Source organism: Polynucleobacter sp. JS-JIR-II-b4, assembly GCF_018687815.1.
Classification (GTDB): domain Bacteria; phylum Pseudomonadota; class Gammaproteobacteria; order Burkholderiales; family Burkholderiaceae; genus Polynucleobacter.
In genome coordinates, this window is sequence record NZ_CP061306.1 from 1,486,000 (window position 1) to 1,542,224 (window position 56,225).

General features: G+C 43.7%; 62 protein-coding genes, 1 other RNA gene, 1 pseudogene and 1 riboswitch (2 of these 65 only partly in view). Of the genes and pseudogenes, 18 read left to right on the forward strand and 46 right to left on the reverse strand.

Annotation, left to right across the window (positions count from 1 at the left end; translation table 11 throughout):
- The 10 genes and pseudogenes from lapB to gyrA all read right to left on the reverse strand — a co-directional run.
- A protein-coding gene (lapB, locus tag ICV90_RS07470) for a lipopolysaccharide assembly protein LapB (RefSeq protein WP_215357909.1) crosses the window boundary here: on the reverse strand, positions 1-254 show its beginning. Its footprint begins 958 nt before the window's first position; the window shows 254 of its 1,212 coding nt (coding positions 1-254); it begins with the start codon at positions 252-254; its stop codon lies beyond the left edge, outside the window.
- A 66-nt stretch (positions 255-320) separates the two neighbouring features.
- Positions 321-659 (reverse strand): annotated as a pseudogene (locus tag ICV90_RS07475) (integration host factor subunit beta); the annotation flags it as partial.
- Between the two features lie 52 nt (positions 660-711).
- Positions 712-2,385: a 30S ribosomal protein S1 gene (rpsA, locus tag ICV90_RS07480; protein ID WP_068324328.1), complete on the reverse strand. Its 1,674-nt coding sequence runs from the start codon at positions 2,383-2,385 to the stop codon at positions 712-714.
- A gap of 136 nt (positions 2,386-2,521) precedes the next feature.
- A complete protein-coding gene (gene cmk, locus ICV90_RS07485; protein WP_215357911.1) occupies positions 2,522-3,184 on the reverse strand; it encodes a (d)CMP kinase in 663 nt (220 codons plus the stop codon).
- Between the two features lie 14 nt (positions 3,185-3,198).
- Complete coding sequence (aroA, locus tag ICV90_RS07490; protein ID WP_215360421.1) at positions 3,199-4,518, reverse strand: 3-phosphoshikimate 1-carboxyvinyltransferase; 1,320 nt, start codon at positions 4,516-4,518, stop codon at positions 3,199-3,201.
- 8 nt (positions 4,519-4,526) lie between these two features.
- Positions 4,527-5,408, reverse strand: coding sequence for a prephenate dehydrogenase/arogenate dehydrogenase family protein (locus tag ICV90_RS07495; RefSeq protein ID WP_215357913.1), 882 nt, complete (start codon positions 5,406-5,408; stop codon positions 4,527-4,529).
- Positions 5,405-6,523 (reverse strand): histidinol-phosphate transaminase, encoded by a 1,119-nt coding sequence (hisC, locus tag ICV90_RS07500; protein ID WP_215357915.1) that lies wholly within the window; start codon positions 6,521-6,523, stop codon positions 5,405-5,407. The genes ICV90_RS07495 and hisC overlap by 4 nt, the downstream gene beginning before the upstream one ends.
- A 41-nt stretch (positions 6,524-6,564) precedes the next feature.
- Positions 6,565-7,644, reverse strand: coding sequence for a prephenate dehydratase (pheA, locus tag ICV90_RS07505; protein ID WP_215357917.1), 1,080 nt, complete (start codon positions 7,642-7,644; stop codon positions 6,565-6,567).
- On the reverse strand, positions 7,644-8,741 hold the full coding sequence (serC, locus tag ICV90_RS07510) for a 3-phosphoserine/phosphohydroxythreonine transaminase (RefSeq protein ID WP_215357919.1): 1,098 nt from the start codon (positions 8,739-8,741) through the stop codon (positions 7,644-7,646). The genes pheA and serC overlap by 1 nt, the downstream gene beginning before the upstream one ends.
- Positions 8,742-8,767: 26 nt before the next feature.
- The gene (gyrA, locus tag ICV90_RS07515) at positions 8,768-11,476 is read right to left on the reverse strand and encodes a DNA gyrase subunit A (RefSeq protein WP_215357921.1); all 2,709 of its coding nucleotides are present in this window, start codon (positions 11,474-11,476) and stop codon (positions 8,768-8,770) included.
- Positions 11,477-11,635: 159 nt separating this feature from the next.
- Here gyrA and ompA point away from each other — a divergent pair, with 159 nt between their 5' ends.
- The 5 genes from ompA (at position 11,636) to ICV90_RS07540 (ending at position 15,517) form a co-directional block, all read left to right on the forward strand.
- On the forward strand, positions 11,636-12,208 hold the full coding sequence (gene ompA, locus ICV90_RS07520) for an outer membrane protein OmpA (protein ID WP_215357923.1): 573 nt from the start codon (positions 11,636-11,638) through the stop codon (positions 12,206-12,208).
- 96 nt (positions 12,209-12,304) lie between these two features.
- A complete protein-coding gene (gene ubiG / locus ICV90_RS07525) occupies positions 12,305-12,994 on the forward strand; it encodes a bifunctional 2-polyprenyl-6-hydroxyphenol methylase/3-demethylubiquinol 3-O-methyltransferase UbiG (protein WP_215357925.1) in 690 nt (229 codons plus the stop codon).
- Between the two features lie 7 nt (positions 12,995-13,001).
- The gene (locus tag ICV90_RS07530) at positions 13,002-13,682 is read left to right on the forward strand and encodes an HAD family hydrolase (protein ID WP_215357932.1); all 681 of its coding nucleotides are present in this window, start codon (positions 13,002-13,004) and stop codon (positions 13,680-13,682) included.
- Between the two features lie 61 nt (positions 13,683-13,743).
- Positions 13,744-14,102, forward strand: a transfer-messenger RNA (tmRNA) gene (gene ssrA / locus ICV90_RS07535).
- Between the two features lie 161 nt (positions 14,103-14,263).
- Positions 14,264-15,517, forward strand: coding sequence for an integrase arm-type DNA-binding domain-containing protein (locus tag ICV90_RS07540; RefSeq protein ID WP_215357934.1), 1,254 nt, complete (start codon positions 14,264-14,266; stop codon positions 15,515-15,517).
- 12 nt (positions 15,518-15,529) lie between these two features.
- Here the strand turns inward: ICV90_RS07540 and ICV90_RS07545 are convergent, their stop codons facing one another.
- Positions 15,530-16,048 (reverse strand): DUF6680 family protein, encoded by a 519-nt coding sequence (locus ICV90_RS07545; protein WP_215357936.1) that lies wholly within the window; start codon positions 16,046-16,048, stop codon positions 15,530-15,532.
- A 78-nt stretch (positions 16,049-16,126) separates the two neighbouring features.
- Between ICV90_RS07545 and ICV90_RS07550 the strand changes: the two genes are divergently transcribed.
- Positions 16,127-16,363 (forward strand): hypothetical protein, encoded by a 237-nt coding sequence (locus tag ICV90_RS07550; protein WP_215357938.1) that lies wholly within the window; start codon positions 16,127-16,129, stop codon positions 16,361-16,363.
- 34 nt (positions 16,364-16,397) lie between these two features.
- On the opposite strand, the gene ICV90_RS07555 is transcribed toward ICV90_RS07550, so the two are convergent.
- The 4 genes from ICV90_RS07555 to ICV90_RS07570 all read right to left on the reverse strand — a co-directional run bounded on the left by ICV90_RS07555 (position 16,398) and on the right by ICV90_RS07570 (position 18,891).
- Entirely contained in the window at positions 16,398-16,739 is a 342-nt protein-coding gene (locus ICV90_RS07555) for a M15 family metallopeptidase (protein ID WP_215357946.1), read from the reverse strand.
- Positions 16,736-17,272 (reverse strand): hypothetical protein, encoded by a 537-nt coding sequence (locus tag ICV90_RS07560; RefSeq protein WP_215357948.1) that lies wholly within the window; start codon positions 17,270-17,272, stop codon positions 16,736-16,738. Before ICV90_RS07560 ends, ICV90_RS07555 begins: the two co-directional genes overlap by 4 nt.
- 174 nt (positions 17,273-17,446) lie before the next feature.
- On the reverse strand, positions 17,447-17,833 hold the full coding sequence (locus ICV90_RS07565; RefSeq protein ID WP_215357950.1) for a hypothetical protein: 387 nt from the start codon (positions 17,831-17,833) through the stop codon (positions 17,447-17,449).
- Positions 17,834-17,844: 11 nt separating this feature from the next.
- A complete protein-coding gene (locus ICV90_RS07570) occupies positions 17,845-18,891 on the reverse strand; it encodes a phage major capsid protein (protein ID WP_215357957.1) in 1,047 nt (348 codons plus the stop codon).
- Between the two features lie 491 nt (positions 18,892-19,382).
- Between ICV90_RS07570 and ICV90_RS07575 the strand changes: the two genes are divergently transcribed.
- Positions 19,383-19,793, forward strand: coding sequence for a DUF6088 family protein (locus ICV90_RS07575; protein WP_215357959.1), 411 nt, complete (start codon positions 19,383-19,385; stop codon positions 19,791-19,793).
- Positions 19,780-20,757 carry a nucleotidyl transferase AbiEii/AbiGii toxin family protein gene (locus ICV90_RS07580; RefSeq protein ID WP_215357961.1) on the forward strand — a complete coding sequence of 326 codons (978 nt, stop codon included), beginning with the start codon at positions 19,780-19,782 and terminating at the stop codon, positions 20,755-20,757. Before ICV90_RS07575 ends, ICV90_RS07580 begins: the two co-directional genes overlap by 14 nt.
- Before the next feature lie 4 nt (positions 20,758-20,761).
- On the opposite strand, the gene ICV90_RS07585 is transcribed toward ICV90_RS07580, so the two are convergent.
- The 6 genes from ICV90_RS07585 to ICV90_RS07610 are packed head-to-tail and all read right to left on the reverse strand — an operon-like array spanning position 20,762 to position 26,845.
- Entirely contained in the window at positions 20,762-22,045 is a 1,284-nt protein-coding gene (locus tag ICV90_RS07585) for a hypothetical protein (protein ID WP_215357963.1), read from the reverse strand.
- A complete protein-coding gene (locus ICV90_RS07590) occupies positions 22,020-23,966 on the reverse strand; it encodes a hypothetical protein (protein WP_215357965.1) in 1,947 nt (648 codons plus the stop codon). The genes ICV90_RS07585 and ICV90_RS07590 overlap by 26 nt, the downstream gene beginning before the upstream one ends.
- Positions 23,967-24,014: 48 nt before the next feature.
- Positions 24,015-25,322 carry a terminase family protein gene (locus ICV90_RS07595; RefSeq protein ID WP_215357972.1) on the reverse strand — a complete coding sequence of 436 codons (1,308 nt, stop codon included), beginning with the start codon at positions 25,320-25,322 and terminating at the stop codon, positions 24,015-24,017.
- Between the two features lie 17 nt (positions 25,323-25,339).
- A complete protein-coding gene (locus ICV90_RS07600; RefSeq protein WP_215357974.1) occupies positions 25,340-25,744 on the reverse strand; it encodes a hypothetical protein in 405 nt (134 codons plus the stop codon).
- Positions 25,741-25,971, reverse strand: a complete 231-nt coding sequence (locus ICV90_RS07605; protein ID WP_215357976.1) for a hypothetical protein — start codon at positions 25,969-25,971, stop codon at positions 25,741-25,743. Before ICV90_RS07605 ends, ICV90_RS07600 begins: the two co-directional genes overlap by 4 nt.
- The gene (locus tag ICV90_RS07610; RefSeq protein WP_215357984.1) at positions 25,961-26,845 is read right to left on the reverse strand and encodes a YdaU family protein; all 885 of its coding nucleotides are present in this window, start codon (positions 26,843-26,845) and stop codon (positions 25,961-25,963) included. Before ICV90_RS07610 ends, ICV90_RS07605 begins: the two co-directional genes overlap by 11 nt.
- A 578-nt stretch (positions 26,846-27,423) precedes the next feature.
- Here ICV90_RS07610 and ICV90_RS10370 point away from each other — a divergent pair.
- Together ICV90_RS10370 and ICV90_RS07620 are read left to right on the forward strand one after the other, a co-directional pair.
- Positions 27,424-27,594 carry a helix-turn-helix transcriptional regulator gene (locus ICV90_RS10370; protein WP_371743894.1) on the forward strand — a complete coding sequence of 57 codons (171 nt, stop codon included), beginning with the start codon at positions 27,424-27,426 and terminating at the stop codon, positions 27,592-27,594.
- 137 nt (positions 27,595-27,731) lie between these two features.
- Positions 27,732-29,270, forward strand: a complete 1,539-nt coding sequence (locus ICV90_RS07620; protein ID WP_215357994.1) for a DNA cytosine methyltransferase — start codon at positions 27,732-27,734, stop codon at positions 29,268-29,270.
- Between the two features lie 5 nt (positions 29,271-29,275).
- Here ICV90_RS07620 and ICV90_RS07625 read toward each other — a convergent pair whose 3' ends face one another.
- From ICV90_RS07625 to ICV90_RS07670, 10 genes are all read right to left on the reverse strand, one after another.
- Positions 29,276-30,601: an ATP-binding protein gene (locus ICV90_RS07625; RefSeq protein ID WP_215357996.1), complete on the reverse strand. Its 1,326-nt coding sequence runs from the start codon at positions 30,599-30,601 to the stop codon at positions 29,276-29,278.
- Between the two features lie 4 nt (positions 30,602-30,605).
- Positions 30,606-32,714 carry an AIPR family protein gene (locus tag ICV90_RS07630; RefSeq protein ID WP_215357998.1) on the reverse strand — a complete coding sequence of 703 codons (2,109 nt, stop codon included), beginning with the start codon at positions 32,712-32,714 and terminating at the stop codon, positions 30,606-30,608.
- Positions 32,715-32,724: 10 nt separating this feature from the next.
- Entirely contained in the window at positions 32,725-33,678 is a 954-nt protein-coding gene (locus ICV90_RS07635; protein WP_215358000.1) for a PD-(D/E)XK motif protein, read from the reverse strand.
- On the reverse strand, positions 33,668-36,403 hold the full coding sequence (locus ICV90_RS07640; RefSeq protein WP_215358002.1) for a Z1 domain-containing protein: 2,736 nt from the start codon (positions 36,401-36,403) through the stop codon (positions 33,668-33,670). Before ICV90_RS07640 ends, ICV90_RS07635 begins: the two co-directional genes overlap by 11 nt.
- Positions 36,400-37,860, reverse strand: a complete 1,461-nt coding sequence (locus tag ICV90_RS07645) for an ATP-binding protein (RefSeq protein WP_215358018.1) — start codon at positions 37,858-37,860, stop codon at positions 36,400-36,402. The genes ICV90_RS07640 and ICV90_RS07645 overlap by 4 nt, the downstream gene beginning before the upstream one ends.
- Before the next feature lie 276 nt (positions 37,861-38,136).
- The gene (locus ICV90_RS07650; protein ID WP_215358020.1) at positions 38,137-40,083 is read right to left on the reverse strand and encodes a hypothetical protein; all 1,947 of its coding nucleotides are present in this window, start codon (positions 40,081-40,083) and stop codon (positions 38,137-38,139) included.
- A gap of 12 nt (positions 40,084-40,095) precedes the next feature.
- Positions 40,096-40,404, reverse strand: coding sequence for a hypothetical protein (locus ICV90_RS07655; RefSeq protein WP_215358028.1), 309 nt, complete (start codon positions 40,402-40,404; stop codon positions 40,096-40,098).
- Positions 40,405-40,428: 24 nt separating this feature from the next.
- On the reverse strand, positions 40,429-40,608 hold the full coding sequence (locus ICV90_RS07660; RefSeq protein ID WP_215358030.1) for a hypothetical protein: 180 nt from the start codon (positions 40,606-40,608) through the stop codon (positions 40,429-40,431).
- A gap of 515 nt (positions 40,609-41,123) precedes the next feature.
- Entirely contained in the window at positions 41,124-41,705 is a 582-nt protein-coding gene (locus tag ICV90_RS07665) for a SprT-like domain-containing protein (protein ID WP_215358032.1), read from the reverse strand.
- Positions 41,706-41,726: 21 nt separating this feature from the next.
- Complete coding sequence (locus ICV90_RS07670) at positions 41,727-42,278, reverse strand: hypothetical protein (protein ID WP_215358040.1); 552 nt, start codon at positions 42,276-42,278, stop codon at positions 41,727-41,729.
- 183 nt (positions 42,279-42,461) lie between these two features.
- Here ICV90_RS07670 and ICV90_RS07675 point away from each other — a divergent pair, with 183 nt between their 5' ends.
- Positions 42,462-42,929, forward strand: a complete 468-nt coding sequence (locus ICV90_RS07675; protein ID WP_215358056.1) for a hypothetical protein — start codon at positions 42,462-42,464, stop codon at positions 42,927-42,929.
- Entirely contained in the window at positions 42,929-43,531 is a 603-nt protein-coding gene (locus tag ICV90_RS07680) for a hypothetical protein (RefSeq protein ID WP_215358058.1), read from the forward strand. The genes ICV90_RS07675 and ICV90_RS07680 overlap by 1 nt, the downstream gene beginning before the upstream one ends.
- 218 nt (positions 43,532-43,749) lie before the next feature.
- On the opposite strand, the gene ICV90_RS07685 is transcribed toward ICV90_RS07680, so the two are convergent.
- Genes ICV90_RS07685 through ICV90_RS07695 form a run of 3 tightly spaced genes read right to left on the reverse strand, consistent with a single transcriptional unit; the run spans position 43,750 to position 46,228 of the window.
- The gene (locus tag ICV90_RS07685; RefSeq protein WP_215358060.1) at positions 43,750-43,995 is read right to left on the reverse strand and encodes a hypothetical protein; all 246 of its coding nucleotides are present in this window, start codon (positions 43,993-43,995) and stop codon (positions 43,750-43,752) included.
- A gap of 30 nt (positions 43,996-44,025) precedes the next feature.
- Positions 44,026-45,933, reverse strand: coding sequence for a DUF3857 and transglutaminase domain-containing protein (locus ICV90_RS07690; RefSeq protein WP_215358062.1), 1,908 nt, complete (start codon positions 45,931-45,933; stop codon positions 44,026-44,028).
- Positions 45,934-45,940: 7 nt separating this feature from the next.
- Positions 45,941-46,228 carry a hypothetical protein gene (locus tag ICV90_RS07695; protein ID WP_215358064.1) on the reverse strand — a complete coding sequence of 96 codons (288 nt, stop codon included), beginning with the start codon at positions 46,226-46,228 and terminating at the stop codon, positions 45,941-45,943.
- 119 nt (positions 46,229-46,347) lie between these two features.
- Here ICV90_RS07695 and ICV90_RS07700 point away from each other — a divergent pair, with 119 nt between their 5' ends.
- The 4 genes from ICV90_RS07700 to ICV90_RS07715 all read left to right on the forward strand — a co-directional run bounded on the left by ICV90_RS07700 (position 46,348) and on the right by ICV90_RS07715 (position 48,143).
- A complete protein-coding gene (locus ICV90_RS07700) occupies positions 46,348-46,662 on the forward strand; it encodes a hypothetical protein (protein ID WP_215358066.1) in 315 nt (104 codons plus the stop codon).
- A 205-nt stretch (positions 46,663-46,867) separates the two neighbouring features.
- Positions 46,868-47,173, forward strand: a complete 306-nt coding sequence (locus ICV90_RS07705; protein ID WP_215358068.1) for a hypothetical protein — start codon at positions 46,868-46,870, stop codon at positions 47,171-47,173.
- Complete coding sequence (locus ICV90_RS07710; protein WP_215358070.1) at positions 47,170-47,727, forward strand: hypothetical protein; 558 nt, start codon at positions 47,170-47,172, stop codon at positions 47,725-47,727. Before ICV90_RS07705 ends, ICV90_RS07710 begins: the two co-directional genes overlap by 4 nt.
- Entirely contained in the window at positions 47,724-48,143 is a 420-nt protein-coding gene (locus ICV90_RS07715) for an HAD domain-containing protein (RefSeq protein ID WP_215358072.1), read from the forward strand. The genes ICV90_RS07710 and ICV90_RS07715 overlap by 4 nt, the downstream gene beginning before the upstream one ends.
- A gap of 10 nt (positions 48,144-48,153) precedes the next feature.
- On the opposite strand, the gene ICV90_RS07720 is transcribed toward ICV90_RS07715, so the two are convergent.
- The 3 genes from ICV90_RS07720 to ICV90_RS07730 are packed head-to-tail and all read right to left on the reverse strand — an operon-like array spanning position 48,154 to position 48,892.
- Positions 48,154-48,573 (reverse strand): hypothetical protein, encoded by a 420-nt coding sequence (locus ICV90_RS07720; protein WP_215358073.1) that lies wholly within the window; start codon positions 48,571-48,573, stop codon positions 48,154-48,156.
- Entirely contained in the window at positions 48,570-48,707 is a 138-nt protein-coding gene (locus ICV90_RS07725) for a hypothetical protein (protein ID WP_215358075.1), read from the reverse strand. Before ICV90_RS07725 ends, ICV90_RS07720 begins: the two co-directional genes overlap by 4 nt.
- A complete protein-coding gene (locus ICV90_RS07730) occupies positions 48,707-48,892 on the reverse strand; it encodes a hypothetical protein (RefSeq protein ID WP_215310583.1) in 186 nt (61 codons plus the stop codon). Before ICV90_RS07730 ends, ICV90_RS07725 begins: the two co-directional genes overlap by 1 nt.
- A gap of 114 nt (positions 48,893-49,006) precedes the next feature.
- Here ICV90_RS07730 and ICV90_RS07735 point away from each other — a divergent pair, with 114 nt between their 5' ends.
- Positions 49,007-49,978, forward strand: coding sequence for a YafY family protein (locus ICV90_RS07735; protein WP_215358155.1), 972 nt, complete (start codon positions 49,007-49,009; stop codon positions 49,976-49,978).
- Entirely contained in the window at positions 49,971-50,516 is a 546-nt protein-coding gene (locus ICV90_RS07740; RefSeq protein ID WP_215358157.1) for a hypothetical protein, read from the forward strand. Before ICV90_RS07735 ends, ICV90_RS07740 begins: the two co-directional genes overlap by 8 nt.
- On the opposite strand, the gene ICV90_RS07745 is transcribed toward ICV90_RS07740, so the two are convergent.
- The 9 genes from ICV90_RS07745 to ICV90_RS07785 all read right to left on the reverse strand — a co-directional run.
- Entirely contained in the window at positions 50,513-50,989 is a 477-nt protein-coding gene (locus ICV90_RS07745; protein WP_215358165.1) for a hypothetical protein, read from the reverse strand. The two genes, ICV90_RS07740 and ICV90_RS07745, sit on opposite strands and share 4 nt — an antisense overlap.
- On the reverse strand, positions 50,982-51,470 hold the full coding sequence (locus tag ICV90_RS07750; RefSeq protein WP_215358167.1) for a hypothetical protein: 489 nt from the start codon (positions 51,468-51,470) through the stop codon (positions 50,982-50,984). The genes ICV90_RS07745 and ICV90_RS07750 overlap by 8 nt, the downstream gene beginning before the upstream one ends.
- A complete protein-coding gene (locus ICV90_RS07755) occupies positions 51,463-51,984 on the reverse strand; it encodes a DUF2815 family protein (protein WP_215358169.1) in 522 nt (173 codons plus the stop codon). Before ICV90_RS07755 ends, ICV90_RS07750 begins: the two co-directional genes overlap by 8 nt.
- Positions 51,981-52,694: a DUF3293 domain-containing protein gene (locus tag ICV90_RS07760; RefSeq protein WP_215358175.1), complete on the reverse strand. Its 714-nt coding sequence runs from the start codon at positions 52,692-52,694 to the stop codon at positions 51,981-51,983. Before ICV90_RS07760 ends, ICV90_RS07755 begins: the two co-directional genes overlap by 4 nt.
- The gene (locus ICV90_RS07765) at positions 52,695-53,048 is read right to left on the reverse strand and encodes a hypothetical protein (RefSeq protein WP_215358177.1); all 354 of its coding nucleotides are present in this window, start codon (positions 53,046-53,048) and stop codon (positions 52,695-52,697) included.
- Positions 53,049-53,143: 95 nt separating this feature from the next.
- Positions 53,144-53,506 carry a hypothetical protein gene (locus ICV90_RS07770; RefSeq protein WP_215358179.1) on the reverse strand — a complete coding sequence of 121 codons (363 nt, stop codon included), beginning with the start codon at positions 53,504-53,506 and terminating at the stop codon, positions 53,144-53,146.
- A gap of 105 nt (positions 53,507-53,611) precedes the next feature.
- Positions 53,612-54,034, reverse strand: coding sequence for a hypothetical protein (locus tag ICV90_RS07775; RefSeq protein ID WP_215358180.1), 423 nt, complete (start codon positions 54,032-54,034; stop codon positions 53,612-53,614).
- 91 nt (positions 54,035-54,125) lie between these two features.
- Positions 54,126-54,223: riboswitch (SAM-I-IV-variant riboswitch) on the reverse strand.
- A gap of 28 nt (positions 54,224-54,251) precedes the next feature.
- A complete protein-coding gene (locus ICV90_RS10305; protein WP_251367706.1) occupies positions 54,252-55,709 on the reverse strand; it encodes a DUF2779 domain-containing protein in 1,458 nt (485 codons plus the stop codon).
- A gap of 5 nt (positions 55,710-55,714) precedes the next feature.
- Positions 55,715-56,225 carry the 3' portion of an HD domain-containing protein gene (locus tag ICV90_RS07785; RefSeq protein ID WP_215360426.1) on the reverse strand. 35 nt of this gene lie beyond the right edge of the window, so 511 of the gene's 546 nt are visible here — the last part of the coding sequence; its start codon lies off the right edge, out of view — the gene reads right to left on this strand; the stop codon is at positions 55,715-55,717.

The following is a 56,225-nucleotide window of genomic DNA, read 5'->3' on the forward strand; positions in this document are numbered from 1 at the left end:
AACAAATTTCCTAAGGAAAAATGGAGTTCAATAGTCTCTGGATCTAGCTGTGCAATTTTGACTAGCGTTTCAATCGCCTGATCAGGCTGCTCATTGAGCAACAGACTTAAGCCTTTAAAAGTCGAACGCTGCTGACGCATGCGTTCACGCTCGTCCATACGGTTCTCAAGGCGCAAATCCCAACGCGCAGCAAGCCAACCGATGCCAAACATCACTGGAAGTAGCAATAGCCAGGCGGTAGCAATCTGAATCATGCTGTGCAGAAATTAAATAAAAAAATGGCCCGAATGGACCACTGAGGTTGAGCCTGAATCTTAGGCACCAGAACCCTCTTTGGGGCCCGCCTGCTTCAACGGCTTGTAATCTACTCGCTCGCGCAACTCTTTGCCAGGCTTAAAGTGCGGAACACGTTTTTCTGGAATCAATACTTTCTCACCAGACTTTGGATTGCGACCAGTGCGTGCAGGACGATGGTGAAGTACAAAACTTCCCACGCCGCGCAACTCGATACGCTTGCCCTCAGCCAAAGCATGAGTCATTGTGTCCAGCAAAGTTTTTACCGCCAACTCCACGTCCCTAGGCAAAAGCTGCGGAAACTGTTCCGCGAGGCTCTCCACTAGTTCGGAGCGGGTAATTGCTTGTTGCTCTTGATCGGTCATGATCTATCAATAAAAAAACGCCGCTTCCCTCATGGAAAGCGGCGAATTTGATTTAGCCTTGATTGTCCAATTTTGCTTTTAACAAAGCGCCCAAATTGGTTGTGCCAGACTGCGCATCACCTTGGAGCTTGCTCATTGCATCTTGTTGATCAGAACTGTCTTTTGCTTTGATTGAAAGATTGATAACACGTGACTTACGATCAATGTTGATAATCATTGCAGTTACGCTGTCGCCTTCTTTCAATACATTGCGTGCATCTTCAACACGATCTGTTGAGATCTCAGAAGCACGTAAGTAAGCTTCAACTTCATCAGCCAAGTGAATTGTTGCACCCTTAGCATCAACCGCTTTCACAGTACCAGTAACGAGGCTACCCTTGTCGCTGACAGATGTGTAGTTATTGAATGGGTCGCCAGACAATTGCTTAATACCGAGAGAGATACGCTCTTTCTCAACATCAATTGCCAATACAGTGGCTTCAACTTCATCACCTTTTTTGTATTTCTTAACAGCTTCTTCGCCTGGCTCATTCCATGAAAGGTCTGAGAGGTGAACTAAACCGTCGATACCGCCAGGCAAGCCAATGAACACGCCAAAGTCAGTAATAGACTTGATTGCGCCAGTTAACTTATCGCCTTTTTGTTGGGCACGTGAGAACTCTTCCCATGGATTAGCTTTGCACTGCTTGATGCCCAAGCTAATACGACGCTTGTCTTCATCAATATCCAGAACCATTACTTCAACTTCGGTTCCTAATGCAGTAGCTTTGCTTGGAGCAACGTTCTTGTTAGTCCAGTCCATTTCAGAAACGTGTACCAAACCTTCGATACCAGATTCGATTTCAACGAATGCGCCGTAATCAGTCAGGTTAGTTACTTTGCCGAATAAACGGGTGTTTGGTGGGTAACGACGAGCGATACCAACCCATGGATCATCACCAAGTTGTTTCACGCCAAGTGAAACACGGTTCTTCTCTTGATCAAACTTCAAAATCTTCGCGGTAACTTCTTGACCAACAGTCAACATCTCGCTCGGGTGACGCACGCGACGCCATGCCAAGTCAGTGATGTGCAAGAGGCCATCGATACCACCGAGGTCAACGAACGCGCCGTAATCAGTGATGTTCTTAACGAGGCCAGTAACCACTGCACCTTCTTTAAGGTTAGACATCAACTTAGCACGCTCTTCACCTTGGCTAGCTTCAACCACTGCACGACGTGACAACACTACGTTGTTACGTTTACGGTCAAGCTTGATAACCTTGAACTCCATCGTCTTACCTTCGTAAGGGCTGGTGTCTTTGATTGGACGTGTATCAACGAGTGATCCAGGCAAGAATGCGCGGATACCGTTAACCATTACAGTCAAGCCGCCTTTAACCTTACCAGTAACAGTACCGGTAACGATCTCAGCTTGCTCGAGCGCTTTTTCCAAGTTCATCCATGATGCCAAGCGTTTTGCTTTATCACGGGAAAGGATGGTGTCGCCATAGCCGTTCTCAAGAGCGTCAATAGCAACGGAAACGAAATCGCCAGGAGCTACTTCAATCTCGCCAGCGTCGTTATGGAATTCTTCAACAGGAATAAACGCTTCAGACTTTAAGCCAGCGTTAACAACGACGAAGTTATGGTCGATGCGGAGAACTTCAGCCGAAATAACTTGGCCGGTCTTCATATTCGATCGGGTTAATGATTCTTCAAATAGTTCTGCAAATGATTCAGACATGTGTATTCACTTTGTGCCGCCAGAAGGCCTGACGGGTTAGGTTAAAAAAGTCTTCAAGAAACACGCTAATGAAAAGTCGCGTTGTGGAGTTTCTTAAGACACCAAAAACTACTGCGTACAGCCTACTACATACAAACTAGGCGATTGTCGATTGATACCAATCTAAAACCGTCTTAACTGCTTGATCTATAGATAAATCTGATGTTTCAAGCACTTTTGCACCATCTGCAACTAACAAGGGTGCGGTACCTCGACTACTGTCTCTGGCATCGCGCTCCTGCAAATCTTGCAGCAAGTCCTCAAGTTTAGCAGGAATTCCCTTAGCTATCAATTGCTTATAGCGACGTTCGGCTCTGGCAGCAGCTGTTGCAGTCAAGAAAACCTTCAAAACTGCATCTGGGAATATGACGCTGGCCATATCCCTGCCATCGGCCACTAAGCCTGGGGATTGGCGAAAACTGCGCTGCAGACCCACTAAAGCAGCCCTAACCTCGGGGTGAACTGCCAAAGCGGAGGCCCTTAAGCCAATGTTTTCCGTACGGATAGCATCAGTCACATCCTCGCCATTGAGGAAAATTTGACTATTTTTAAATGAAATCAATAACTTAGGAACTAAAAGGCCCAATTCTGAGCCATTTTTGACGTCAATTGCCTGTTTTTCACTGGCTAGAGCAACCAAGCGATAGAGAGCGCCGCTATCTAAATAATGAAAGCCTAGCTTTTCCGCAACCAATGAGGCAACCGTCCCTTTACCAGAAGCGGTAGGTCCGTCAATTGCGATGACTGGTGGAAGACTCATAAATGGGATTTGGCTTAGCTAACTACTTTCGCAAATTCTGCGAAATAGGTCGGGAATGTTTTCGCTACACAATTCGGATCGTTGATCTTTAGTGCATTTGGACCAAATGCAGCGAGCGAAAAACACATTGCCATACGATGGTCATCGTAAGTATCAATACCTTCACTTGGTGATTTCCAGTCACTTTGTGAAGCAGGAGCTTGAACTACGATGTAATCCGCACCCTCTTCTACGATTGCGCCAACCTTCTTTAATTCTTTTGCCATTGCCGCAATACGATCCGTTTCTTTGACGCGCCAGCTAGCAATATTATTTAAGCGCGTTGGACCTTCGGCAAATAATGCAGCAACTGCAAGCGTCATTGCAGCATCCGGAATTTCTGTGCAATCAATCGTGATGCCATTGAGTTTGCCGTTAGCATTTTTCACACCAGCTACTTCAATCCAATCTTCGCCGGCTGTAATGTTTGCACCCATGAGCGCAAGCGCATCAGCGAATGCCACATCTCCTTGAATACTGTCATTGCCTACACCTAGAACTCGCACCGGGCCGCCGCCTATGGCGCCAAGGGCCAAGAAGTACGAAGCTGAAGAAGCATCACCCTCTACAGATAGTTGGCCTGGACTTTTGTACACAGCATCTGATGTTTTTGCCGGAATGATGAACGATTGCATATCAGGGCAAGCAACGGTGACGCCAAATCGTGCCATCAACTTCAAAGTGATATCGATGTATGGACGAGAAATGAGTTCGCCAATCACTTCAATACGTACTGGTTCATTTGCCACCAAGGGCAAAGCCATCAGCAAGGCTGTTAAGAACTGGCTCGATACATCGCCGCGTACTTTCACAACATCTTTAATCTGAATATCTGCCGCCAAGATTTTGATTGGTGGATAACCTTCTTGTAATTCGTAATCAATTTTCGCGCCCACTTGACGTAGACCATCGACCAAATCCCGAATTGGTCTTTCATGCATGCGAGCAACACCAGATAAGCGGTAATTACCACCTTGCATAGCTAAAGCTGCAGTGAGCGGACGAATCGCAGTGCCAGCATTACCCATAAAGAGGTCTGCATCCTGCACAGGGAACTTGCCACCACAACCCTCAACAACGCAAACCTTGTCAGCCATATCTGTGACAGATAAGCCTAGCTGACGCAAAGCATTACGCATCACCTGAGTATCGTCGGCATCCAACAAATTCTTAAGAGTAGTTGTGCCAGTTGATAAAGCTGCTAATAGCAATGCGCGATTAGAGATGCTTTTGGAGCCAGGCAACACAATCGAGCCTTGCGCTCGCTTAAAAGGTCCAATACTGATATCTGGCAAACCACTCATTAAAGGACGTCCAAGTCTTGACGTGCTTTGCTCGCCTTATTAAATAATTTTTCCAAACCTGCGCCATCGCTTTCTGCAACGAGCTTGCGCATATGGTTGACGATCAACAGGTATTGATCCAATTCCTTCAGGATGGCGGTGCGATTGCCGAGGCAAATATCACGCCACATTTCTGGGCTAGAAGCTGCAATGCGAGTGAAATCTTTAAATCCGGCGCCAACATGACTCAACTTTTGATCAGCATCTTCCGAGTTCACCACGCTTGCCATTAAGGCATAAGACAGGAGGTGGGGGAGATGAGAAACAGCCGCATAAATTGCATCATGCTGCACGACACCAATCTTCTTCACATCAGAGCCAACAGACTCCCAAAAGCCAGTGATCAAAGCAGTATCTTCAGGAGAGTTTTCTTGCAACGGGCAAATAATGGTTTGCTTGCCCTGGAATAAATCCGCTTTAGCAGCACTTGCTCCATGCTGAGCGCCACCAGCAATTGGATGCGCTGGCACAAATTGACAAGCCTTCTTGCCCAGCACTTCTTTTGCCGCCAGAATGACATCACCCTTAGTACTACCGGCATCGGTAATCATGGTGCGAGGCTCAAGATGCGGCTCCATCACTTCGAATGCGGCGCGCATTTGCGCTACTGGCACACAAAGCACAATCACATCAGATTGTTTTGCTGCCTCAACTAAATCCACTACACCATCAATCGCACCCATCTTTTGCGCTTGATCTAAATTTTCTTTACTACGGCCTACGCCCAATACTTTAGTTACTACGCCTGCTTTTTTTAAAGCTAAGCCAAGTGAGGCGCCAATCAAACCAACACCAACGATGGTGACGGTACCGTAATTACTTGCAGGATTAATGATGGTCATTTAAGAATATCTTTTAAGGCAGCAATAAAAGCCGCATTTTCTTCTGGCAAGCCAATGGAAATACGTAACCATTGCGGTAAGCCATAGTTACCAACAGGTCGAACAATAATGCCGCGCTTGAGTAACTCCAAATTGATGCGGGCACCGGCCTGGTCATCATCACCCACTTTAACCAATACAAAGTTTCCCGCGGAAGGTAAATACCGCAGACCCAACTGATCAAATGCCTTGGTTAACTGTTCGTAACCAGCCTGATTAAGTTCAAATCCTTGTTGCAAAAATGCTTTATCTTGAAATGCTGCAATCGCCGCTGCTTGCGCAAGGCTATTCACATTAAATGGCTGACGGATACGATTCAGTAAATCGGTTAAGTGCGGCTGAGCTACACCGTAACCAATACGCAAGCCAGCCAAGCCGTAAGCTTTTGAGAAGCTGCGCGACAAAATCATATTGGGAAAACGCTTCACCCAAGCAATCGCATCGTAGCGCTGCTCCGGAGTGAGGTATTCGTTATAAGCTTCATCAAGCACTACCACCACATTGGATGGAACTGCCATCAAAAAATCTTCAATCTCTTTGGCGGCTAAGTAGCTACCAGTTGGATTATTTGGGTTGGCTACAAACACGAGTTTTGCTTTATCGCCCGACGTTTTAACTACTGACAACATTGCAGGCAGGTCATGGCCATAAATATCGGTTGCGGCAACCTCAACAGCTTTAGCGCCAACAGCCTGTGTAGCTAAAGGATAAACAGCAAAAGCATGTTTTGAGAAAATCACTTCGTCGCCAGCTTGTGCAACAGCACGCGCAGCTAATTCCAAAATATCGTTACTGCCATTACCTAAAGTAATCCAATCGGTTGGCACACCCAATCGATCAGCGAGGACATTTTTGAGCTCAAATCCGTTGGAATCTGGGTAGCGACCCAAATCACTCGCAGCCTTAAGCATGGCATCTTGTGCAGACTTAGGCATGCCCAATGGATTTTCATTAGAGGCCAGCTTCACAATCTTGTTTTCATCCAAACCGTACTCGCGCGCAACTTCACTAATAGGTCGCCCACCTACATAAGGGGCAATCGCATGAATATGTTTTAGACCAATCTTAGAAGTCATTTGGATTTACTAATGTTGTAGTTAACTGCGGATGCTTCTGATTAAGCTGAATGTGGATAAGAGCCAAGGTTCTTATAAAAAGCAGCAACACCCTTCAGCTCTTCAAGCGCCTTCACAACCTTCTCATCATCCGCATGACCAGCAATATCAATATAGAAGTGATACTCCCAAGTACCTTTTCGCGCAGGACGAGACTCAAAACGATTCATCGAAACACCATGTTTAGCCAAAGGTGCTAGCAAACGATGAACAGCACCAGGCTGGTTATCGACAGAGAGAACGAGAGAAGTTTGATCTTTTCCGGTTGACTGACATGCATAGTTACCAACCACGACAAAACGCGTACGGTTGTGTGGGTCATCCTGAATCTGTGCAGCTACCGCTTGTAGGCCATATGCTTCTTGAGCAGGATCGCCAGCAATTGCAGCCAAAGTAGGATCGGCAGCAGCCATACGAGCTGCTTCTGCATTGCTACTGACGGCTTGGCGCTTTAATTGCGGTGCATGTACGCTTAACCATTGCTGACATTGCGCCAGCGCTTGAGCATGAGCGCAGACAGTTGTTACGCCATCCAAGTTACCACTCTTAGTGAGTAGGTGATGGCGAATTGGCAACACTACTTCACCACTAATGCGCATAGAAGAGTCGAGCAATAAATCTAAAGTGCGTGAGATAGCACCTTCGCTAGAGTTTTCAACAGGCACAACGCCAAATTGCGCCGCGCCCTTCTCTACCGACCTAAAGACTTCATCTAAGCTTGCGCAAGGCAAGCCAGCAATCGAGTGGCCAAAATACGTTTGAGCCGCTTGCTCAGAAAATGTTCCCACTGGGCCAAGATAAGCAATTGTTTGGCGAGCTTCTAGAGCTCTGCATGCAGACATCACTTCACGCCAAATGGCAGCAATGCCGTCTGGAAGCAGAGGGCCTTTATTAATTTCTTGTAGGCGAGCAACCACTTGGCGCTCACGCTCAGGACGAAATACTGGTGATGAGAAACCACCTTTGACATGGCCAACTTCCTGCGCAGCTTTTGCACGTTGAGTCAGCAAATCTAAAATTTGCGCATCCAATGCGTCAATTTTTTCCCGCAAGGGAGCTAAGCGCTTTTCTTCAGTACTCATTAAGCCCGCCTTTCAAAATCACGCATAAATTCAATTAAGGCTTTTACGCCCTCAATGGGCATGGCGTTATAGATGCTGGCACGCATACCGCCAGCAGCTTTATGGCCACGCAAGGCAACCAAACCAGCCGCATTCGATTGCGCCAAAAACTCTGCGTTCAGGCTCTCATCTTTTAAGAAGAAAGTCACGTTCATACGTGAGCGATATTCTTTTGAGACACGATTTTCATACAAACTGCTTTGATCCAAGAAGCTATAGAGCAAATCCGCTTTTTCTTGATTACGCTTTTCGATGGCTTTCACACCACCTTGCTTGAGTAGCCACTTAAATCCTAAGCCAGCCAAATAGATCGAGAATGTCGGCGGCGTATTAATCATGGATTGGGTATTAGCCTGTACAGACCAATCCCAAATCGTTGGGGTGATAGACATGCTCTTGCCTAACAAATCCTTACGCACAATCACAATCGTGACACCAGATGGGCCAATATTCTTTTGCGCGCCACCAAACCAAACAGCGCATTGATTCACGTCCATCTCTTTAGAAAGGATGTTGCTAGAAATATCTGCAACTAAGGGAATATCACCAACATCCGGCACATCCGGAAACTCAACACCGCCAATAGTTTCATTGGCGCAGTAAAGAACATAAGCAGCATCACTTGATAACTTCCAAGTTGATCTTGCGGGAATCGTATTGAATTTTTCTGCGGCTGAAGAGGCAACTAAATTTGCAGTGCCGTACTTCTGCGCCTCTTTATAAGATTTTTCTGACCATACGCCAGTAACAATGTAATCCGCCTTTGGTCCATTCTTGGCTAAAGGCATGAGGTTCATTGGGATAGCAGCGTTTTGACCTAAGCCGCCACCTTGCAAAAGCAAGATCTCATAAGTATCGGGAATATTCATCAACGTACGAAGATCTTGAATCACCTCTTCATACACTTCCATGAACTCTTTACTGCGATGACTAATCTCCATCACGCTAGTTCCGAGTCCACGCCAATTGAGCATTTCATCGGCAGCCTGCTTCAACACCTCTTCTGGCAAAGTAGCAGGCCCCGCAGCGAAATTGAATATGCGGCGGTCAAAAGTCATGGTGTGCTCTAGTCTAGAGGTGACGCTTAAGCGTCACCTGCCGTATCGTCATTAGAGTCGGTTGCTGGATCTGCAGATACATCACCTTCTTCTGCGTCATCAGCTTCGCCATCTGAATCGCTTTCAGCAATACGCTGCAAGCCAGATAAACGCGTACCTTCATCTACGTTAATCAAAGTAACACCTTGAGTAGCGCGACCCATCTCACGAATTTCAGAAACACGCGTGCGGACCAAGATGCCACCAGTAGTGATCAACATAATTTGATCTTCTGGAGATACCAATGCAGCCGCTACTACCTTACCGTTACGCTCCGAAGTCTGAATAGCAATCATGCCCTTCGTGCCGCGACCATGACGTGTGTATTCAGCGATTGGCGTACGCTTACCGTAACCATTCTCTGTAGCTGTCAATACACTACTTGGAATTGCAATGCCGTCTGCATCAACCACAGCCGCTTCAGCACCTTCTGCAGCTTCTGCTGGAGCAACCAACATAGCGATCACTTGATGACCTTCGCCTAAGTTCATGCCGCGCACACCGCGTGCGGTACGACCCATTGGACGAACATCATTCTCGTCAAAGCGCACTGCTTTACCAGCGTCAGAGAACAACATAACATCGTGCTGACCATCAGTAATCGCTGCGCCAACTAAGAAGTCATTTTCATTCAAGTCAACCGCAATAATGCCGGCCTTACGTGGGTTAGAGAAGTCAGACAAGCGCGTCTTCTTCACAGTGCCCAAGCTAGTAGCCATAAAGACGTAATGATCATCCTGGTAGCCCTTGATCGGCAGAATCACAGTGATCTTCTCGCCTTCAATCAGCGGGAACATATTGACGATTGGCTTGCCACGAGAGGTGCGACTACCTTGCGGCACTTCCCAAACTTTGAGCCAATACATCCGACCGCGATCGGAGAAGCACAAAATAATGTCATGGGTGTTCGCAACGAAGAGTGTATCAATCCAATCTTCATTCTTAGTGGCTGCAGCTTGCTTGCCGCGACCACCACGTTTTTGGGCGCGATATTCACTCAGAGGTTGACTCTTCATGTAACCAGTATTTGAAAGAGTCACCACCATATCTTGCGGCGTAATCAAATCTTCTGTGAAGAGTTCGGTTGCATTCATTTCAATAAATGAACGACGACCTGTATCACCACCAGCAATACCAAATTCAGATTGAACTTCTTTCAACTCAGACTCAATCACTTGAGTAACGCGCTCTGGTTTCGCTAACAAATCTAGTAAGTCAGAAATCTCTGCCATTACTTCTTTATATTCGTTGACGATCTTGTCTTGCTCAAGACCAGTCAAGCGTTGTAAACGCATTTGCAAAATTTCTTGTGCTTGACTATCTGACAAACGATACAAGCCAGTAGTTTGCATGCCGTACTCAGGCAACAATCCTTCTGGACGATAAGCGTTGCGGCCGCCTGGGGTATCGGTCTCAGCACGCGCCAACATCTCGCGCACCATCGATGAATCCCAAGCTTTGCCCATCAACTCTTGCTTAGCAATCACTGGGTTCGCAGCAGCTTTAATAATCGCAATGAACTCATCGATGTTTGCTAATGCAACAGCCAAACCTTCTAAGACGTGACCACGATCGCGTGCTTTACGTAATTCAAAAATCGTACGACGTGTGACAACTTCACGACGATGCTGCAAGAAGTACTCAAGCATTTGCTTCAAGTTCAACAAGCGTGGTTGGTTATCCACCAATGCCACCATGTTCATACCGAAGTTATCTTGTAACTGAGTGCTCTTATACAAATTATTGAGAACAACTTCAGGCACTTCGCCGCGCTTCAATTCAATCACAACGCGCATGCCGGATTTATCTGACTCATCACGTAAATCAGAAATGCCTTCTACTTTTTTCTCATTCACCAACTCAGCGATGCGCTCGAGTAAGTTCTTTTTATTTACTTGGTATGGCAACTCATCAACGATGATGGCTTGACGCGCGCCCTTATCCAAATCTTCAAAGTGGGTTTTGGCACGCATAACAACACGGCCACGACCAGTGCGATAACCCTCGCGAACACCTTGAACGCCATAAATGATGCCGGCGGTCGGGAAATCCGGGGCTGGAATGATCTCTATGAGCTCATCAATCGTGCATTCTGGGTTGTGCAGCACGTGCAAACAGGCTGAAACCACCTCATCCAGGTTATGCGGCGGGATATTGGTCGCCATACCTACAGCAATGCCAGAACTGCCATTTATGAGCAAATTAGGCACTTTGGCAGGCAGAATCAGGGGTTCCTTCTCGCTACCGTCGTAATTTGGCCCAAAATCGACCGTTTCCTTGTCCAAATCGGCCAAAAGCTCATGAGCTATCTTGCGCAGGCGGATCTCGGTATATCGCATTGCAGCAGCGTTATCGCCGTCTACGGAGCCAAAGTTACCCTGCCCGTCAACCAGCATATAGCGCAGAGAGAAATCCTGGGCCATCCGAACGATCGTGTCATACACCGCAGAATCACCGTGCGGATGGTATTTACCGATTACATCGCCAACTATACGGGCAGATTTTTTGTAAGCTCGGTTCCAATCGTTGTTTAATTCATACATAGCGAATAAGACCCGGCGGTGAACCGGTTTGAGGCCGTCACGCACGTCTGGCAGGGCTCTGCCGACGATGACGCTCATTGCGTAGTCCAAATAGGACCGCCGCATTTCGTCTTCGAGGGATATTGGTAGTGTTTCTTTAGCGGCTTGTTCCATCTAGAAATAATATCATTTTGATGACAGGTAGGCCCTATGCTAAGATTCTGTCAGTTTGTACGAAATTGAGATGTGTCGCTTTGCAGTTTTTGCATCAAGGTAGGGCGAATTACATTTAAGTTTGACTTTAATTAAAAAAGAGATTTTTGAGGACTAAAAATGAACAAAACCCTAAGAGTGTTGCTCGCTTCTGTTATTACTGTTTCTGCTACTGCAGCAATGGCTTCTGATAACTGGCAAAACGGCGATGGCGCCCTAAACTGGAAAAACGGCGATGGCACATTGTGCTGGCGCGATAACAACTGGACTCCTGCTACTGCAGCTAAAGGTTGTGATGGTGCGTTGACTGCTGCTGCTGCTGCTACTGGCGTTAGCCAAAGCAAAATCACTTTGCAAGCTGACACACTTTATGACTTCAACAAGTCTGACTTGAAACCAGAAGGTAAAGCTACTTTGGACAAGATCGCTGCTGATTTGAGCAAGATCAAGTTAGAAGTAATCATCGCTGTTGGTAACACTGACAGCGTTGGTACAGATGCATACAACATGGCCCTCGGTCAGCGTCGTGCGCAATCTGTTAAGACATACCTTGTAAGCAAGGGTGTTGACGGTAGCCGTATCTACACAGAATCTAAAGGCAAGAGCAATCCAGTTGCATCAAACGCAACTGCTGAAGGCCGCGCTAAGAACCGCCGTACTGACATCGAAGTTGTTGGTACAGCAGCTAAGTAATTCACTTTACTTGTAAAAAAGCCCGCTTCTAGCGGGCTTTTTTATTTCCGCTATATTCATAGACTTCTTCAATAGCCTCACCATTAGCCCATTTATATGAACGTCGACCAGTCAGAAATCGCCAAATTTAGCGCCCTAGCCCATCGTTGGTGGGATCCTAATAGCGAATTCAAACCCCTGCATGCCATCAACCCACTGCGCCTGAACTGGATTAAGTCCTTTGTTAGCTTGGAAGGTAAGAAGGTGGTTGATATTGGTTGCGGTGGTGGCATCTTGGCAGAATCCATGTCCCAATCAGGCGCAGATACTACGGGCATCGATTTATCTGAAAAAGCTCTCAAAGTAGCTGAATTGCATGCATTGGAAGTGGGTGCAAACCTTACTTATCGCTCCATCTCCGCAGAAGCGCTCGCCGATGAGCAACCTGAACAGTATGACCTAGTGACCTGCATGGAGATGCTTGAACACGTGCCGGACCCAGCGTCAGTGGTGCGCGCTTGCGCCAAACTTTGTAAGCCTGGTGGCACGTTATTTTTTAGCACCCTCAACCGCAGTCCTAAATCCTACTTATTTGCCATTATTGGTGCTGAATACATTCTGAAGTTACTTCCTAGAGGTACTCACGAATACGCTAAATTCATCAAACCTTCTGAGCTTGTTGCCTTTACACGTCATGCGGGTTTAGAGATGCTGGGCATGAAAGGCCTTAGCTACAACCCACTCACTCAGGTCTATAGCCTGAATGATGATGTCGATGTGAATTACATGATTGCCGTCAGAAAGTAATGCAATAGTGAGCACTCTTTCGAGCCCTTACGCCGGAATCTTTTTTGATTTAGATGGCACCTTAGCTGATACCGCACCTGATTTAGTAGCGGCAACTAATCAATTGCTAGTTGCACGCAATCTTGCGCCTAAGCCTTATGAATTTCTGCGCCCCTATGCATCGGCTGGTGCTCGCGGATTACTCGAAGGCGCCTTTGGCATTAGCCCCGATCATGCGGATTTCGCTCTATTGCGCGATGAATTTTTCAGTAATTATGAAAAAGCATTGCTGGTAGAGAGTAAATTATTCGATGACATGATCCATTTACTCGATCAAATGGATCAAGCCAAGCTCCCCTGGGGCATTGTTACGAATAAAAGTGAGCGCTTTACCAACCCTCTTACTGAATTAATGGGTTTGCGCCAACGAGCCATTTCTACCGTTTCTGGTGATACAACGCCGTATTCAAAACCCCATCCTGAGCCGATCTTGCACGCCGCCAGAATAGCTAAAGTAGATCCTACAAAATCACTTTATGTAGGCGATGACATTAGAGATGTTCTAGCAGGCAAAGCAGCGGGAATGAAGACTGTCGCAGCCGCTTATGGCTACTGTGGCTGTAAAGAGCCTCCAGAGGCTTGGGGGGCCGATTACATCGTCAATAAGCCTCTCGAGCTACTGCAAATCATCTTTCCCAATAGGGAATAAAAGATATTCAACAATTTAAAGCTACCGGCTTTAAAATAGGCAGTACCAATGCATGCAATCTGGGACCGACATGGTTTCGACGTGGGTTACAAAGCATCAAGGGCATACCGAGGACCCGTTATCTCGTAAATCAATGGGAATGTTTTAACTGCAAACGACGAACGTTTCGCACTAGCCGCTTAATTGCGGTTGCCCCTGAACTGATTCTCTCTTGGGTCAGCTAGCGCAAGCTAGATCAGGGTCATTTACAAGAGATAAGATCATTTCATGTCACAGGGAATGATTCGAAAACTTAGTGAATCGTCAGCGTGGAACGTGTCAATCTGTGCCTAGCTGGCTAAATTAAATGATATGACTAAGTATGTAGAACTTGTTGTGGAGGATTTGCGGACGCGGGTTCGATTCCCGCCGGTTCCACCATTTTTAAGTCTGTAACAGTCCAACGCCACCCACTAGGGTGGCGTTTTTCTTTGTATATAAAGGGCTGTACGCCCATTGTGGTCTTTCTAGATTTCGCGGTATCCAAATACCCTGGGGGTATTATTGGGGGTATCGGAGCAAAATCGAACAGGGTCAAAAACATGGTTGGGGGTATTTCTGGAAAGCTTACGGATAAAGGGATCAAGAGCTTCGTCAACCGCTCAGCCCCAGGCAGCAAGCTTGCAGATGGCCGAGGCCTTTATTTACTTATCACCCAGACCCAAACTGCTATTTGGCGAATTAAATATCGCATCGAAGGCAAAGAAAAAAGTTATTCCATAGGCGGGTATCCACAAAATAGCTTGGCACAAGCAAGACTAGAGCTAAACGAGGTCAAAGCCTGTCTTACCAAAGGTCAGGATCCGGTAATCGCTAGGCGTCTTAATAGAGCCAATGCCGCATCTCAAAGTGACAGCACCTTCAAGGCTGTAGCTGAAGAATGGTTCGCCATGAAAGAGAAAGAATGGAGTGCAACCCACTTCACGAAATCCAAGAGGGCTTTTGAGCGGGATGTTTATAAATCTCTAGGGGCGCTGCCTATTGAAAGCATTACTCCGTCGGTTATTGCCAAGGCAATTGAGACCATCAACAAAAGAGATGTTCTAGAAACAGCCACAAGAATTTTGCAGCATCTCAATGGCGTCTTTCGTTATGCGCAAGCAAAAGGCTTATGTGAAATTAATTCTGCTGCGCCCGTGAAAGAAATTCTTCCTCGAAAGAAAACAAATGGTCGCATGCCCGCATTGCTAGATTGGAATTCTTTAGGCGCCCTATTACGCGCAGCAGAAGCTGCGCGTCTTTCACCATCAGTGAGAGCAGCTCATCGCCTTCTCGCATTTAGTGCAACGCGTATTAGTAACGTTGTGCAGGCTGAGTGGAAAGAGTTTGATCTTGATGCAGATATTCCGATCTGGGTAATTCCTCGCGCCAAGATGAAAGATCACACACGTATTGGCGATCATCGAATTCCTTTGAGTCCGCAAATTACTGCAGAGTTGAAACAATGGGGGAAACTTTTTGGAAGAAAAGGTTATGTATTTCCATCGCCGACAGGCAATCAATTTATTAGTCGTGAGAGTCTTGAGAAAGCCTATCGGGTAACTCTCAATATGTCAGGTAAGCATGCGCCACACGGCTGGCGTAGCGCCTTCTCTACCTTAGCTAGAGATAATGGGTTTGAGCAAGATGTTGTTGAGTTAGCACTCGATCATGCTCATGGGAATGAGGTTGTAAGGGCCTATGACCGTGGCGAACGATTTACTCAGAGGGTTGGGCTATATAAGTGGTGGGGCGAGAAACTAACTCATGCACAGAATGGGGCTGAGGTTATTGAGCTACAGAAGAAGGTTGCATAATGAAATCTTCAATTAGCTTTGCGGCTTCTCTGGTGAACTTTCCACTTTTATAGAAAGAGAGCGGGTGCCCTCTAAAACTTCAATAGTTTTGGTCCGAATTGCCTGCTGCTCTTCCTCTAATTTTCCATGCGCAAGCGGTGAATAAGTGGCGTTCTTAATATGCACTTTATCAAATTTATAACCGAGGGATTTTCCCATTGCACTCAAAAGCTCTACAAGCAAATCAATCCTTCTCATACCCCACTGTTCTGCTGAGATACTTTTATCACCAAGCAGATCTAGATATTCTTTCCACTTAGAAATTACTTCTCGCTCGCTATCTATCTTGCTTGAAAACTCTAGATCAATTCTATTGAGAGCTTCTACATGGGCATTTGAAACGGTATAAGCGCGGGTTGCCATCAGCGTTTTAAATATCGCTAATTTCCTACCCCGCTCCTCTTTTTTATCATCCAAATATCTAGTAATCTGAACTGCAATTATTGGGCCAGATAAAGTAGCGAGAATTATTAAACCGTCAGCAATAGTCATTGAAATGCCTTTATATATTTGCAATTTTTTTATATATTAACTTTACTTCCGCTAAGTTATCACCTCAAAGGTCTAAAAATGAGTAAATGGTCTCAATCCGTTAAAAAAGATGATGAAGTTTATGTTCTTCATCACACACCTCAGCTTATGGGAAATGGTAAATTTGCATCTAAGCTAATTATTGCAAGGCACTACCCAGATAGCATTGAAGAATTTCAAGTCCCACTTATTGGAAACCCAGAATTTGAAACGGAAATTGAAGCGGCTGAGCTTGGACTCAAAGCTGGAAAAGAGTGGGTGAGAGACTTGGGCTAACCTAAAAATGTCTAAATTGAGGAGGGGGTAATAATTAAGCAACTCTCTCGAAATGAGGCACATCCACAAACCCTTTGAAATTCCCACCCCATCTATTCTTGGGACCAAGGCTTTCCCAGTATTCGCCCACAGTGCGAATGAGCTCTTTATCCCAGACTAGCTTTCCATTCCAGAAGAAATTCAGGTCTATAGCGCAGCGTCTCAAATGATTGCTATTCATGGTCTTAGATCTACCGCTTTTGAAGTAGATCTCCTGCTGCTCCGGGGAGCGCCAAAGCTCTCCCCCTGTTACAACCCATCCTTCAGCCGTTGCAAACTGGATGAGGCGGCCAACATCAATTAAGAATGCCGCTTGCTCTGCAACTAAACCACTCATGCCTTCTCTTCCCTTTTATTTGGGCTATGCATGCGCATCTCAAAGATCTTCTCTACTGATCTTCCGCCAAAGTAAGCCAGCATGACTAGCTGCCCCCATTCGCCTAGAAGCTTTACATAGGCTTCATTGATGTCTATTCCCATTGCCGAAAGAAGTGCGAATAGAAGATAAGCAGTCAGAATGTAAACGAGCGTTCCTGGTCGTATGTTCTTCGATAGCCTGGAATCGCTACCCATATCGGATTGCCACCGGTGTGTAGCGTTCTCTTGTGAAGCTCGATGCATCTCAGCTAGTAGCTTTGATTCTTCTATTTCTAACTCTTTTTGCTTAAGGGTGTATTGCAATAGAAACTGTTCTTGCTCGATCTCAAGTTGCTTGAGCTTGATTAGATCCTCGTGACTTGGATTCTCCGGAATACGCGCCCCAATCTTGCTCTCAATGAATTCCTTACCTTTGGCTTGTACCGCGCCCGCAAGCAGACCAAGGCCATTGACGGCCAAGGTTTGCACTAGAGAGGTGATTATTGGAAGCATGTAATGAGTTTTTATCTTGATGCTTGGAATATGGAAGTCCACCGCCCCACTACCGCCTAGGCTTTTATTTGGTGTTGGCAGTGGGGCGCAATTACGCGCGCCCACACACCATCGTTACTTCAACACCCACAGCCGCACCCAAACACCTGCCGCTAGCGGTTATCTTCCCTACAGCTAGCGTTTCTTAGCTCCTTTGCTTTCTTGTGTTGATTCTGGCTCATGAGCTTTTTCTAATGTTTGCTCTTGAACTGGAAGTCTTCCCTCAGCCATCAGCCCCTCTACTATTTCCATTAGGCGATCACCATCATCTTCACCAAAGACTTTTGCCACAACTTCATGGCCGTACTTTGCACATAGACGGTCGTACTCCTGCTCTGGAGTAATGGTGGTCTTTGATGGGCGCTCGAACACCGTGACGTTCTCGCGCCCGAATAGGTTTCGAAGGATGTTGGTTTCATACGGCGGTACGTGCACATGGATGGTCGTGAATGCATCCCTGCGCACTACCGCCTCCACCTCTTTAATTTGGAAGTCGCTATGAATGAGTTCTTTATTTGTCATATGAGCTTCCTTTATTGAATCGCCAATACCGCGTGGGCATTGGCTCGTGAGATGGATAAGGCGCAGCGCAGGTTCACCATGGCATACATGGCTAGCGTGTCATGTGGACGAATTGGTGCAACGATGTCTAAATCATCATCACGCAACTTCATAAAGCGCGTGTTAAGGAAGTAACAGCGCTTGCTCCACTCCACGGTTCTATTAGCCATGGCATCTAGTTCATCAAACTGCGGATCCCAGATAATCTCTACGCCTTTAAAGGCAAGACCTGTGTTAACTCCTGCACCTACGCCTGCATCGATGTACTTGGTCTCACCCGATCCAGCAATATGAGTCACTGTGACTTGCTTACGATAGGTATCAATGAACTTTCCACCCGCGATGATGAAATCAGGACTACCGCCATGCTTAATACATTGGCGCCATGCTGTTTCCATCTCACCTACTAAATTTCCTGGCGATGTTGAGGCGATATCTTTAACCGCATAGTTGCGCCAGTAGCTTGCTTTAGCTCGGTCGATACCGCCAACAGTCCCGGCATCTGGCGCCAGGCTAACGAGACTATCTAGGCCAACTACTGCATCAGCGCCGTGTGAACCGTCGCGGTGAAGCTCAAGATCTAGCTTATTAAGGAATCCTTCTCGTAGGACTTCTAACTGCTCATCCAAGAGGTTGATTAGTTGTACGCGCTCGTTGTATTCCAGCTGAAAGCCTCGCGCCCCACCTTCTCTAACCTTAATACCGTTACTAAATAGCCGGTCATAGTCGATATAGAGCCCATCAACGGCTCTGCGCCATGGGAATGAGGCTTGCTCAGTGGTATTACGCTTATTGAACTTGACCGTCTCCTCCCCAAATGCCCAGGTGAAGTTACTCCCATGCTCTTTGCGAATGTTCTCCACCACATTCTGTTTGGCCCCTAATAGGCTCTTGCGCCCTTGCATCAGTTTCTTGAGGAAAGGCCTCTCTACTGCGATTTGATCTACTGGAAGATTGCGCAAGTATTCATCTAAGGAGACCTTAGCTAACTCTTGCAAGTCTGTATTTGAAATTGGCATATGCCACCCCTATCTATGTTTATGAATTAGCTAGATTCATCCTGATTGATAGGGCGTGAAACTATCCATTGCTACGCTACTAGGCGCGACTCTAGCGATAACGCGTTAGACGAATCAGTAGCTAGAGCTATTAACTCTTGCTACGTGTATTGATTATTGAGGCTGCACAAGCTTGGTTTGAATATTTCTGGGGTTTTTGTTGTTCGCGAGTTGTCTTTATGCCCAATGTGTCATTGCGCCACCTTGGGCATAAAAGAGCGTTTCTTTGGTGGTGCCCATCAAGGGTTCGCAAGCCACCCCTTTGGGGTGCCCTTGACGGAAGGTATTCATGGGTAATATGAATATGTATACCTACCTTAATTTATTTAAATTAAAATCATATAAGTCTTTGTTATTTATGATATTTAATCAATATTTACCATTACAAAAATAGGACATTCATGTCATATTTTTGTGTATAATGAGAGCATCAATACAGAAAAGAGACCAAGATGGCTAGAGCAACAACCAAAGACCGGATTTTGGCCAGCCTACGCAATTCCACAGGCAAGGTCTTCTTGCGTGACGATTTCAATCGGTTCGGCACCTACCGCCAGGTCTGTCGTGTGATGAAAGAGCTATCAGACGAGGGTAAGTTAATGCGTCTAGGCTACGGCACCTATGTAAAGGCGCGCCCCTCTTCTATATCCGGCAAACCAGTAGCAGATGAAAGCCTAATTAATATTGGGCTTGAAGTCATGAAAAAGTTAGACATTAAAGCTGATGTAGGTAAAGAGATGCGCGCTCTGATCGAGGGTGATAGCACTCAGGTACCAATGCTCCCCATCGTCAACGTTGGTAACTCTCGGGTGTGCCGCAAATTGTCTGTTGGTAACCGTAGCCTAGTCTATGAAAAAAGTTAACGACATCCAGCGACTCCAAGTCTTGGATGTAATTAATGAGTTTGGGCTTGGTATATCTGAATTCGCACTAGAAAAAGACTTCATGGTTACCGATGCTCTGGCCTCGCTTGCCAACATCAATAATCCAGACTTTGAATTAGTCTTCTGTGGTGGCACCTGCCTCTCCAAAGCCTATGGTCTATTGGATAGAGTCTCCGAAGATGTAGATATCAAAGCTACCCCAAAATCCTCAGAGGCATTGACGAGGAGCAAAATCCGCTCCAGCATGAGCAAGCTCAAAGATGGCCTTGAAGCAGCAATGAACTTGGCTGGCTTTAAATCGGAGTTCATTTCAAGAGATGCTAAGGACGATAACAACTTCATAGAATTCGATATCCAGTACTCATCCCACTTTCAGGTAAGCCCGGGCATGCGGGCTAATTTAAAGCTAGAAGTAAGTTACAGCCCCTTACAACTACCAAAGCAAGATAAAGAAATCACCCTACTCTTTGACTCCTTAGCCAGCATGAATACCGGCCCTAGGTTTTCAATTCCATGCGTAGATTTGAGAGAAGCTCTCGCTGAGAAAGTCATTACCTTCCCAAGACGTCTAGCCCTATCATTAGCCAAAACCGATGAAAAGGTAGATAACGCCTTAGTTCGTCATCTGTACGATGTTTATCAGATCATCGCAAAGAACCCCAACCTCCTAAAGAATGATCTGGAGCTGTTGACTAATCTGATAACTCAGGTCATTCAAAAGGATGGACTGGACTTTGCTAAACAGCATGATGCGTTTGTCAAAGATCCAATGGGTGAGATCAAGAAGGCTATGAAATACGCTAAAGACGATCCGCATACCAAGCAGACCTATGACGAATTCATCAGGGTTATGGTCTATGACAAGAATGCACCTTCTTTTGAAGATGCATTCTCACAGTTTTCCCAAACCCTGAATCTAGCTATACCGAACCTTTCTCAATAGAAGGCTAAATTCCCATATTGCCCAGATGCTGGGCTATCCGATCCATTGGCTCTTCAGAGCTCGCTACTGGCGCACCTAGAGTAGCCGTTCTCGCCCGAATAGGTTGAGGCTTATAACTTATAGGCTTTACCTTAGACCAGTCTTTTGGCTGAAGATCAATCGCGTTATAGATTGCATCTATCGTAGGCCGCCATTGCGAAATTTGATTGTTCTGTACGAAGACATGCATATAGAAGGGGTCTTGCATGTACTTTAGGAATAGCTGTGACTTATCCAAATAATCCACCTCACCATGACGCGTAGAGAGATAGTTCAAGATCTCTTTCTTGGCTTCATCAATAACGCTCCAGCGATCATTCTTTAAGTAGTTAGCCTCACTCTTCTCGCGCCATTTTTCTTTCTTGTTTCGATCGACCGCGTTCATAATGCTGCCTACCAGCTCACCCTCAATCTCATAGCCATGAAGCTTATCGAGGAGATCTTCAACTCTTGACTTGAGAGAATCATTTTCTTTTGCAAGCTCTCGATTGGTATTGGCCATCTTTTGAAATCGATTTTCACTGCGATTAGGTTGTGCTGCCTCCTGAGCCTGATCTTCAGAAGCTTGTTCAGTTGAATGAAGAACTCTTTCAATTAATTCTTTACCACTCTCAACCTGAATGGAGGCCTGTGGCTCAGACTCAACTGTAAGGACGGCAGGCGGCGGCAATAGCTCACTAATATCGTGGGCTATCAGTGGCTCTGATTCAGACTTAGCTTCAAATGAAGAGATTTCGACCGGTATTTGCACCTCGCCTTTAACTGGTGAAAATATTGGCTCCTGTACTTCCTCAAATTCATCTGAGCTATCTGCCTCTTGAGCGGTTGCGTCTTTGCCTAAGTCATCCAATAAGGCGGCAGACTGGCTCTTACGCCTAGCTTCATCTTGTTTCTGAACAGCAGCTCTCTCAGTATTTCTTCTCTCAAGGTCTTGCTGTTTTTCTAATCTAGCCGCTTCTTTATCTGCAACTGCTTTCAGTCTTGCGACTTCATCTTGGGCAGCCTTCTCATCAGCCTTTCTTCGCTTTTCTTCTTCTGCAAGCTGCCGAGCTTTTGATTGCTCAGCTATTTCGAGCGCACGCTCTTCTTTTGCCTTTTGACGCCGAGCAACGGATTCAGCTGCGTTCTTTTCTTCTGCTTCTTTTCTTAAACGCTCTTCCTCTCTTTTAGCTTCACGGTTCTGTACCCTCTGAATGGAGCCCCCATTAGTTAATACTCCAGAGTTAAAGTTTTTCACTTCTTGTGTCATCTACTATCTCCTCTTTTAAATGTTGATGTTTACTTTGCTTATCAGCGCCCATTTCCCATAGCCGATGCATTGAGATTTCATGTGGAATATCTACGAATCCATCGGCTTGTTTTGCAACGTTGGGCATAAATAGATTTGAATCGATGCGATCGTCATATCGCAAGAGAGTCTCGCGTAGGAGACTACGGATATGTTCGTAATCCATCCCTCTTGCTTGTAGGTTTTGCATTTGGATAGACAGGCTGGTAACCATTGGTAGAACTTTGAGCCAACCTTCTTTTTCCTCTATGCCATCAGGGGCTCCAGTAGTGCCTGCCCTAATATGCAGGTCAACCATGTCAAAGATTCGTTCTTTACTGAGCTCTGGCCAATCGTAGGTTTTCTCTTTGCTTATGGTGAGCTTGCCATCGACCATAGTTGTTTTAGTTATTGGCGCGCCCATATAGCGCTCTACTTGCTCTTTGGTCAGTTCTTGTAAAAGTACCTGGGCACTGTATTGCGCGATCTCTTGTAACCAATCTTCGATCTGGTCTTTGAATTCGAATACGCGCCCTGATAAGGCTCTTTGCAAAATGTTTGCCTCGGTGGCTGTCTTAGGTCTTACTACGGTGGACCTTGCTGCATCTTGCAGACCGGTGACTTGCTCCCAGTCATAACGTACTGCGCTGGTGTCATAGACGACCGGATCTATCTTGGGGTGACCTCTGGGGATAATGACTTGGTTAAGGGGCTTGCCTTCTGTATCAACAATAGTGATCTCACCAAATCTTGAATCGGAGTGTTTCTTAATTGTCTTTTCGTTAATGTCGGCAGATGCAACCCACCCCGGAATACAGAGGTCTCTATGCTGATTAAATCGATCTCTTGCTTCGTTATGCTCATCCTGTAGTCGTTCAGTGAGATCTACTAGGCTTGGGCCAACAAACTGCCCATCGACTACCTGATAAGGCAATAAGAAGAACGGGTACCAGCGCTCACCCGCTCTTGATGGTGAATATGGTTCACGCAGCCACTCTGTCGCGCCCTCCACCATTGTGTATACACGCTGTGTAGTTCTATCCCAGATCTCTAGGACTGCTATTTGCTGATCGTCACTTACTGGCCCAGCATCTAACTGCATTGAAGCCAAGCGCTTGGCCTTCTTGTGTGAGGGTTCGCTTTGGCCTGCTTGGTAGATCTTAGCGTTAGCGAGATTCTTTTTATATAAAGCCTCAGCCTGCGCGCGCTTCATGGGGATAACCTGGCACATCCAATCAGCGTCGGTGTAATCCCAAAACTCGCAGACGGATGGATCAATCAGAAGGTTTTCCGTAAGGACTCTATCGATAACTAGACCCTCAGCAGACCAAACCTCTGATTGCTCATGTATGCCTAGCAATTGCTCTTCTAATTCAATCTCTTTTTCTTCATAGTATTTTTTCTGGCTGCCATCTTCTAGATCTTGCTTAAGATCTCTAATCGCCAATCTATTTTCTTGTTGGTCGTTAATGCGTCCCTGAATATAGGCATCCTCGTCTACATCTCTTTGATACATCACCTTTAAGATTCCGAAACTGCAAGTAAGAGCCGCCCTTACTGTGGACTTAGCTCGATTCTTTAGTTGGGCATGCTCTAAGGCTCTATTGGTAACCTTCTCTAGGGTATTGCAAAAGAGTTTGATGTCCGCACCCGAATGGGTGGGGGCGATTGAGATCTCTGGGTTACGAGCATAGACGTTAGGCAGTACAGCAGAGATAGTTCCATGGATGAGATTTGCTCTTAGGCTATAGAAGTCCTTGCCAGTAGGATCTGCGTTCCAATTAAATCCAGAGACGGTATTGCGGTTATGTTTTACCCGCTTATGAAAAGTCGCCCAATGAGTGCGCGCATATTTAATGCGGGCATTCCATTTTTGTTGAAGAGCTTTAGAGTCTTGGGCCACACCCTATTTATAAATTCAGTGGCAATAGCTTAAGAATTTATTTTGGATTTATTCTGCAACCCTTCGTGCTCGCATGACTCCATACCTTGTTGCATCCCAAGCATGATCTTCGGCATCGGTATCCACATCTTCTGGGCTTAAGGAGTCTGGCGGTAATTGGGGAATTGTTCTGAGCCAATGCTTGCAAGTACTAAACACTTTTAATCTGCCCTCCGCCAATAGGCGAATGATTTCTTGGGCTCCGTTAACCCTACTTCTCGGGGCGTTATAGGCTTCAGTCCATTTAACCCCTTTATCTCTAAAGATCTGGCCAATTGATCTTTCTGCTCCGATCTTTGAAAAGATGGATGGGTCAGCTAGGTTCATCCGATATTCGTATCCAAGGCGTTGATCATGGATCTCGATCTTTTTAATCTTCTCTGCAACTACTGTTGCATCTTCTCTAGTACCGGTGTTTTCTTTATCTCCATATCCATAGAGCTCTCGCCAGAGGTAATAGACTCCATCGTTGGATAAGGCAAACCAGTAGACGGCATATGGTCTTGCATATCCCCAGTCCATTGAACGCCAAACCTTCCATGTCGGTGGAATGGCAAATGGCTCAATGACGTGTTTAGAGGGCTGCCATACGCCTTCCAAGAAACTTCCCACGTGGATATCCCAATCACCTTCTAACCAGGCTCTACGCCTGTTTGGATCGCTTAGCGACTCTAGGCTCATGAGATAGTTAGGGTCGTTTTTTAGTAGATGGGTATTCTCATGAATGGTGGAATGTATTCGCACTCTTGGTAGTGCGCCCTCTTGTCTGATGATTTGTCCCGCCGGTATTGTCCCAATCTGAAATCGCTCTTTTACCGATGCATGCCCTACTCCGAAAGGATTGCAAGTTGCTCTCACCATTCTTGGCATTCCGGGATGAGATGACCTGCAGGTGGAATGCATGGCTTCGTAAAAAGATAGGTTTCGCCAGTTGGTGAGTTCTTCAAATCCTAGCCAGGGGTATTCGTGGCCATGGTAATTCCAGTAGTCGTCTTCATTAGCCCCATAACGAAAGTACAGCATCTCTCCGGTAGGCCACTTCCAGACGTAATCTGATTCATTGAACTTGGCGCCAGGGAAGATCTGATAGAACCAGCGCTTACTCTTAGCTACTACGTCAGCTAACTGGGGATAGGTCAGACGAAAGAGTGTGCCGCGCCAGTGGTCTCCAAAGCCTCTGCCTACGTGTTGGGCATAGCTCATGAGTAAGGTATCAGTCTTACCGCCTCCCCTCGTGCCCTCAAGCAATACCTCGTATACAGGACATGTCAGAAATAGTGTCTGACTACCAGGCAATGGTGCCCAGATGGTTTTCATGACTTACGTTTATTGCACTAATGCTTGGGCTGGGCGGATCTTTCCCAATCCTCAACACTCATAGCACTTGGCACGACTAACACGCCACTTTGTAGGGGCACGCCATCCTTACCAGTATGTTCAATAGCAGATAGTCGTGGATGAACATAAGGTGCAGCATGCCTTCCAACGGTGGCTGCCATATTAAGGAGTTTGATTCTCGCTTCGCTTGCCAACTCTTTATCGCCAAAATCTTGTTCGCTAACGTTGCCGGCCTCCTCATAAAGTTGGTGCATTACCTTCATCATGACTTCCAAGGGCGTGATTCCTTGGGTTGCAACAGCTTCGGCTATCTGACGGGTTCGTTTAGTTAAGCTACCAGTCTTTCGACCCGCCCCAGCCCTTGCGCCTCCCTTTGATTTCTTTTGATTGTTTTCAATCATGGCTTTTTGATCATCGTCAGCAAGTGGGGTTGAAGCGCCACTGAATCACCTATCGGATCCTCAAACTCGATGATGATTCTTTGGAATAAGTCATGTCGGCTTTGGGCACCGCGATGCTTAACGACCCTACCTACACGCCCACTAGGCGTCTTAACAATGGACCCAATAGGAAAGTCTTCCATATCAGGGCGATGAACAACTCCAGCTAAGGTTTGGTTAACCAGCATTCGCCATCTCCTTACGCTTTCGTAACTCAATAAGAATTCTTGCCTTGAATGATTCATAGCTTTCTGAACCTTGGGCTCGCATATCAAGCTCTCGCCCTTTAGCATCTATGCCTTCATTGGTTTTCCACCAGGCATCCTCTGAGCTTTCTTGGCCTTGAATCTTTTTTCGCATTCCTTTGAGAATTGCTAGAACTAGCCCCGGGTTGATGGGGGTAGAACTTGAAGCCTTTTTTCTCATTTCTTTTGCCTGGGTTATCGCATCCTGAATTTCTTCCTCTGCAGCCATGAGCTTTGCAATTTCCCCAATCTTTTCATCCCTAGGGGCGATGTTTACTCCATGAACGGCAAAGACATTGGCAATCTTCTGCCTTGTCTCAAGATCATCGTTCGGACATTTTTCTTTTTCACCCCCATTGTTTTGTTTGCTTGGAGTATGGAGATTGGTGACTGGTGTTTGGTGTATGGTGTTTGGTGAGCATTGCGTTGGCAATGCGTTCGCATTGCGATCGCATACCGAGTTAGACGTACTATCTGACAGTATTTGCTCTACTGGAGATGTCTGCCACCTCCATTCAGCGCTCCGCCTAGCCTTGGATTGCCGGTCTTTAAAGCGAGCTATCTCATGGTCACAGCGCTCTTGTCGCCAGCCATCGTCTGTGAGGGTAAAAAACTCATTAAGGACTGAGACAACTGCGTTTTTTTCCTCTTTTGATCTGGCATTGATTAATCGCTGGACCGTCTTCATTTCGATTGGCAGCGGCTTTTCAGTGGCGTAATACTTTCGAATGAGACGGCTATAGGTTGCGTCCTCAATAAAGGTCAGATGCGCAGTGGCTTCTGAATAATCCCCAATGTGATGCTCGTAGTAATTCATCTAAAACAGTCTCCGTGTAGTTCTTTTTTCTTGCTAAAGATTTTTCGCAAGAGATGAATCTAACAATCGGAAAGCGTATCGTCAAACGTGTTTTTTATGAATTTATTTTGAATTTATTTATTTACTTTTTCGCTGTAATCCATCTTTAAGAAATTTGAGTTGTTTATTTTTTCTTCTTGAAGTGTTAATTGATCTATGTGCGTCCACTGCTCTCCTTATGCCATCAGAAAATACTGACAAGGCTGTAGCCCTTTACTGGATAAGCTTGTAACACTTATGTGAATAAATATTTTTTTGTAGTCAAAAATTAATATGCGTCTTCAAAGTGGGTATTGACATTTGATTGACCATCAAAATTTCATTGACTACATTGCTTCTCAGTAGCACACATATTGATACATAACAAAACTAGATGGAGAACAATTTGATGGTAGCAATTCGGCTTTACAGTTTGTACCGTTCATATGGTTACACGAAGATGAGTTCAGCAAAAATGGCTTTGCAGGTTTATCGAAAAAATATAAAGCGCGCCCGTCAGGGAGGTCGTCATGAGTAATTTAAATTCAGAGATAACCTTAATGAGAATTCCACAGATTTTGGAGGTAATGCCGATCTCAAAATCCAAGTTTTGGCTAATGGTTCAGAAAGGCGAGTTTCCTAAGCCGATCAAAATTGGAAGGTCCTCTTTTTGGACTATTGAACAGGTCCAGGGCTTTATCCAAGAAAGGACAAGGCAGTCTACTAATTAAATGGGTGGCTCCTAGGCTTAGGCTCATTGCATGAGCCAGCAAATTCATATCATTTACTGCCTAGGAGACACAAAATTAAGATATTTCCTACTGGCGCACTGACCTAACCAAATAGAGCAATAGCCTAAAATCAGAACATGTCCAAAAAACTTAAATTTATCGACGTATTTAGCGGCTGCGGCGGCCTGTCTTATGGCCTAGAGATGGCCGATCTTGAATGCCTTGCTGCAGTAGATTTCAATGCTATTGCTATCGAGACATTTAATCTAAATCATAAGCGTCCAGTAGGGTTAAAACGAGACTTGACACAGTTTGAGCCAGAAGAACTCGCTGAAATTATGGGCACAAGTGAAATTGACCTAGTGGTTGGTGGTCCCCCTTGCCAAGGATTCTCGACAGCAAGAACACAAGGTGGCGCTAATTTTGGCAAGGAATTTGTTGATGATCCGAGGCGTGATCTATATAAACGCTTTCTAAAACATGTTGAGTTTTTTAAACCCAAGATATTTGTCATGGAAAACGTCTTGGGCATCAAGAGCATGGGTAGCGGAATTTATTTCACCAAGATTCAGGAGGCAAGTAGAGCATTAGGCTACTCAGTTGCACCAGTGCAAATCAATTGCTGGGAGTTCGGGGTACCCCAAAAGCGGATTCGTCAACTATTTATTGGCACTCGTGTTGGGCTACCACTGTTCATGCCTACGCGCTACCTAACAAAAACCCATTCACTAGAACCCAGTGATAGCTCTATAGAGCCGATAGTTACATTGGGCGAGGCCATATGCGACCTACCTCCATTAAAGGCTAACGACGGCACTATTGAATCAAAATACGATTTGCAGCTAAGAAAAAATCACCTCAAACAATTTAGCAATCGATACATCATAGATTTAATGGGGGCTGATAAGGCTCCAAAATTGACCTGGCATGTATCTCGACCCCACTCTGAAAGAGATTTGAGGGATTTTCTACTCCTTAGAGAGGGGGAAAATAGCAAAGGTGCTATTGCTAGAGGCGAAGTTATGGAAACACCTTACTCCATGGAGTCTTTTGCTGATAAATACAAAAGACAAAGCCGATTTGATCTTTGTTCAACGATTGTTGCTCACTTAAAGAAAGATGGATTAATGTTTATCCATCCAACACAAAATAGATCCCTAACACCAAGAGAGGCAGCACGAGTTCAATCTTTTCCGGATACTTTTCAATTTTCCGGCCAAAGAGGAAATGTATATGAGCAGGTTGGGAACGCCGTACCCCCTTTAGCCGGAAGAGCAATTGGCTTTGCCATAAAGGCCTATCTAAAAAATAATTCTTCTTCAGAAGCAAGGCCACAATTCAAAGAATCAGAAAGAAATAAGGCCATTAAAAAGCTAGAGGAATTAACTAATTCTCTATACCTAGGCGTTATTGGCAAGATGAATGCAAAGGAATTTCTATCTATATGGAATTTGGTTCACGTTGTCCATCCAACACTCCATCCAGAAACAGCGCTTGATAGAACTGGCGAAATTCATATGCCGCCATCAGGCACCAGCGATGTTATAGCGCCTTATTACAAGAGATCAGGCTGGCCAGTAGCTCTTATTCCAATAGCAATAGAGGCAAACACTCGTTACAGCAATAAAGAGCTAACAGAGGAAGATTATTACTTCAATAATCTTGCCTCAGCCTAACTAAATTAGGCCAAAGGTTTCTCGCCCGCCTTCTTTTCCTCTGCAAGACGTTTAAATATCCTCAAGAGGTAACGTCTCTCACTGGGGGTGGCTTGACCGTACAGCTTGGGTAATACGTTTTTTACAGTTCCCGGCGTTAGACTCCATTCGGCATCTAATTTAGATAATGAATTACTAACTAGCTGTTCAAAATTTTTATCGTCAGCCTCATATACCGAAGCACCGGAGAATGTTGTCTCTCCATGAGCTCTATATAAATCATTAGCTTTTTTAATGATTGGGGCCAGCTTTAGGATTGCTTCTTCGCGAATTTCCCTTGGGAAGTTAATTTTCATCTTCGAGATATTTACCTTAAAGAGATCATCAAACCCAGCGGGTATTTCTACAAGAACTCTTGCTAGCTTAGAGTGCTCGTCAGAGGTTCTTAGCCCACACCAGCCACCACTTTGTAGTAATCGGCCAGCTCTATAGATATAAAAGCCTTGTTGCTTATTCCATTTTTCAGGGCCGCCAGCACGAAGATGTGCAGATGACGATGAAAATTGACTTTGAGTTGGAAGGACAAATGGCCTAAATTTAATGGTGCCCTTCTTTCCATCCATCGAGATAGGAATAGAAAATGACTCCAATTCCAATGTATTTTTTTCACTTCGGCAAAAGGGATCCCAAGATTCAACTAAATCACCATTAACAAAGATCATTACCTTCTTCGATCTCTGCTCACCAGTTAGATAACGATGAAAAGTAGCGCCAAGCGATACCTTTAAATCTTGGGTTAATTTCTTAATATCATTTTCGGCCCTACCACCGGTAGGATCCTGAAAGTTTAATAATCGATTCAGTTTTTCCCAAGTTACCGCAGTCCCAGTAGTTGAGTACAAATGCTCGACAACTGGATTTAGCAACTCATCAATCTCAACAGGCAAGATCTCCCACTGATCAACCTTATTAACATGATCCATATCCCAGGAATAGGAATGGACTTGAACCTTCTTTTGTGAGTTTCTAGAGGACACAGTCAATGAATCGCACTGACTTAGAGAGGAGGTTTTTAAGCCAAGGCCAAATTTACCCAAATCATCTTGCTCATAATCCCTCATGGAGCCAAATCTCATGGCCTCCCTTATTTCAGCGGGCGTCATTCCAACGCCATTATCAAGAACTGTTAAATATGAATCATAGCCATCGAAATGCAGGTTTACTTGAATTACATTTGCTCCAGCTTGTATGGAGTTATCAACAATTTCTGCAACTGCATCACTAAATTCATATCCCAAATCTCGCATGGACGAGATAAGTCTTTTTGCACTTGGTATAGAGATTACTGTCATATATTTAATTTAACGTGTGACGAAAACCTTCGTCTTCAGCCTTATTTTTTAATTCAATAATAGTTCGCCAGTCTTTATCATTAAAAATGGTTAGAAAACTTTTTGGCGTAGATGCCTTCTTAATCAAGGACTGTTCGTTAGGGGTAAAAAATTGGAAGAATGGTGGCCACTGACACAAACCTGAAAAATAACCAGAATTCATTAACTCATAGCAAGTATTTTGAGCAGATATGCCATCATCAATTTGTCCTATTTTTTTATTTTCTGCTTTTCTTGAATTTGCTTCCTTTTTATCCAATAGAAATGCATTCAAATCTTCACTCCATTCAACCGGGAGCGATTGTATTCTATTCCAACACTCTTCTTTTTTGGTCCACTCACCAACGTTAGTTGTGCCGGGAGGAGGGGTAAGAATTAGTTGCTGTACACGTATGGCAAGCTCAACTAAGTACGGGCCCAGAACATCAGGCACAGCCTGAGCTGCCCAAACTTTACTCAAATCAAATTCTCCGCCTTTAACTCTGAATATATTAAAAAATTCAGCTATCGTATATGCAGCAATTTGAGCGCGATAGTCTCCGGCATACCAGTCCCCTCGAGCAGAAGAGATTAGGGATTCAATCTTTTTCCAAAGAACGGCAATCGAAGCCATATCTTGGTAATAAGAATCCCCAAAATTTGGGCTAATAGTTTCCCAATGCTCAGTTTCTGACGCATCACCCTTTGGGGTGAATTGAGCAGCAAATTTGAGAAAGTTCTTCTGAGCGCCTTGGCTAATCCAAAATGGCTTACCCTTCCAAGCGCTGTCATACTTAGCTAAGTCAGTTTTATTAATTACCTGAGTACTTGGGAATTCCAAGTCAAAAAGGTCTCGTTTTGACTTATTTAAATATAAACGTTCGTTTTGATATTGACCGCGAGATCTCTCATAAAACCATTTCGAATCAAGTCGTGTACCAACCCGAACTGGGGCACGTAAACGCCTAGAAATTTCCTCAAGCTTCCTGTGTATTGGATGATTTGCAAAAAAGTCAGCAATCGCAACTTTATTTTGAGTGTTTGCATACTGAGCAATTTTAGGAATCATTAAATTTGCTTCACTGACATTAACAACAGTTAGCTTCATCTGAACAGTTACCCCAGAGAGACTAAGACCGTCTTTTTTTCTTGCGCTCAAAATACTTGCAGTTGTTTGACCACCATTAACAATTTGAAAGTCTGCTAACTCAGTAATTTTTAGACCGTCAGATGTTCGTCCAACATCAACACTTGTAGCTGTAGCAGCAATACCATTGTTATACGCAAAGAATAGCGATGGAGCGTCCTGAATAGTGGACCTAATTCCCTTATTAACACCACCCTTCATACCTAAAAAAGATCTAACGTTACCCTCAAGCAATCTACTTCCGTATCTCTCAAAGAGATCTGCAAGCAAGGGTGCCTCGATTACACATAAGTAAGAACTTAAATTTTCAGTCTTAGAGGCCTCAATACAAGGGATTCCGTCGGAATCAAAATCACTTAAAACAATTTCGATTTGTTCGCGCTCTCTTGAGGATTCGTAGAGAGACTTAATTCTTAAAAGATCCCAAACTTGGTGTTCTATTGAAATTCCGCCAATATCCCCACTTAGACTCTCTTTAAATCTTTGGCTTAATACGGCATTAGAAAAAAGGTGCAGTCTAATTCTAGAGATTTTATTCTTATACTCAGATAGAGTTGTTGATATCTCATATACCCCGCTTGACTCTACCTTTTCTTCAAAAAGATTATTTTTTATAGAGCCAACAATAAAATTTTCAAGATTTGTGAACAGCTGATTCACTTCTGCGGTTGTAAGCGTCTCAATCGCATCTGAGTCATACCACTTACCTATCACCAAGCCAAGTGTTCCATCTGACTCATCAAAGTCAGTGTAGCCATGAATTTTGTAGTTCTTGTTTCCTAGCTTGCCCTCATCCTCGGATAATTTAAATTCCCCATAAATAGGGTCATCCTCAAGACGGTCACTAACCTCGCGTATGAAGGCAATTGTGTCAACTAGATGATCATTTGATGCTCTTCTAGCAACAATATGACGAAGCTCTTCATGAAACGACTCTAAAGTTTCCATACGAAATTATTTATATTTTAAATTTGAGTAAATCTTCTAGTTTTAGGGTGTATTGACAGCTAGCTATTGCATCAGGAACATTGGCTGCCGTTAATTTAGGAAAATCTTCCACAACCTGATATCTAGTGACGGCATTTAGCGAGAAGTAAAACTTATCGTAATAGTCATGGCGAACATACCCAGACTCTAAAAGCGTTGATCTAAATATCATTAAGGCTGCTGGATCTGAATAGATTAGATTTTCAATCTTAGTCACATACTCATTTAGATTGAATGCTTGACTATCGCCAAGACCGACCTTAATTAATTCAATTACTACAAGTGTTATTGGAAGACTTGAGCTTAACTGGTCTAATGAGGCAATTGAAATAGTCTCACCATTTACTCTTATCGTTTTTATTTCATAAGAGTGATCTGAGAATATAAAGTCCTGGTCTGCGCCTTGAGGTCCTACCCAAGCATTCAAGGGGATATTGATCTCATGCCCACTTTTTATAATTTCTTCTTGTAGGAAAATTAATTCGCCTAACAGTCCCTGAATTTGAAATTCAGCTAGTAACCCGTTACCCCCTGCTTGAAAAAGCTTCTCCCAAGACTTGAGCCTTTTTTCAATAAGCAATATGAGCGCAAATTCGGCATCACACTGAGTAGCTGCATCAATTAAATTCTCACATAAAACTTCAAATACATTGAAAAGCTTTGCGTCAAGCAGCCGAAGAACCATAAACCATGATTTATCTGGCCGTTCAATGGTTAAGTAATCAATGGCTCCCGACTTTAAGTTGATACTTGGAGGGCGACTAACAACATTAAAGGCGAGGATGAAATTTTTTGAAGAATCAATTCCAACATAGACTGCAAATTTATTAACTGACTCTATTCTTTTTAGCTGATATTCGTCGCTTCCCAGTTCATTTTTATCTAAAGCATTTATACATTCAGACCAAAGATCTTTAATCTTCATCTTCATCACCATCATCAGTTTCACCAATTAGACCGAGCTGCGCTAGCGCAATGCGATTAAGCTTGTATGGCACATAGTTAACGTTCCCATTCTCTTCATAAATTGGGAAATTTATGCCAAGAGCTACAAAAGGGCCATTCGCCACATCTGAGGCGGCCATTGATTTTGGCTTCTTAGACTTTCCAGCTTTTTCCGACTTAGTTTCCTTGGGGTCCATTGGTGTAATTAAATGAATTGTCAGAAGAGGTCTATGTCTAAAAGCCGTGAATGCTTTTCCTGGAACAGTTACCTTTCCATCATTCTTCGGATCTTGCCTCCACTCTGCCTCGGCTTCTTTTACTGCTTCCGGCAGTAATCCCACCTTCTCATCTTCACTCTCTCCAACCCTTTGTTTGTTCAATTTGTAAAAATTAGAACTGGGGGGAACTATTGAAAATTGTCGCCCCCTTGATTTCACAATCTCAATAGATCCGTCGTCTTTTAGAATTTTGAATTCTTCTAAGAGCTCTCCGGATCCCTGGGGCAAACATACATCCCACTCGGATAGAGATTCCACAGTATTTTCTCTAATAAATTTTATTAGCGGTCGCTCTTCTTCTGCAGTAGTTGCCATGAAAGCGAAGTTCATATTAGAAATTGATATGGTAGATAGGTACATCGCAATCTTAGAGGCGGAAACATCTTCCCAGATGCGTCTTGTGCCACTCATCTTTGATGGCCTACCTAGGGCACTAAGGAATGATTTTGTTTCAGAGATATTCTTCGCTATTTCGCCTTTATTGCTTGGAATAAAAGGCGTCTCAGCTTTATATCCACTAAAAGAAACGGCAATTTCTATTTCCTTGGCGTTTCGCATCTTATTGCGTGCGGTAACAAGGAGGGCGCCTGGATGCGACCTTACTCTCATGCCAAATAATTTTGGAGGCTTTCTATTAACATGCATTCTCTTAATATCGAGACGCAATTCGTCAACCACATCCGCAATATGCTCAAACCATTCCTGAGCATCTTCTGCAGCCCAAACCCTACATAAGTCTTCATACCCAGAGCGATACCCAAACCACCTACCCATTTGAAGTAAGGTGTCGTAGGCTTTTGAGTTTCTATAGAAATAACTTGTAGATAAACCTTCTAACGTAAGCCCTCTTGATAAGGTTAACCCCCCTATCGCAATTACCCTGCGACCAGCTGGATGTTGCGTGTAATTTAACTTTTCCGTTTCTTCGGTCTTTTGGTTAATAGTAACTGTTTTAACGCTAGAAATTGAGCTGTATAAAGCCTTTCGAATTTCATGCCAACTAATACCCGCATCTGCAAAATGCTGCTCCCAAGTCTCATGCAGTTCTTTTAATAAATCATGCCTGCTCCATAAGGCATCTGCTGCTAGGTATTGCTTAATTTCTTCAGTTAACTCGTAGACGTAATTTTTTACAACGCCAGATAGCCTATTCTGAACGTCCGTAAAGCGACTTACATTAATAAGCATAGATCTGTGTTTAAGGGGCTCCTCCCTTAAATCTCTAATCGCACAGGTAATAAAAAAGACTCGTATTGCCTCTTTTAAGGATGGCGGTAGATCGACGACTTCAAAATCTTTTTTATGTTTTTCCGGAATAAATTCTTCCGCATCATCAATAGTTTGAAGTTGATAGTGATGTTCGCCATCCTCTCTAAATATCTTTGCAACGCCAATATAACTATTCGGCGCGTTTAATGAGTAGACAAAATTTTCTGGGAATAAGTCTTCACCGTCCGGCGTAATAAAAACATTAGCAAAAGGGGTGGCAGTATAGGCGCAATAACTTGACTTGCTGAATGATTCTAATAGTTGCCTTATTAATTTATTAATTGTGGCCGGATCTTCATCTTTTTTAGCGTTAACAGACGCGTTATCTGCCTCATCATCAATCATGAGCATTGGAACATCTAAATAACTATTGCCGCTCATTTGAGTCTCTAAAAAACTCTTCAGATTTGAGAGCGCAGTTTTATTTTTCTTCATCACAAGAAGAACTGGCTCTTGAATATTCTTTAAGGGGATGCCACCTAGAGCTTTTTTATTTGAAGTTAAAAAGTCAGAATCGACTGAAGTGAGAACGTTTGGCGTCTTTGATCTAAATCTTCCTGAGCCGATATCGCTACCGCCATTTATACCTTGCAAAATTTCTCTACTGTCTTTTCCTACGAAACCAGAATCTAAGCGAGCTTGGGTTTGCGATCTCAACTCCTCTATGACGCCCGTAAGCAATATGATCACCCGGTAACCAGCATCGGCCGCTTTATTTACTAGACCGCAATAATTTGCAGTTTTGCCAGACTGGACGTCGCCCATAACCAGCCCTTTAATTCGCCATGGGCCCTCTCTTGATGGATTCCCACACTCATTAAGAATATTATTCGTATCCTCATCTAGGACACGAATAACATCTGTATTAAAACCGTTGGTCTTCAGTTCATTAACGTAAGCATCCCAATATTCCCATTTAATGGTTGGCTTAACTTGGTCCAGCCAAGGATCCTGATCTCCACCGTGCAAAGAATAGCCAGGCGTTGACCTCACGCCAAGATTTGATTCAAGTCTTTTCTTAATAGATTTAAGGTGCTCTTCGTTGGCATCTGGGGCAATTCTCTTTAGTTGACCAAGTATCTCTTCTAATAATTCATCAGTTAAGGTTTGGCTACCTAAAAGTCCAATAGCAATTACATAAAGATCCATGGCGGTCATACGTTTAATCCTTTTAATATCTCATCATGCAATTTTGGGTACCGACTTAATGGCTCCATCTTAAGAACTTCTTCCGCAGATAAAACACTAGACTCCAATAAGATTTGGCCTATTCTGATCAATTCATCCACATCAGTATCTAGCTTTGACCGTGCATCATTACAAAGATCTGCATAAATCGCCTCTACTGGAAGCGAACATTCGATAGCAGAAATTAAATCTCTCAAATTACCCATCGATTTCCCATCCAACTGCTCAGATACTCTCTTTACAAGCGGGTGCTCCTCATTGATCTCATACTTAAATAAGCCATGTGCGGGCTCTAGCCGCTCCCACAGTGGAGTAATTTGCTCAACCCCTCTTCTTCGTCCGGGATAAGTTACAGTTTTGCGACTTGTATTCGCAAAATGAGGTATCAATTCCTTTAGGCGATTACGAATTACATCCGGGGGAAATGCTGCGGATTTCTTAATATCTAGTGACCATAATTCATCAAATGAATTTGGTATATCCACTTGTATTCTTGATAGTTTAAAAAACTCTTCCTTTGGGACCAATCGAAACCAAGTACCCCAAATAACAAGTCTTCTACCCCGATAAATATAAAATCCCTGTGAATTTCTTAAGCCGTCTAGACCACCTGTAATAGCAATCTCTTCGGGCGTTAAATGATTTACCGGAGGAAGAATATGAGGGGTAATTGTGACATTGCCTTTTTCGTGGCGTATCACCTGGCCCTCTAGATTTTGCCTATAGCTATTTGCCTTTAAGAAAGGGTCTCGAAATGGCAGCGGCTGCCCGTTCACATCAATTGAAACCTCTTTAAACCCAGACTCCTTTTGAGTAAACCGATGAAAAATTAAGGCCAAATATTCCAATAAACCATGGAACTTAAGTGTCATCTCTTTATCTGCATCTTTAGCGCCTGCGAGTAACTTATCTAGCTCCTCCCAAACGACAAGAGTTCCAGATTCTTGTTTATTAAGCTCTGCAAAAAAGCTAAATTTCTCAATTTCTTGAATGGAGGGAATTGTCACAACCCACTTATTTTTTAACGCTACGATATCTAGATCCCAGCATCGCGCATTAATCTGTCCATCTTTTTTTGATACAACGGTCAACTTTCTGCACTGAGAAAGAGATGCTGTCTTTAGTCCAAGCCCGAAGCGACCTAAATCAGATTTTTCACGAGGATCATTTGGATTTTTTCCATGTCGCATTGCCTCGGTAATTCCAGAGGAACTCATTCCGAGGCCATTATCTAGAATAGCTACAAATGGCTGCGATACCCCATCATAAGCAACGCTAATTTTTGTTGCCTCAGCAGATAGACTGTTATCAATTAAGTCTGCGATCGCAGCCTCAACAGAGTATCCGACTGCCCGCATTGATTCAATAAGTGAAATTGGATCTGGTAATACCTCTAACAATTCCACTTGATTATCTTTGCCGTTCATATTTTTTAATTAATTAAATAAAGCCGTACTAAAATTTATTGATAATTCATTATAGGATGCCATTAATGAATGCCTCTTATAAAGATAATCCCTATCAAGCTCAAAATATGAGCCTTCCATAAAAGATGCTATGGCTATCTTAAGGGGCAATAATGAAGGCTTAAACCGCTTAAAACTTAGTGCAAACTCATATTTAATTGCCTTACTAAGCGGTCTGCTTTCTAAATATCTAGCTATAGACTTATTCAACATAAAGGTATTTGAACTACCCACCTCTCACTTAGCAGGAGGCGGATTTAACTCAAATGCTAGCAAGCCCAATGTATGAGCTTTATTTGCATATTCAATGGCAAGTACAGCTTCATGCTTCCATTCATCATATTTTTTGTATTCTTTTGCTAATACATCCCAAGGTCCAACGGGTACCAATAAATTAGCCACATCCATTCTTGCTAGCCTAGGAACGCCTTGTGACAAAGCCTTAGATGCAATTAATTCCTTGGATAAAGTTGAGTTCAGCCACCAAAATAGTAAATCAGGATTTATTTCATTTTCTTTTGGCTTTTTCTTAAATGTCAGCTTTACAAAGCTTTGATTTGGGGCAATCGGCATACTGGATCTCTCGGCACCCATAAGAGCTACTTTCCCAATTGATCCTCGAATACACAGAATTACATCGCCCTGTTCAAGGGTTGCTTGATTCAACCTATCTCTAGAAGATTCATGAATATATTTTTTAATTCCGCTTTCAATATTTCCAAAAGGTCCTATCTCACTACCGCCAATCTCCACATATTCAATACCGTCCTCAGGTAATGCCGACTGCATATGCTGCACTCTATATATATTTACTAGGTCCGATAAAGGGGCAAATTGCAGATTTGGAAAGATCTCCTGAAATCCTTTTTGCTCTATAAAGCGAGTTGCCTCAAATGAAACTAACTGCTTTGAACGAGACTGATTAGAAATACCATGACTCAATACATCCTCTACGGATCGAATATTTCTACTAGCCTGTGGCATGCCGCCTTCTAATGTGATGGCACTTAAGTTCAACTCATTTCTGCGCATAGGCAATCCAAACCCACGTTCAGCCCGCTGATACAACCTAGCGGGATCACTCTCTACGCCAAAATCAATATCTCTAAAATCAATTTTGACTGACCTTTTCCCTGGCTCAAACTCCAAAATTGAGTAAGCCTCATGAACCGCCCCAATTACCCCCATTGGTAGCTGGATAACCCCCGTCAGCCCCATAGAAACGCAATGCTGAAATATATTTTGTGAGTTGGCTATCCCGCGCCCACCGCTTAAATAAGCATTAGGAACTAAAACAACTACCTTCTTATATCCTGCCTTTAATAGATGATCCAAGCTGTCACTCGCTAAACCACCTTCCAAGGATTCGTAAAAAGGCAGCTCGTTTAATGCAGCATTAACCAATAATGAGTTCGATTTCTGCTCCGCTCTATCAGACGTCGCCCACTCTAATTCCGTTAGCATTCTTTCAAATACGGCAGACCTGTTAAAGGAAAACTCCGCCTCCTTATAGGCAACATTTAATCTTTCAGGAAATTGCCTAGGCCATAAATTCTCTCTGTCTACAACCTCATTCCCTACAAGGCGAATACGGTCGGCATTTTGAATGTTATTGCCGAAGAACAATCCTGCGCCATAGTTACAGTAGATATCCACGCACTCATTTTCGATTCCTGCCAATCGGCCCATGAATATTGATACATCCTTTGGAGTAAAAATTGCTCCATCACGATCAAACCCCTGGCAGATTACCTCTTCAATTACTGAATTCGCTTTTTTAGACTCTCGCAGTTGCACGCCTATCTCAGCAAAAAGTGCGCCAAAGTCAGCATTCATAGTCAGCAGCTCTAAACTCTCAATTGCTTCGCGCGACAAACTATTCTCAGCGTTTGAATCACACGGGGGAACTAAGCGCAATAAAACCTTTAATGCCACTAGTTTTCCTGGCGTACCAGCATCGTTTTCAACATTGAAAAAGCCATGCGTCTTTTCAATGAGCTTAGAGCATGCAAACTGCACCGCCAATACCGATTGAAAGGCACTAACAACATCTTTAGCTGCCTTACTTTTTTGCCAAGTTTTGTCATCTAACCAGCTTGGCAAGGTTGCCTCAGCACGGCCCTTAACGCTCATATCAAAGCGTGCTCGAAAATACTTGTAAATAGCTTCTGAGTTCAATTTCATTACTTCTTAGTCCTAATGGAGATGCGTGCGACTGCTATTGGCATACATGGCTGTTACTAATAAGCCATCCAAAGAGACTACAACTTGGATGGCTCTTTTTTTGCGGTAATACTCTATGTCTTGCTTAGACATCCCAGCACGTTTCATATTATGAAAAGACTTATCCGTGAAGAAGTAGACCTTGCAGTTGTGCTTGTCAAATACGGACTGGCCCATTTCCATAAGGGTTTGAATAACGTCCTCACCAATACCGCGATGCATCCGGTCACTTAAGAAATGGTCGCTATATCGAATGTTTTCATTTTTCATGTGTATGTGCATGATTGTATCCTAGTTAGAATGTTATTAAATATACAACTGGTAAAAAATTTTGCGGCGGCTCGACTTCTCAATCATTCGACCACCACTTACTTCTAAAGCAAAGCCACGGGTCTCATCTCCAAAACCAAAGTCATAAGTCTGGCGTGGGCCACGAGATCTAATTCCTGCATTTTTTGCGTAAACATCTAAATTTTTCAGTTTCATTTTTAGTTCCAATGTTATTAACTATACTACATTTTAAAAAAATGGGCAAATGCCCCTTATTACTCTTTTGGATGGCAACCCATCCAGGACCACTTTCAAGCATTTCGTTACATGTAACGAATCATCTATTCGGTACCGTCCCGAATAGCTACTACTTAGTAGTAACTTTACATCTAATACTGTCAGACAGTACCTAACAATGTTAGGTTTAAACAATTCCGTATCGGTACGGAATATAAATGGACATAAGCTTTACTAACTATCCACGCTAAACATTACGTGACTCTATTACTTTTTAACTCTATTAACACCTGTTAATAAATCAAAACCCATTTTCCACTTAAGGGTAGAAAGCTTTTTAAAAGTTTTGACTACTTTTTTATGTTGGTAAGTTAAATTTTAAAGAGCTGTTGGTAGCTTCTGAAATAATGATGAGTAGTTTTCCAACGATTAAATATATATTACTCCAAATAAATTTGTTTTGTCAAGTTCACTAAAAATATTTTTTATAACAATCATTCATTCCAGTCTCCAGTTGCTTCCATGCCCTCTATATCTTTTGGACATATTGGCGGACCTAGATGAAGATGTTTTTTTAGCATCACCACTTCATATCCGCACTTAGTACATTTAGCGCCAGGACGTTTCGGTGCTTTCTGCATACTTCGTACGGGTAATCTCAATCTACCATGAGGGAAGCTTCCTAACTTTTCGGCGATACGTATTAAATCTTCTCTTAAAGAATCCCCAGCTCCAGCGCTTCTCATCGGGCCTTTGAGGCCTACATCCAAAGCAATCTTTTTAAAGCTATCTCCGTGACCGCTCTCACAATCATCTACAGCATGTACGAGCTCATGAACTAGTGTGTCTAAAAAATCTATTGGTGTTTCTAAATGCGGGGCAATAAATATTTGGTTCATTCCGTCCTCTGAAGATTTGCTAGACCAGCATTGACCCAAGTGCCGCCCCTTGCCACCTGTACTAGGAAATCCAACGGAAACCTTAACAGGAGGAATGGAATATCCCATTCTTTCGAAGATCGGCGTCAAATGATCGACAGCCGCTATTAACCATTGCTCTCTATTTGCTTGGTTCATTTTGATTTACACATGCCCTTCCTAGTGTGTTAGCTTGCTGCGGTTCTCAGCCATTCTCATGAACTCGAGATCCATGGATTTAGACCTCTTAAATTCCCAATCCATAGGAAATGAAATATCACTCTTATCCCACCCACTAATTCTTGCCTCATCATTACTGTCCACCTCATCAAAAGTAGCTGCAATCACTATGTTTTCTTGGTTCCGCAACTGAGGCCTCTTAGACTTCGACCTTGAATTTTGTTTTGAGTTTGAATTCGGGCTTAAGTGAATAAAGTCCAGCCAATAGACTCTAAAACTTGGCCCAAAGACTTGATCTACCAACATTGCATCTGTGTTGTTGGGATTTTCTTCATTAATAAGCATGATCTTGAGACCTCTCTGCACCAAGAATTCAAGATACTTACGGGCGCTTGCATGATTTTCAAAACCAACGCTAAGCAGAACCTCGCTCTCCCAAAGTCTCGATCGATCCTGAAGATCAAAAATAAATTGACCATATCCCCCTTGATAGCGCTCTATAACAGACCCTCTTTTTAATAAAACACAGACGCCCTCTATGAGAACAGGCATGCAATCTCCAAATTTTTTATGTAGATGTTGGTGGGTTTGGTATTACTAAAGTTATGAGATGAGCTTATGCATTCCTAAGCTCATATATCGAGCTAGTCTATTTTTATTTTTTGAATATTTTTAAATAGCTCGTTATTTGAGCTTTAGATTATTTATAACTGTCCCACTCACTAGGAGAAATAAATGACAGCTCAAGTTTCAGAAAGACTGATGTATGGAGGCAAAGAGATCCCCTTGTTTACCAACCCTTTATCGCTCTATTTAAAAAATGCTGAGATCTCATTTAAGTCTCCGCATACAGCTAATTGGCGCGGTTATGTTGGTACCTGGGAAATCTTAGAACACGAGGGTGTTGAACGTCTGTATTTGATAGCCTTATCGGCGCATAAATCCTATGAGGAGATTCTGAGCTTATCCGATGTATTTCCGGGGTATGACAAAGTATTTGCGCATTGGTTTACAGGTGAACTTCGTTGCCCTCAGGGCGCTCAACTGGACTATCGGCATATGGGCTATGGCAGTGTTTATGAATACGATCTTTTAATGGAATTTAAGCAGGGAATATTAATTAATAAACATGCTCGCCATAACGAACTCCCCAAGAAAAAAAATGAGGAAGACTACCCGCTTTTTCTAAGAAGGGGTAAATAATGGGCTCAATTTTGTTGTGGAGACCAGAATCTTGGTCTCATTACCTTCTTATATACATCGTGCCAGGCGTATTAATGGCTGCTTACTTCTTAATAAATGCCTGGAAAGAAAGACCCGGCGAGTTTGCTAAGGGACTCATGAAGGCGGTGGGTAAAGAGGTAAGCTTTGTAGATCAACTTAAAGAGTTTTTAGTCTATTGTTTTGCTACAGCTTGCGTATTACTGGGTTGGCCTGGATTTGTAATTTATTATTTAATACACAAAAAAGATGAGGCGGCTAATCAGGCATGGCAAAAATTACCTGATTTTTATTGCTCTCCAAAGTATTTAATTTCCCAAGTGAATCCAATTGATGTAGAGATTGCTAGCTACGTCATCGACCCACTTAGTGCCGTCCCTGCTTTACCATTTGGCCACCTCAATCATGGTTGGTTAAGATTCCTAGCCGATGCGACTGATGGGGACGACGAGGTTTGGTCTTTTTATATTCCCAAGGGAAGCAGAACTGGCAAATACCAGTCTCAATGCTCCTCAGATATTCGAGGTTACGCCAAAGTGCGCAATAAAAAGATCTTGTCGGAATTTATCATCGAACGTGATTAGCTCATTATTTGGGCTTTTAGTCGGCTCTAATAACAATATTGAACTTTATTTGTTGTGGTCGCAGGGATAAGGTATGAGTGCCCCAAGACCAGAAGAGACAGTCTTTTCATGAAAAAACCATACCAGTTTGTGCGCTCTTTTTATAACCACATCCATGGGGACTCCTTTCAGGGTGCGAGCCAGCGGACAGCCGGGATAGACCGGCTGTTTTACCTTTATTAGTCTTGAATCAAAACCTTGCCTACCAAATCCTCCATAACCATTCCACCCTCTCGGTAGATCGCTATACAACGATTCAGGCGGACGGACTTAGCCAACTCCTCATCATCCTCACATAGGTGAACTTCTTTTTGACAGTCATCACAGAAACTTATCTTTTCATCATCTGTAGCAGTTAACTCACTCCACTGTGCCGTACATTTAAATGCAAATACACAATTGCGTATTGTTAATCCATCATTCATTTTTTACTCCCTTTTTAATATCAATGGTGTCTACTCATAGAAAATTTGGCTACGCATATCTTTTATAAATACCTGATAAAAGTCTTTCCACTTCTGTAGCTCTGCCGGGTGACATACGGCACCAGGTCTTTGCACCTTCAAAATTCTTGTTACTGAGACAACGTTTTTGGATTCTTCATAGGTTGATTCATACTCTATGCCGCCTTTCTTATAACTCGTATTTGGCGGGATTCGCGTTACCTTGGCATTGCTTGGGAAGCCAATCTTGTAGCTTTCCCCTATCCACTTAGTGGCACATGTATATGGCACAGTGAATTTCTCTGGAGGCCTATCATTTGCAATGAGCGCTAGCTCACCGGGCGCGAGGCCTACAGGTATGGCTATAGCTCCTGGGCCAGGCACATTGGCAATAGCATCTAATGTGAACTCAGTATTTGTCGTAAACGGCTCATTTAAGTCATATACGTAACTGGTCGTGATCTTTCCTTCACCAGTCTGCCTAAATTTAGCCAGATCACTTCTGACGAGCTTTTCAGAAAGCGTAGTTTCCGCGCCCTCATATCTATAACGTGCATTTATTTCAGCACTGCCAAAGTACATGGTGTGCGTTTTTCCTTTAATCCGGCCATCCTTCTCTATTTGCATAGTGATACCGGTAAGGATTTTGCTATCTTCCTTTTTTGGCTTCGGCGTATGCCCCACCTTAGCTAACTTAGTTAATAAGGTCGGCTTATCTATCTCGCTTGATGGCAAGGTACCAAATGGCGCCATCTCTGCCGTAGAGTCCAAATAGAGGTCCCAAGCTGGAATATAGGTAATGACATGGTTAAAGGGCCCAATTACTGGATATTTAGGAAGCGTATAGGCAACGCCTGAGTTAATTAAGGCGCTACTTGCATTAATACCTTTTGCTGCCAGTAAGGCTATTAGCAACGCGTTGTGATCCTTGCAGTCGCCATAACGGTTCTTTAGAATACTTGTGGCGTCATGGGGCACGATACCTCCATCCCCAAGGTAAATAGCTACGTAACGGATGTTTCGAGATACCCAGTTATAAAGAGCTCGAGCCTGCTCCTTCTTTAGGTTCAGCATCTTATCTGCAGCCACTTTCTTATCCACGTCTTTAGTAATTTCATCAGCCATCTTCTGGATATCAGGGGTTACTAATGACTTATCTGCAATACGAGCCTCATAGGCTTTAGCAAAGTCTTCTTGGCTAGCAAAGGTTGAGATATAGATGTGAGGGGAGAAATCACTGCTAGCAACCTGAAGCTGCTCTTTCTTTTTCATCTTCAGGTTTTGATAGTTATAGCTCACATGACGCACGCCATCTATTACCTCATCCCTGGCTTGCTTAACGTCTTTGATATCGCTATAGAGCTTTAGATCTTCGGGATAATTTAAGCTGTACTCATAAGACAATACCTCTGCATTCGGAGAAAACGTCAGGCGCGTAAAAAAGTATCCTGGCAATAGAGGCTTAAAGGTTGTGAGCTTGGTTTTGTAATAAGTCTTTGAACCAGGGGTTACCTTTGGAAAGATGATGATCTTGTGCTTCTGGTCTGAGAACATTGCCGCCCCAGCGCTGTTGTCATCCTCCACAGTTCTAATAGCATTGGGTGCTACAGATATCTTCTCGCCCTTAGGGGTAATGGTGTAAGCCTCTAAGACCTCTAGCTTAGATAGCGTTGAGTTGTATGGCAGATCCGCCTGGGACTCTGCATCAACCACCAATTGGGATTTAACTAGCGTAGTTAGTTCGTCAATTTCAACTACAGTGCCATCAGCTTGAATAGTTTCAGTGATTACTGCTCGCTCTACTGCTGAGAGAGATTCCAACTCTCCTCTACCTGCACTAGTGATACCAACATTGGCTAGCAATAAAAATCCTAGAAGAACTGCTCCAAGACTACTGATGGATTGAAGTGCAAATTTCATAGGATCTTTAACGTCTCACATACGACTGTATGTAAGCCTTTCGTTTGTTTACTTCGCCTGTAAAAATAATTCCTGCGCTGTCGTGAACCATGGCTAACGGCTCTTGTAATAGAGTCTTATCTGGAAGATAAGGATTACCCTTTCGATCCCTGAGCCTAAATTTAGGTAATCCTAGGATCCTAGAGGTATCCACATAGACAGCAACCGCTAATGGGGTTGAGAGGGGTACACCTGATTTTCCAGCTGGTGATACCTGGAGCGGCATGAGGGCAATGAATACAAGGGAGCTAATCAAGGGGATCTTTTTTAGTTATTTAGTTTTTTTATTGTGTTGATCCACTAGCTCATTAGGTGAGCTCCATGGTTTTTATTCTGAAATTGTTGTGTTTTCAGATAACTTTTTGGGAGTCACCCATGAAATACCTCATCACCCTATTTTTGATTGCTCAAGTAGTTCTATTGGTGCGGGGCGTATCTGCCCAAGCCATTTATGGCCCAACCGGTAACTATGTTGGATATAGCCAAACATCCCCCAGTGGCGTGACTAATGTCTATAACGCTACCGGCCAAAATGTTCAGTCATTTCAGACTGATAACGGGCAGACTAATTTTTATAACTCTCAAGGCGCGTATCAAGGAACTTCTACAACTCCTGTATATGCAAGTCCTAATACAACGATCAATACTCCACGCCAAGCACCTCAGGCGCCTTCAGTGAAAGGTTGGTAAGAAATGAAACGATTACTTATTGCCGCCTTGTTGGCGAGTTTCATGATCCCTAGTTTTGCAAGGACTGATGGTGGAGGCAAAAAGAGTTATCAAAAATATAACAACCCAAGTGGTCATGAAAATTGCTACTACTGCTGGAAGGACTTAAGTACGACCTATACGCCCTCCCGTCATAAATACGCTAAAAAATCTTAAGGAGACCCAAATGAAACGATTACTTTTTATTGGCACCCTTCTTATCTCTAGCCTCAGCTATGCCCAAGTGACTAGTTGGGAAAACTCGCCCTTTAATTACAACAATAGTCAGTACAACTACAACAACAGTTCGTATAACTACAATAACTCCCCATATAACTACAACAACAGTCAGTACAACTACAACGCCAATAATGGGGTGTATGACAACAGCGGCAATCGTATTGGCTATGAGACCCAATCACCAACTGGCGTGACTAATGTCTTTGATAACAACGGAAATCGGATTGGGTACTCCCCTAGCAAAAGACAATGATCGCCGAAATGATCATCGATACCGAGGAGTTTCTGGCGGTATTGAAAAGATTAAAGCCAAGAAAAACGACGAAGGCCTCTTTAGCTGAAGAGCTTTATATTGCGTTCTTTAATGGTGAGGCCATCTACTGCGTCAGAGGAGTCCAAACTAGATGTTTGGTTGAAAAGGCAATCAATTGGAGAGGCTATATTGAAGTCAATTCCGGGGTAGTACTGTCATTCTTGGCTGCACGTCCTGCGGGACCAACTATAAAGCTTAGCGTTCGAGGTGATGTATTTCAGATAGAGAACATTAAGGTGCCCTGTAAGACCATGCAATCCCCAGAGTGGATTACTGCAATGAGCTTTGAAGCTCACCTACATGATGATCCAAAAGCTAAACCTCACACCATCAATTTGTATTGCCCAAAATGCGGCAAGAAGCGCGGGGAATTCTTTAAACAAAAGATTGTGAAGCAAAGGGAACTGGGTGATCCACCACCCCCAAAATATCCAAGCTCTAGAAGATGTACGGCTTGTAGGCACGAATGGCTAGAATTTGCTGACGTATTATGAATAAATTACTCTTCTTGGATTTTGATGGAGTACTTCACCCAACCCACTTCGCTGGTGAAGATCCCTTCAATAGAGTTCATCTGCTTGAGGAAACTCTTGCAGGATCAAATATTAGAATTGTCATTTCTTCGAGTTGGCGCTTCACACATAGCCTTAAAAAACTTCAGAAGCTATTGCCGGACTCAATCTCCAGTCTGGTTATTGGCGTTACTGGATCACCAGTAATTGGCAAACATCCGCGCTATCAGGAGATTGTGAATTTTTTACAGTCACATGGAGCAAGCAACTGGAAAGCCTTGGATGACTCCTATTGGGAATTCCCAAGCCCTTGCCCAGAACTCATTCGCTGCAACCCAAATACCGGAATCTCAGATAAGCAGATGAAGGAGTTGAGTCAATGGATGATTACGCAATAATTACTTATTCTTAGTAAGTATTCCACCCACCAGCACCATTGGGTAGAGTCTGTATAAGTTTTCCATTGGGTGTGTAGGTGTTGTAACCGCCCGCACCACTCGGCAATGTTTGCGTCACTCCGCCATTGGGTCCATACGTGTTGTAGCCACCCGCACCGTTGGGTATGGTTTGTGTGAGCTGCCCATTCGGCGAATATGTGTTGTAACCTCCGGCGCCATTAGGTAGTGTCTGTGTCAACTGCCCATTGGGTGAGTAGGTGTTATATCCGCCAGCAGCATTTGGCAATGTTTGAGTGAGCGCTCCGTTGCGACCATAGGTGTTATAGCCACCCGCACCGTTAGGCAATGTCTGTATAGGTTGTGCCGCTACAAACTCAATGCAAGATAAAGTAATTGCAAAAACGATCGTCTTTATGTTTGAAATGCTCATAGAGCATCCGGATTTATTAAAGAAAGATCCACTTCATGAAATTGGGCCTGCAATTCTTCCGACTCTGAAAACTCATCCAATAGATACCCTATGGAGGGAGTAATTCTTCGCACGGCGTAATTGAGCATGCTCATTAACGTCTCCGATACTTAGCTCGCACTTTTTCACGCTGCACAAATGACACATGCGCAATTAATGCCTCGCTGAAAAACATAAATAAGCCGATAAAGAAGGCTTGAACTAGCCCCAAATCCAGCCCGCCCTGCTCTAGGCAATAAGCACTGATAAACATTAAGAATAGACCTAATAACTTAACCATTTTTCACCCCTTTTGTTGATATAGGTCAGATTAATGACCCACTAGCTCATGAAATGAGCTATAAAGTGATTAAAGTTATAAAAACAACAAAAGATATAACCATTAGGGGCTCTTATGAGTGATATGGAACGGCTGCACCGCATTAAGTACATGATTCAGCAGCGTAAATGCGTGCCAAGGGAAGATTTTTTATCAGAGTTAGAGGTTTCACCTGCAACCTTTAAGCGCGATCTTGAGTACCTACGAAGCCGTTTAAAGGCCTCCATTGTTTATGACCGCTTTATGGGTGGATATAAGTTTGAGAATCCAGACCAAGTAGACAAGATTGAAATGCCAGGGCTTTGGTTCTCTGAAAAAGAGGCTACAGCTTTAGTGCTCATGCAGCACTTACTCTCTTCGCTTGATCAAGGCGGACTTATTGGCCCGCATATTGAACCCTTAACCGCAATTATTGATGGCATCTTAGGTCAGAGTGAGACATCTGCCAAGGAGCTTCGTAAGCGAATAAAAGTGCTTGGAATGGGTGCGAGAAAAAATTCAATCGATAACTTCTCTGAAATTGGTGCCGCCCTACTCAAACGAAATCGCTTGGAGATTTCTTATTACGCCAAGGGGAAGGATGAACTCACGGAGAGGGAGATTTCGCCCCAGCGTCTTATCTTCTATCGTGAGAACTGGTATCTAGATGGATATTGCCACTTACGCGATGGCTTACGTAGTTTTGCAGTGGATGGGATTCGCAAGGCGACCTTAAGTAATAAGAAGGCACAAGAGATTTCAGAGAAGGAGTGCCAAGAACACTTCTCAGAAAGCTATGGCATCTTCTCCGGCAAGGCAACCCAAAGAGCCAAGCTACGGTTTACTCCTGAGCACGCAAGATGGGTTGCTGGCGAAAACTGGCATGGCCAGCAAGTTGGAAGCTTTGATAAAGAGGGTTATTTCAACTTAGAATTTGATTACAACCAAGACCCAGAGTTAGTTATGGATATTTTAAAGCATGGATCTGGAGTTGAAGTTCTAGAGCCAGCAAGCCTAAAAAATAAGATTAAGCTCGAGATAAAAAATATGTCAAAAAAATATGATTAACATCTTCAAAAAATCACTTTCCAAAGAGCGCAAGGTAGAAATTCTTACTGAGGCATACCTAGAAATGTATCGCTATGGATTGAGTGAGTTTTCTAGTGAGCGAATTAAAAGAAGGTCGCCCCATAAACCACGAGGAGGAAGTGGGCTAGACAAAAATGAGCTTTTTTCTTTTAATTTCATCTTTTTTGCTAGAGCCTACCTTGATACATCGAAGGACAAGGAACGTGAAAAAATAATGGGTGCCGTTATTGATAGCTTTTTATGGGGACTAAGCTTGCCAAATGGTTTGGATAAAAGAATCATAGCCATTAATTTAAGCATTTTTTATCAGGAAAGATTTTTTTCTGTTCTTGGCGAATATCAAAGAAATCCATCTATTGATTCACCACTGCTGCATTTAATAACTCAAAGGGTTTTCCGGTCAAAATACAAAAGCAGTATTCCTGTAAATAAGGTGCAGCTAAATAGGAGCGTCAAAAATACCCTCAGAAGTTGTAAGTGGTGTATTCATTACAACAGTCCAATACTTGAATATTAAGAGTCGTAAAGAGAAACCTTCTGGCTGCATTCATCACAGTAATACATCCCCTTTCTCTCCCAAGCCTTAAAACCTAACTTCTTTGTACACCAGTAGCAATAAAGATTTGTTGATGGGATAAATTTCCTTTCTGACAAATTTGGGGGTACAGCTATATTTTCTTCCACACTCACGCCTGAAAGCACAACATAAATTGGCTTTGGTCGAAAGTATATTAGCGTCCTCTTCCAAGCTTTAGGAATTAAACGGTGGTGAAAGATTGCATAAACACCCCATGCACCAGCCACATACAGCCCCATTAATACCCAATGCTCTGCAATCCAGCCCAATACTGCAACCGCCACTAGATAGGCGATGTAGATTCCGAGTAGAGCTAAGATATATGGCCATAGGGCAATAAGAATGAGCGCAGAAATAATTGATCCAATAATTCCGCCTGAATTATTGCTGTTGTAATCATCATAGTCAGACATGAGTTCTCCTTGGCGCCTGAGTACTCCAGTCATAAGCCAGATCTATAAAAATATTGGCCTCTTGAGACAAAAATTGAGGTGATGGAAAGATGCCAACCCTTCCTAAATCGAGTCGATCAGCATCCCAGCATGTTTGGATGGTCTTGTTGGTGGATACCTCGCCACCAGAGTGATGTCGCAGGGCATGACAAAGCTCACTTAATTGCTTTGGGGTTAGCTGGTAAAAATCGCCATGAATACCATGAGCAAATTCTGCTGCCCGCTCTCCATGCTTAGGGTCCCTACCATCATCAAAACGACAGCTGTCATGCAAAAACCCAAAGAGCTCAACTACCAATAAATCAGCCTGACGGATTTGGCCAATATTTTTTCCGTGATTGAGTACCCGCGCCCAATGGTTAGCACCATGAATACCATGCCAATCTAGCTTAAATTCAGCTTTAATCAAACCTATTAAGCCTGCTCGATCATAGTCAGACAATTTCACCACCCTTGTCTGCAAAGTCACTTATTGGCTTTTGATTGGGTTCACCATCTTTTAACTTTTGAACGTTATTTAGACCTACCCCTATTCCACCTTTGCCATTGACTGAATATGCAAAAAAAGTAATTGATATTCTTCCATAGCATCCGTCATATACATCATTAGGCTCTATCAGTGGATTTAGATCGACATCAACAATCCCCGGCTTTTCAGAAGTAGAAGTATTAATGAAGTAAGCATCAGAATAAAGTGGGTCACCCCTCTCCACATCCCCATCCTTTAAGCCATAAGGAATCATCGGCTTATTCGTAAGCTTGCTTTTGTTTAGCTCTAATACCTGAGTAAATGTGCTATTAATGTTCTCGATGGTTTTGGTATCTGATTTAGGAATAATGAGCGTTACAGAGTACTTCGGAGATTCGCCCTCAACCCAAGACATAGGTTTATATAGATGCACATTAGCAAAGCGCACCATACCAGTCACTACTTTTATATTTGTGTTTTTGCTCATGAATAAAGCTTCTCCAAGCCAGAGGCTGTTAACTTAAACATCCGATCCATCTCGGTACCTGCGCTAATAGCTGTTCCATCCGGAGTTGAAAGCGGCCAGGGTTGATTTAAATCCCAGTATTGAGGGAATAACCAGTGCTCCATCTCAGCTTCAGAGATGGTCATAAGCCACTTAACATCTGGATAGGCACCTCGAAGTAGCGCAAGCATATGAGGCTGCGAAAGACCTAACATCCACTCTTGTAATTCTTGATCTGTGGCCTCTGCTATGGGATGCCTCAACTTCAGACTAACAAATCCCTGCTCATTGGAAATCCATAGAAAAGCATTTTGCTCATACTGATCTGCTAAAGCCTGTGCATCTTGCTGGTGAATACCTAAAGCCAACATACTTAACTCATGCGGCCATTGATCATTTTTATCCCGCCCTATGCCTGGAAATATCTTTGGGCACATTGGCTGGGCATCGGCCCACATCTTTTTTTGTCTAACTTCGTTTTCCTGCTGATCCAGTACTTGGCTGAAGGGATTAAATGCCGTTAAAAAGGCTGCTGTGGAAACCTCCCACTCCATCATGAGTTTCGCCAATTGAGGTGAAGCCTTGTTTACCTGTAAGGCAATCTCTCGATCCTCAATCTGAATGACATAGACAGCCTCACGATAAGCTTTGATGAGCTTGGGAGAAATAGTTCTGATGTCTAGTTCGTTCATTTATTTCCCCAATTCACAAACATTAATCGGCGCTGCGGCTTGCTCTGGCCAACTCAAGCCCAATCCTAAGTTTCGAGCCTTTTGGACTCGAAAATGTAGCTTTAATGCGGACGAAAAATAGTACAAACGGGGATTACTAATAGCGCGCTCATACTCATGCTTTAGGGCCCGCACCGTTACTCCGTTTACCTGATAAAAATATTGCCCCTCATGTTCTATGGCTTGTGCAATATAGTTATTTTCATCCTGATATAGAGACACAGGAACTAGCTGGTTACGCAGTGCAACTAGCCCTCGCTTGATAGTTGAATTATTAAATTGGTGTAACCCAATTTTGATAGTTGTAATTTTCATTGCTCTCTCCTATTTAGCTAATTTGACAAATGTCTGGGCTTAGCAATTCGGTTTAAATCCGCCCTTTACTTATGCTTCTTTACCACTAGGTTCGCTTAGTGGATAACTGCCTCCACTACTTCAGGCTTTCCCTCTGGATTCTTTTTTTGGTTCGTCACCAAAAACTCCTTTGTTTCTAGTGCAACGATTAAATATGCATCTGTTGCAGCCCTAAAAGCCTCATGACCATCTTCTTTGCTAAAGATATAGGTAAGGCTATAGATCAAGTTGTCACCATCCTCACCATCAACGGTGATCGTATTGACTTCATCGTTATCAACAACGCGCAGCCCTCTTGTAAATTCTGGTTTTTCTCCATCGACCCAGCTCATATCGAGGCGATCAATATCAAACCTCAGGCTACGAAACAGATTATTTACAGTAAAACGGGCACCGCCTAAATATGTGTAGTCACGCATGATTTCTCCTTTGTGGATGGTATGAAGTAAGTTTAAAAACCTACAGGCTCATAGATTGAGCCTGTAGGTCATTTTTTGATCTATTGGGCCGTAAATTGCAATTAATCACTGCGGATTGCTACGCGCATTGATTTCTAGCAGGCTCGGAATTTTGATCCACCACCCCGCCTGATAGTGCCGACCTTTAGTCCGGCACTTAAAGCTAAACCACCTGCTACCAGTAGTTTTAACTGAGCTCTGATAAAGCCATTCATCAGTAATACAGATATGTCCTGACGGGAAAAAATCATGGTCTACGTAATGAAAGAGGAGCAGATTAAGCAAATACTCGCGCTGTAAAAATGAATAGGCATGAGTACCGTTTGGTCCATAACGTTGTGGACTGCACCGATCCACAATTTTCTTAGCCTGCTCAATTACTGCTTCATCTAGAATATCGGCATCAATGTAGGCGAGAAAGTTTTTATTACCTCCAATCAGCCCCCAAGTAGTCTGAATCCGCTTTGGATCTTTTGTGAAAAAAGTCATGTCATTCTCCTATTTAGCTAGTTTGACGAGATGTCGGGCCTAGCAATTCGGTATAAAGCGCCCTAAAACAAAAAACCCACCAATTGGTGGGTTTGTCGCTTTTGATTACCCACTTCGGGTCTCATCTTTTTAGCACCTTACTGCGTTAGCAGGTTGCTGTGGCGACAAAGCCATCTCTTGATGTAGATTGAATTATGCAGACTTTTAATTCATTGTGTCAAGTTGAATAATCGCTCCAAGCGCTCACAATTTTGACCATCGCAATCGTATCTTGTTCGCAATACTTGAGCATTGCACGCCTTACTACTTCTTTTCGCTCTGGAGTGGTTTGGCTATGGATAGCTTCTTTATATGCCTCTTGTGCCATTGCCCCATCACTAACCTCTAGATTTGCATAATCCAATTCAGGTGCGATTGTGGGCAGGACATCTTTGATTGACCAAGAGCCCTTCATATCAGGATGGTAGTAATAATTACGCGCTAGTGGCAGCAAATCAAAGAAGCGCTCAGGAATAGCCAATAGACCTGAAGCGAGGTGCGGAAAAGCTGTAGCCAACTCTTTAATGCGCGCACCCTCAAATCCAGCGTTGTAAACAATTACAGGTCCATCTTTAGAGACAGCCTCTATCAATGTTTTTGCAAACATTTCCCGGGGGTCATTTCCTGAAAGATCTAAAAATTCTTTATGGGCCATTGATCCATCAGTCTGCTCGATATGGCATGACCACTGAAATGGGAGTTGCATATAGGGGCGCGTGCCTGCCCAAATCGGTACTGCAAAACCAATGGTCTCAAAATCAAGGTAATAGCGTGGGTAGGGCAAGGCCTGTATTTGTGAAATTGCCTCTTGCTCCAAGATAGCATTCCCACTCAGGGTTGCCGTATGAACCTTAAGATGTTTTGGATTGCTTAAACGATCCGCAGGTACTTCGCGCAAATCTTTGTATCCATCACCCCTTAATTCCGAAGCAATTGCTTTGCCATAGGGCAAGATTTCCACTGGATACTCCACGCCCTCTTCAGGCGGAGAGCAATAGGCAATAAAGTCACAGGTAAATGGATCTGTACATTGTTCACCTGGCGCAATCGCAGGCTCAACTGTTAAAGCTAAGGTTTTTTCTGCATCATCAACCCAAGATTGCACTTGAGACATATTCGGCTTTACCTGGTTTGATAAATCGGTCTCAGTAAATAAACCTTCGTAATTTCCATCGCCTTGATAGACAAATTTATTATTGATATAAGCTAAGGCCATACTGGTTGGCGAACAACCCGCCTTCTCCATGACCCAACTTTGAACTGTTACATCATCAACATGGTAGCTTTTCACGCCAGTAGAAGATTTAACCTCCACCAAACGATATCCATCATTTTCAGGGAAGAGTAAATCTGCGCGAATCATGACATTCTCTTCAAAGAAGGCGCCTTCGAAGATTGTTTGGGGTTTCGTTACAGCCTCTTTAGTTTGGGCGATAGCCTCTGCTCGATTAAGAGTCTCTATAAAAACTCCGCCTGGATAATTCTGGCGAGCGATATCTCCAACTTTGTTGCCCTCATCAAATCTAACCTGGGTTGCTGCGCTAATTTGGAGGAGCTCAGGCCGATTTATTTGCAGCCATAGGCGTTTAGGGCACTGGCGGTGGGCAATGATCTTAGACTTGCTCAGACTTGCCATAAGATTTACTTACCTAGCTCAGGTTGATACTCGGCCCTGCCTTTTTCAAGTAAAGAATCAAATACCTTCTCTAACTTAGAGTTCGATCCCCTAATGCCAGCCACTACCGATGCCGCCCATTCAAAGTATTCCTGCTTTCTTTTGGTGTCCCAACCACTTGGGGCTGAAGCCAAGATATCCCGAAGATTGCAAATCTTATCGGCAAGTTTGACTAACTTAGCCTCATGAGATGAATGAGGGGCGTGTGCAATTTGCTGCAGCTTCCGCTCTGCCTTAGGTAGCGTCTTGTCGTCTGTCACTTCCAAAACGATTGAGGCTACGTTCTTTCCGAATGCTTTAGTTAACTCTTCAGCTGTAGTTTGGGTATCTTCAATCGTGTCATGCAATAAGGCAGCGGATAGGACATCCCAATTTAGAACACCGCCCTCGTTTACAAGAACATCAACTAATGCGATTGGGTGATTGATATATGGAGATGCTTCAACGTCCTTGCGGCGCTGGTCTCGATGCTTAGTT

What these genes read in the sequence shown, in the direction of transcription:
- ICV90_RS07715 (WP_215358072.1), top strand. Translation starts at nt 47,724, where the DNA reads ATGAATAAATTACTCTTCTTGGATTTTGATGGAGTACTTCACCCAACC.
- serC (WP_215357919.1), bottom strand. Translation starts at nt 8,741, where the DNA reads ATGACTTTTGACCGCCGCATATTCAATTTCGCTGCGGGGCCTGCTACT.
- ICV90_RS07690 (WP_215358062.1), bottom strand. Translation starts at nt 45,933, where the DNA reads ATGAAATTTGCACTTCAATCCATCAGTAGTCTTGGAGCAGTTCTTCTA.
- ICV90_RS07765 (WP_215358177.1), bottom strand. Translation starts at nt 53,048, where the DNA reads ATGAAAATTACAACTATCAAAATTGGGTTACACCAATTTAATAATTCA.
- ICV90_RS07605 (WP_215357976.1), bottom strand. Translation starts at nt 25,971, where the DNA reads ATGCTGGTTAACCAAACCTTAGCTGGAGTTGTTCATCGCCCTGATATG.
- ICV90_RS07685 (WP_215358060.1), bottom strand. Translation starts at nt 43,995, where the DNA reads ATGAATGATGGATTAACAATACGCAATTGTGTATTTGCATTTAAATGT.
- ICV90_RS07755 (WP_215358169.1), bottom strand. Translation starts at nt 51,984, where the DNA reads ATGAGCAAAAACACAAATATAAAAGTAGTGACTGGTATGGTGCGCTTT.
- ICV90_RS07600 (WP_215357974.1), bottom strand. Translation starts at nt 25,744, where the DNA reads ATGATTGAAAACAATCAAAAGAAATCAAAGGGAGGCGCAAGGGCTGGG.
- ICV90_RS07720 (WP_215358073.1), bottom strand. Translation starts at nt 48,573, where the DNA reads ATGAGCATTTCAAACATAAAGACGATCGTTTTTGCAATTACTTTATCT.
- ICV90_RS07575 (WP_215357959.1), top strand. Translation starts at nt 19,383, where the DNA reads ATGGCTAGAGCAACAACCAAAGACCGGATTTTGGCCAGCCTACGCAAT.
- ICV90_RS07620 (WP_215357994.1), top strand. Translation starts at nt 27,732, where the DNA reads ATGTCCAAAAAACTTAAATTTATCGACGTATTTAGCGGCTGCGGCGGC.
- ICV90_RS07540 (WP_215357934.1), top strand. Translation starts at nt 14,264, where the DNA reads ATGGTTGGGGGTATTTCTGGAAAGCTTACGGATAAAGGGATCAAGAGC.
- ICV90_RS07595 (WP_215357972.1), bottom strand. Translation starts at nt 25,322, where the DNA reads ATGAAAACCATCTGGGCACCATTGCCTGGTAGTCAGACACTATTTCTG.
- ICV90_RS07665 (WP_215358032.1), bottom strand. Translation starts at nt 41,705, where the DNA reads ATGAACCAAGCAAATAGAGAGCAATGGTTAATAGCGGCTGTCGATCAT.
- ICV90_RS10370 (WP_371743894.1), top strand. Translation starts at nt 27,424, where the DNA reads ATGAGAATTCCACAGATTTTGGAGGTAATGCCGATCTCAAAATCCAAG.
- ICV90_RS07570 (WP_215357957.1), bottom strand. Translation starts at nt 18,891, where the DNA reads ATGCCAATTTCAAATACAGACTTGCAAGAGTTAGCTAAGGTCTCCTTA.
- pheA (WP_215357917.1), bottom strand. Translation starts at nt 7,644, where the DNA reads ATGAGTACTGAAGAAAAGCGCTTAGCTCCCTTGCGGGAAAAAATTGAC.
- ICV90_RS07760 (WP_215358175.1), bottom strand. Translation starts at nt 52,694, where the DNA reads ATGAACGAACTAGACATCAGAACTATTTCTCCCAAGCTCATCAAAGCT.
- ICV90_RS07745 (WP_215358165.1), bottom strand. Translation starts at nt 50,989, where the DNA reads ATGTCTGACTATGATGATTACAACAGCAATAATTCAGGCGGAATTATT.
- ICV90_RS07495 (WP_215357913.1), bottom strand. Translation starts at nt 5,408, where the DNA reads ATGACCATCATTAATCCTGCAAGTAATTACGGTACCGTCACCATCGTT.
- ICV90_RS07725 (WP_215358075.1), bottom strand. Translation starts at nt 48,707, where the DNA reads ATGAGCATGCTCAATTACGCCGTGCGAAGAATTACTCCCTCCATAGGG.
- ICV90_RS07775 (WP_215358180.1), bottom strand. Translation starts at nt 54,034, where the DNA reads ATGACTTTTTTCACAAAAGATCCAAAGCGGATTCAGACTACTTGGGGG.
- ICV90_RS07700 (WP_215358066.1), top strand. Translation starts at nt 46,348, where the DNA reads ATGAAATACCTCATCACCCTATTTTTGATTGCTCAAGTAGTTCTATTG.
- ICV90_RS07555 (WP_215357946.1), bottom strand. Translation starts at nt 16,739, where the DNA reads ATGAGTGGTTTAGTTGCAGAGCAAGCGGCATTCTTAATTGATGTTGGC.
- ICV90_RS07730 (WP_215310583.1), bottom strand. Translation starts at nt 48,892, where the DNA reads ATGGTTAAGTTATTAGGTCTATTCTTAATGTTTATCAGTGCTTATTGC.
- ICV90_RS07710 (WP_215358070.1), top strand. Translation starts at nt 47,170, where the DNA reads ATGATCGCCGAAATGATCATCGATACCGAGGAGTTTCTGGCGGTATTG.
- ICV90_RS07550 (WP_215357938.1), top strand. Translation starts at nt 16,127, where the DNA reads ATGAGTAAATGGTCTCAATCCGTTAAAAAAGATGATGAAGTTTATGTT.
- ICV90_RS07675 (WP_215358056.1), top strand. Translation starts at nt 42,462, where the DNA reads ATGACAGCTCAAGTTTCAGAAAGACTGATGTATGGAGGCAAAGAGATC.
- ICV90_RS07660 (WP_215358030.1), bottom strand. Translation starts at nt 40,608, where the DNA reads ATGAAACTGAAAAATTTAGATGTTTACGCAAAAAATGCAGGAATTAGA.
- ICV90_RS07740 (WP_215358157.1), top strand. Translation starts at nt 49,971, where the DNA reads ATGATTAACATCTTCAAAAAATCACTTTCCAAAGAGCGCAAGGTAGAA.
- hisC (WP_215357915.1), bottom strand. Translation starts at nt 6,523, where the DNA reads ATGACTTCTAAGATTGGTCTAAAACATATTCATGCGATTGCCCCTTAT.
- ubiG (WP_215357925.1), top strand. Translation starts at nt 12,305, where the DNA reads ATGAACGTCGACCAGTCAGAAATCGCCAAATTTAGCGCCCTAGCCCAT.
- ICV90_RS07580 (WP_215357961.1), top strand. Translation starts at nt 19,780, where the DNA reads ATGAAAAAAGTTAACGACATCCAGCGACTCCAAGTCTTGGATGTAATT.
- ICV90_RS07545 (WP_215357936.1), bottom strand. Translation starts at nt 16,048, where the DNA reads ATGACTATTGCTGACGGTTTAATAATTCTCGCTACTTTATCTGGCCCA.
- ompA (WP_215357923.1), top strand. Translation starts at nt 11,636, where the DNA reads ATGAACAAAACCCTAAGAGTGTTGCTCGCTTCTGTTATTACTGTTTCT.
- rpsA (WP_068324328.1), bottom strand. Translation starts at nt 2,385, where the DNA reads ATGTCTGAATCATTTGCAGAACTATTTGAAGAATCATTAACCCGATCG.
- ICV90_RS10305 (WP_251367706.1), bottom strand. Translation starts at nt 55,709, where the DNA reads ATGGCAAGTCTGAGCAAGTCTAAGATCATTGCCCACCGCCAGTGCCCT.
- ICV90_RS07655 (WP_215358028.1), bottom strand. Translation starts at nt 40,404, where the DNA reads ATGCACATACACATGAAAAATGAAAACATTCGATATAGCGACCATTTC.
- ICV90_RS07680 (WP_215358058.1), top strand. Translation starts at nt 42,929, where the DNA reads ATGGGCTCAATTTTGTTGTGGAGACCAGAATCTTGGTCTCATTACCTT.
- ICV90_RS07560 (WP_215357948.1), bottom strand. Translation starts at nt 17,272, where the DNA reads ATGCTTCCAATAATCACCTCTCTAGTGCAAACCTTGGCCGTCAATGGC.
- ICV90_RS07625 (WP_215357996.1), bottom strand. Translation starts at nt 30,601, where the DNA reads ATGACAGTAATCTCTATACCAAGTGCAAAAAGACTTATCTCGTCCATG.
- ICV90_RS07645 (WP_215358018.1), bottom strand. Translation starts at nt 37,860, where the DNA reads ATGAACGGCAAAGATAATCAAGTGGAATTGTTAGAGGTATTACCAGAT.
- gyrA (WP_215357921.1), bottom strand. Translation starts at nt 11,476, where the DNA reads ATGGAACAAGCCGCTAAAGAAACACTACCAATATCCCTCGAAGACGAA.
- ICV90_RS07565 (WP_215357950.1), bottom strand. Translation starts at nt 17,833, where the DNA reads ATGACAAATAAAGAACTCATTCATAGCGACTTCCAAATTAAAGAGGTG.
- ICV90_RS07670 (WP_215358040.1), bottom strand. Translation starts at nt 42,278, where the DNA reads ATGCCTGTTCTCATAGAGGGCGTCTGTGTTTTATTAAAAAGAGGGTCT.
- ICV90_RS07630 (WP_215357998.1), bottom strand. Translation starts at nt 32,714, where the DNA reads ATGGAAACTTTAGAGTCGTTTCATGAAGAGCTTCGTCATATTGTTGCT.
- ICV90_RS07650 (WP_215358020.1), bottom strand. Translation starts at nt 40,083, where the DNA reads ATGAAATTGAACTCAGAAGCTATTTACAAGTATTTTCGAGCACGCTTT.
- ICV90_RS07735 (WP_215358155.1), top strand. Translation starts at nt 49,007, where the DNA reads ATGAGTGATATGGAACGGCTGCACCGCATTAAGTACATGATTCAGCAG.
- ICV90_RS07640 (WP_215358002.1), bottom strand. Translation starts at nt 36,403, where the DNA reads ATGACCGCCATGGATCTTTATGTAATTGCTATTGGACTTTTAGGTAGC.
- ICV90_RS07770 (WP_215358179.1), bottom strand. Translation starts at nt 53,506, where the DNA reads ATGCGTGACTACACATATTTAGGCGGTGCCCGTTTTACTGTAAATAAT.
- ICV90_RS07610 (WP_215357984.1), bottom strand. Translation starts at nt 26,845, where the DNA reads ATGAATTACTACGAGCATCACATTGGGGATTATTCAGAAGCCACTGCG.
- ICV90_RS07635 (WP_215358000.1), bottom strand. Translation starts at nt 33,678, where the DNA reads ATGAAGATTAAAGATCTTTGGTCTGAATGTATAAATGCTTTAGATAAA.
- ICV90_RS07585 (WP_215357963.1), bottom strand. Translation starts at nt 22,045, where the DNA reads ATGACACAAGAAGTGAAAAACTTTAACTCTGGAGTATTAACTAATGGG.
- ICV90_RS07705 (WP_215358068.1), top strand. Translation starts at nt 46,868, where the DNA reads ATGAAACGATTACTTTTTATTGGCACCCTTCTTATCTCTAGCCTCAGC.
- cmk (WP_215357911.1), bottom strand. Translation starts at nt 3,184, where the DNA reads ATGAGTCTTCCACCAGTCATCGCAATTGACGGACCTACCGCTTCTGGT.